Genomic DNA, 57,671 nt, shown 5'->3' on the forward strand with positions numbered 1-57,671 from the left:
GCCTGAGGGAAACTTCAATATAATAATAAGCATGCGGGCGGCTGAGGTATTAAAAAAAGCTAAACTAACAAATTTAGTATTTAGGAATCTAGCTGATATCGAAACTCCGTTATTTGGAGTTCTTAAATAATAACTAGGTAAAAATCATTTTAATATAGATGATATAACAAACGTTCAACTATAATTGTAGGAACCAAAAGCTTAGTTATTAATAAAGTAACTAGTTAGGAATTGTTTCAGATTTATTCGACACCGGAGTTTTAATTTGAACAATTATTTATTCAGCAGGAAAGATAGTACCTAGTCCATATTAACGAAGCTATGAATACACAAATATATTTTTTCGCCACGCAAATATTCAATATTTAACTTCTATAATAGTCATGGACAACTTTTGTTGCGTTCACAAAAAGATGAGAATGAAAAATATAATAGTGATATAGAAAGACTGTCTATATCCGTCCTTAATCTGTTACGAAAGCTCGATGTAATGGAAGAAACGTCCAAAAGCATGAAACCCTATTTCGGGAAGCGATTAGATGGTACAGGACCGGAAGAACTGAACATTGCTTTCGATGACATGGAAAGTGTGCGCTTGCAATTTCTGGAAGAACTCAGGGATCTGGCAGACAAAGTGGATCTGACATTACCCGTGTGCCGGTCGTCATTGGATCCAGACATCTTGTTCATAGATAAAAATATTTACCTCATTGAGATATTCGCCATGTATGGTGCAATATTAACTACTGGATGTGTCTGTAATAAAAATGAAATTTACAGGAGTGCTGTAACACTGTTTTCTGATTAAAAATCAAATTTTTGCCGTGAGTAAGTATATTTGGATATTCCGGAGCCATTGATCACCGCCTTCCGAAAAAGAGGCAAATGTGTTCTATTACACTTTGACCATGATAAGTACTTGATTTGAAGCTTTGAGTTTATCATTCAACAACACAACACCTTGATCTGATTAGCACGGAATAGGATGATTAAGAATGCCAGAATCTCCAGTATTGATATGATTTTCAGTCAATTATGGATAATTAAAAAAACGACTCACCGAATGACTCACCCGTTTTTTTTCACAAAAAACGGGTCGCAAATCTTACCTGAAAATAGCCGTTTTCCAGTAAACTTACTAGTGCTTTTTTGCAGGATTTCGATACTTACCCGTCATTCAATCCGTCGAGCATCGCCCTCCACCAAGTGGTCGGTCTCTTGGCTAAAATACCTTTCAGGCGTTCTTCCAATATCGCCGATCCGGCAAGCAGTGTTTTGATCTTCCGTCCGATCACCCTGGAGCAAACCAATTGCAAATAATCGCTTTCGCCGGTATCGTACATGAACATGGTATCAAAATGTTCTTCATAGATATACCCGTCATACAGGTCGAAATAAAAGTTGATGATATGTTCGATATCGGAGATATCCTTTGTCCGTTCCGGGCGGTCATCATTGGAGATGAGCTTGAGCAGGATGATCCCCTCCATCGTGGAGATCTTAACCGTTAGTTCTTCATTTACCACCAGGTCTTTGACGAAAGGATAGATTTCCCTGAAGCCTGGCATATTGATCACGAAGCGCGGGTCGGTCAAATGAACGTGCCGGTCCGGCTCCTCTATATCTCCAAAAGGCAACAGATCTACTTCCAGCGCCTGTTTATAAATAAGTTTGATATTTTCCGTAGGATGCAGTTCAAAGTTTCCGGTCGCTGCCAGGGCCTGCTTCAAAGCGCGGAATTGTCCCTCATCGTTAATATGGATGGCGAGGTCCACATCGTTTGTTTTGCGATAGGCTGCTGAATTCGGGTCGGCGCTCAGGTGGATATCCCGGGCGACCGCGCCGACGATATAATAATCGATCCCGAATTGTTCAAAGACCGCTGCCATATCGTGCAGCATCTCAGCGATTGCCGGGTGTAACAGGTGTTCAGTCAAGGTATTTGGCTTTAATGCGTTCAGCGGCTTCCCGGTCCCTGCTGTCGTATTTGGTTATTAGTTCGGCAAACGCCAGCAGTGGTGGAACCGTAGCCTGTGTATTATCATTTTCTTCATCGCGCCAGAATTGCTGCAGCATCTCCACCGGGCCATTGGGGTCCGGAACAAGTTTCAGCTTTTTCATCATATCTACCCGGTTTCCGGTAATGTATATCGTGAATCTTTCGGGATGCAGGAAACCGGTCATCAGTGCCGCCGCATTCTCTCCGCCCCATTTAAAATCCACTGTTTTAAGTTCCCGCCAGTTTTTGATGTTGTTCTGGTCCATAAAACGAAAATTACCGATCCACTCCCTGGGCCGGAGGTTGGCCTCGTAGGCTTCTGCCCAACGTTCCATCAATCTTGTATTTTGCTCGATAAAAAAGCCCTTCGTATTGTTGATGATCCCATCCCGTAAAAAACCTTCTTTACGCAGCTCTTCCAGATACCCGCCTATATTTCCTAGGGCGATTCCGGCCTCATCGGCAATTTTCCGGTAAGGACCGTTCAATAAGTCCGGGTGACGCAGGATCGCGAACAGAAATTTAAGACCGGCCATTTTCCATAGCTTGCCCTCGGCGGGTAAACGGGTCGCGGTGACTTGCTGGTCATTTATGTATAAGAATATTTCAGCTGTTTCAATATAACAGTTGCCTGCTGCTTCCAGATAATTGATCTTTAATTCCCTGAGTTGGGCTTTTAACGGCATGGGAATATATTGGCAAACCAGCAGGAATTCCTGTACTGTTTCTGTTTTTAGTTTTTGCACAGCCGGGATATGATTAATGCGCAACTCATTTCTTACTTCTATTATGAATACCGTGTTGCGTGTTCCAAAAGTCAGTTCGACGGTCGCGTCGATCTCTTTCTTACCTGGATGCTGCGGATCAGGCAAATAGGTTACCGTACCGCCGGTCAGCATGGTCAGCTTTTCTATTGCCTGATGGAGAATATCGAGCGCTTTCATGTTCATTATATTTGGATGTTCATGACTCATGAACATCCAAATATAATGAACAAACTTTGTTATTCCAATATTGCGTTCATATTATTAATGCGTTCATGGGTCATGAACATATTAATAATATGAACATGGTCAAGCCGCAAAATATATTGATAAGAAGGATTCTCTATGTATCCGGAAAATTTCCGAGTTGAAAGTTTAAAACTGCAAGCCTTAAACTAATACAAGTTAAGATACGGGTCCCGTGTCTTTTTATCGTGCTCCACTGTGATGTTTTGTACAATTCGATAGAAATCAACAACCTAAAATATTGCAATTTCTTTAAAAATCTGAAATACCAAAAAAATATTTTTTTCTTCAATCCGACTCGGATAACATCGGACACATTTGCGGGGTAGCCTGTCCAGATTTGCTGAACAATTATTCAAATGAATAATTGTGTCAACCACATAAAAAATACATCATGGCAAAAATCATCACGTTGGCGCATCAAAAAGGAGGCGTTGGAAAAAGCACCCTGGCGTTGAATCTTGCACTGTGTTTTAAGGACCAGTTGAAGGTGGCCCTGATCGATTCCGATCTGCAGGGCAGTATTTATCATTTAAAAGAAGACTTTCCGGATCTTGATATTCTGGCCCCGGAAAAGATCAGTGAAATCCCCCTGCTGGAATATGACCTGATCATCGTGGACACCCCTCCTTATTTGTCAAACCGTCTGAACGAATTGTTTAACTATTCTGACTATGTACTGGTACCTACAAAAGCTGGTTTTTTTGATGTCATGGCTATCAAATCAACGTTGGCGCTGATTAAGTATTCACAAGCGCAGAACCCAAAACTAAAATCCGGTATCGTGCTGAACATGATCAAGCCCAGATCGGGCATTACCGGGGAAGTCGTGACACTTCTTGAAACATTTGGAACACCTTTACTGAGGTCCCGCATTTTCGACAGGGTCAGTTTGGCACGTTCATCCATGACTGCCGGCATCTTAAAAAGTACGGATCAAAAGGCCATCGAAGAATTGACATCTTTAGCTGAAGAAATCGTCGGACTGGTCAGTGAATAAATGCAGCAATGAATATTGGTTCAAATGTTCATTTGAATAAACCTGCAAATAGGGAAATGTAGTTTTATCTAAATGTTCAAATGCAGAAAGCTGGCAATGTTCAATAACGCATTAACAGTTAAGTCCAAATATCATTGCTATTCGAAGACACCTGCAAATAATCATAATGCTTACCGTTATTGGACATTCCGACATGCTTGATCATTCAATTCCGTGCGAATCAGACCAAGGTATCGTTTTGTTTAGAAATAAATTCTAATTTACAAATCAGTTACTTAGCATGGTCAAAGTGTTACGGAACAACTTATCCTCTTTTTCCGCACGCGGTGATCAGTGGCTCCAGAATGTCCAGATAAATACCTATATCCAAGCTAAATTAAACACATAAAATGTTAACTATTTCCACTTGTTTCTACCTGCTGTTCTTTTTAAGATTATTAACGATTTTTATCTCGGCTAATACCGAAAAGAAGTTGAAGCGCCTCGGTGCCATAGAAATGGGTGTTACAAACTCCAGATTTTTAGTCGCTGCGCATTTTGCCTTTTATGCGGCTGCACTTACGGAAGGCTATCGGAAAGGAGCCTTTTTTAATGATCAATATACATTAGCAGGAATCTGTCTTTATGCCTTTTCCATCGCGATTCTTTATTATGTGATTTATGCTATACGTCATGTTTGGACGGTTAAGTTTAAGTAACTAATTGTAAATCAAGAATGAACATTTAACTTAATGTAGCTGATCATTTGACGAAACGCGCTTCAGGATTTGTGAAAGAATAGCCGCAAAGACGACATAACCCGCAAAAATATAAAATCCCGGCTGAAGTGAAGTACCGTTATCGGTCATGACCTGTAAGGTCTTGTCCTGAATATTCAGCGCGGATAACTGGCTTTTTAAGATACCGTTTAACCCGATATAGGTCATGAGCATGCCGACCACCATTACATCGGCCATATCCCATTTGTGCAGTTCAAAGGTCAGGTATCGCACCACGACATTTTCCGCGATCTTTTTAGGGCTCAGTACATAAATACCCTTGGCGATCAATCGAAGAAGTGGCAGTACCAGGATAAATAATAAGATCAATATACCCACCACGATGGTATCCGGTTTCGGCTGTGAGAGGAGCGTTCCCACGATCCCGGCAATACTTTTGCTTTGATAGAACAGCACCTGGTTTTGAAATATGATCTTTTCACCCAGTAACTGCAATTCAAGTGACCGGATGCGCGCATCGACCTCGATTACCGGGATCACACTCCCGGTCACCAGCAGCAGCAGGGCAAAAAGCAAGGCGAATACAAACAGTACCGTCTGCAACTGCACCTGTTTGCGCAAGGCAAACCATAAGGTCAAGGCCGCGAGAATGCTACCGATCAAACCGGCTACATAAATGATCTGTTGCGTATCGATCAGTGCCAGTTGCCCGTTGATGCGTTTATTAAAAGCAACAGGATTCGAAACCTTATATTTCTGATACATGTATTTCGTCACGGTGTCATTGGCTACCCGTACGCTGTCATAAATCTGGGAGGTCAGTTGCGTAACCTTGCTGCCGGCAATTCGTTTCAGCCTTCGCTCACTTTTCGGGCTGGCCACCTTTGCCACGATTGTCCGGGCAAAAGGGCGCACCTGCGCCTGTAGTTCCGCTGAATCAACCAGCGCGTTAAAGGCCAGCTTTTTCAACTTACCGCCCAGGCTTTTTTGCGGACGGTTGATCTCATTGACCGTTTTGCGCACCAGGCCATGCATTTCCTTTTCCACCGTGGCTTGCAGGTCTTTTTTCTGCGCCGGTGTAATATGGAAATCATGCAATTGGCTCCTGATCACGACCGAGATACGATCCTGCCAGGCATCGATCGAGAAAAGCCCGAGGCTGACGCTGTTAGACAAACTGTAATCTTCTTTGAGGCTTTCCCGTTCTGCCGAAAGCGCGTCAAGTTTGTACGCGGAAAATACGCCAATGGCCAGCAAAAAGCTTAGCCCTAACAATAAACTAATGGTGGCAAATGAGTATTTCATTTAGTGAGCGTCGTTAGGCGTGATGTATTTCAAGATGGTCGATAAAATGAGACCGTACAGCACGAAACTGATGAAGATGATATACCCGGGCTGAAGCGCGGTATTGTTCGTCGAGATCAGCGTCAGATCCTGCGAGCGGATATTCAATAAAGCCAGCTGACTATTCAGCAAACCGTTTAACCCGATATAGGTCATCAGGATCGCGATAACGATTACGTCGGCCATACTCCATTTCCCGGACTGAAAGGCAAAATATTTTACGATCCGGTGCTCCGCGATACTTTTCCGGCCCAGCAGGTGCACTCCGGTCGAACTCAGTTTCAGCACCGGGAACAGGATACTAAATGACAGGATCAGGATACCGACCCCGATGGAATCAATGGCCGGCTGTTTGATCAGTACCTCTACCACACCCAGGATACTTTTGCTTTCATAAAACAATACCTGGTCTTTGAACAGTACATGCTCACCCAGCAGCGTAAAATCCAGCGTGCTGATCCGGCAATCCACCTCGATCATCGAAGCGCTCAAACCGACCCCCAGCAAAATAAAAGCGAAGAGCAAAGAGAGGATGAACAGCGTGGTGTGCAATTTGACCTGTTTGCGCAGGAACCACCATAAAGCCAGCACAATGACAATGCAGCCCAGTATCAAAAAGCAATAGCGGTACATCTCGGCGCGTATCGCTGTCAGTAAATGATCCAGTTTGCTGTTCAGGGCAGGGGTGGAGCCCACCTGATATTTACGGTACATCTTATCAAACAGCTGGTGATTCGCGCGTAAAGCGCTGTCAATAGGCTTAGCCTGCTGCAGATCGCTGAATTTGGACATGGCCAGGTCGCTCAACTTAGCCTTTTGTTCCGGGTTGTCGGCTTTGGCGATAATATCACGCGCCATGGCCGGTACCCCGGCTTTGATCTTATCCGTATTGACAAAAGTTTTGACCGCCAGTTTCCGGATCTTGCCTGCCAGGCTTTTCGGCTTTTTCTCCACCATTGCTTCCGCTTTGGCAATCAGCGCGTACAGTACTTCTTCGATCTCGGTCTGCAATTCCTTCTTCTGCAGTTTCGTCAACTTAAAATGTTTGACCTGCCGTGTGACCACCCCGGCGATCTCATCCTGCCACTGGTCCACGGACAGTAAACCATAAGCAATACTGTTGACCTCGGCATGATCCGCTTTGATCATTTCCTGCCGCGCCGATAACTCGTGAAGCCGGTAGCCAAAGAAACTCTCTGCGGCCAGTAAGACCAGCAGACCAGCTATTAATAGCAGTTTCGCGGTAAAGGGACTTAATCGGGAGGTTGTAGCAGGCAATTGGTCGGATATTAATGTGGGTATATAAACCCATAAGGTGACGGATGGTTTTAGCCAAAAGCATTTTTGTGGCCGGTTGGCTGTTTACCCTTATGCCATAAAGTTTGCTTATAGTATTGTGATGCGCTTTTGCGAAACTATTTAAAAGCTAAATTCCAATTCAAGTTGTTATGTATCGATAAAAATGCGTTTACCGTTTAACCGGGTAACGATATAATAATGTTTTTATGGGCTTAGGTAAAAACATCGCCTGGAAATATCTTGCCACATCACCCGCATAAATCGCTCCGTTTACATCCAGTTCATCAGCAGTTAGTTTAAAGTAAAGAACGTCAGTGCTGCTAATCAGGTGACGCTGCAATAACTCTTTTATCATGCGATCTTCTAATTTTCCGATGTTTATCTTAAAATCATCCACTTTCCCCATAAGCTGTACACCTGTTTGAGTTTCAGGTTGTGGTGGCAGATTGTCATAATAAGATACTTTAGGTAAGGCTTGTTTATTTGACTTTACGCCTTAAAGTATTTTGAAAATCTTTGCAGTTACTAGCCTCATTAAAAATAGGCTTTACGGTTTCCTTTCCCCAAATAGTTTTTCCAGCTCTTTTTGGGTGCTTCCTGAAGTGCGCATTTCTTTCGTCAAAGTAGGAGGTAATAGCCGCCTGGCACTCTTCGACAGATTGATAATCGCTGTTGTGCATAACAGCCCTGGCCAAACCGCTGAAAACGGATTCGATCACGTTCAGGAACTGGGCAGTAGAGGGCAGGGGAGCAAGTTCCAACTGCGGCCCACGTGTTTTATTCAGCAGCTGGACATGCGCTTTTAGTTTTGCCGAGCTGTGCCATGAGGCTGCATCCCAAGATAAGTAGAGCTTTTGGGCTGATGCGTATCGGGTTACTAATAAATCAATGAGTTTGATCATTTCGTCGGTATCTTTCTTCCTTGAATAAAAATGCGTGACCTGGTTGGTGGATAGTTCCAGTGCCGCAGTACAGATTGACCAACCTTTGCTTTTTTGAAACTGTTTGACGGTCTTGGGATGATCCATTTTTGTATAGGACCAGCCTGGTTTCATTTTAATAGAAAAGGGACCGTACTCGTCAATGGAGAAAAATTTCTCGTCCGGCTTTAATTTAGATAAGACGGATTTAATGTGATCCAGTTTTTCTTGGAAATTCGGATCAGGGCTGGTCAGAATGACTTTAGCTTTTCGGAAACCAACTCCTTCCTGGCGAAAATACAAGGAAATGGTAGAGGTGGCCACATTTACGCCATAAAGATCGTAATAGACTGCTGATAAATCTGCCAAAGTCCAGGAAGCGCGGTTAATACCATGCAGGCGCGGAGATTGGTGAATCAACTTCATTAAGTTTTGTTTTTTTTCTTCTCTGGATTTAACCCAATGGTCGTTTGCACCGTTATATTTTCGCTTAAGGTTAACGAGCCCCCCTTCCTGGTATCTGGCTATGTATGCCAGCACTGTTTGATTGGAAAATTGCACTTTCTCAGCAATTTTTTTAAGGTGCATACCACTAAAAGAATCTGTGATGATTGTGGCATGACGCCACAATCGTAAGTTATTTCCTGCAAGCCAGTGATCAAATACTATTTTATCTTCATCGGTAATGACCATCACTTTTTTATGTGCGAACAGGCAGATATTACTTGCTTTGTGCCAAACACCAAAACGCTTCCTGAAAGTTTCATACCCATAGCCATCAGGGCACGCTTCACGGTATAAATCAAACACTTTGGGAACGGAAGCTTTACCAACGGATAGACCAGCGATCAATCCCGGCAGTACCGAACGCATCTCTGTCAGGTGTTTGGATGGGGGATAAACCTTCTTGGGCTTTTTGGGGAAGATATGAATGTTTGAGGGAGTTGGGCCTAATGCAATGAACTCCAGGATATACTTATCAATTATCGGCGGACTGACAGCAATTTTTCGGGAGAGCGCAATGCGGCTAAGCGCTTTCGTCAAATAATTGCTCCGGATAGATCTTACCTTATATTTGGATATAGCGCTTGTCGACATTGGATAATGTTTAAAACGAAAATACACTTTATCTTTTCGATTATTACCAATTAATCGCCGTTATTTACGGGCGGCGGCTGACCAGAAATCTTTCACGGTGAGTACGATACCCCGGGAATTGTAGTTTTTCTTCAACTTTAGCTACAAGTGCCTGTTTTTCTGTTTCGAGAACTTTTTTATACCGTGCCAATCGGTTGATCTCATCTACCAGTTGATCAGTTAACTTATCACTTAATTGTTCATTTTTGTTGGCTTCCTCTAACGAGGACTTGAAAGTCAATAAGGATCCTTCCCTCTCCTCCAAAATTAGTTTCAAACTTTCATACCTCTTCTTATGCATTTCAGTGATCTCTATGTCATTGTTCTTTCGTTCAAGATCCAGTTGCTGCTTCAAAGTATCCAGCTGCGCTTCTTTGGCCTGCCTATATTCATTTAATGACTTGACCCTAAATATACGGTCAATAATAAACGCAACTAATAACAGTATATTGATCAATGCTGAAATATAAATTGGCTCGATTCTACTTTATTTATGAAATACGAATTTACCCATTTAAATCTTAAGAAGCTAAAAATATTAGTAATTTAAGGGGTGTCCTTTAACGGTTATATTATAAAAAAGTTGTTGGCAGCTTTATGCTAGGTTAGAATTTGCTCTGGCAAGTTAATGATTAGGTCACTGGGCTATGTATCCATTATAATACTTTATTGACTAGTAAAAAAAGAACAAACTTTTGCTTCATATTTTTACTTCGATGCCATAACTGTCTTAAAAATTACGCTTACAAATGGTTATGTCTTTCTATATTCAGCCACAGGTGGCTGTATTTGTATAATGTAGTTGAATATTGCCACACTGCGGATTATATGATATTTTCTAGTTAGATACGCAAGCGCCTTGTACTTTTAAGCAGAGTAATTTAGTTCCACGGGCCTTTAAAAACATTCCAAATCGTAAACACGATAAGAATCAACAGAATATAGATCATCAATAGCTATGAAAATCTGTTTACGATGATTTTAGCGGATTGGTTTCCCTATAACGTTTCGTTGTGTTCACAAAATGAACAAAGCAACGGGCGGATTAAATCGTTATAAAAAAATGTTCCCAGTTATAATTATCATCCTTGAAATAGCTTTTATTACGCTAGCTGTATATTATCGTAGAAAGTCAGCTATGCTTTTAAATTCGGGTCGCCTTCCTGATATTATCGAATCGAGAATAAAATCGAGATTATTTTTCTTTTTGACAATCATGTCAACACTCGGCATACTGTTCTTTTTCATAATTAACGAATAAAGCGACGTAGGGAAAATTCTTTCTCGGTAGAATAAGCTATTGCATTTAAAACACATGAAATGCTTAATGAAATAAAAAATGAATAGTTTAACAAAATATGATCCTGGATTCGGTGAAGATTTTTTTATACTTTGCCCATTGTGGTTAAATGCGATGTTTGTGATTAAAAGTAGTGACCCTGACTCCATCATTCTTCTCTTCCAATTATTTGATAATTAAATGTATCATGGTTATCGGACAGGCATTGCATCCGGATCATTATATGATTATTAATTTAAGTAATACTACCTGGGACCGGGCAATCTTGAATGCATATAAAAGCTTCAAAAACTTATTTGAGTGTATGGTATGGAATGGATCTGCGACAGTCGATCCGGCATAAATTCTTACAAGGCTTCCAGTAAAATATCAGGAAATAGGCAAAGTGCAGCAATTGTTCCTCCCAGTGCTCCGGCAATGTGCAGTTCAAAATTTATTTTTTCCTTTCTTTTACTTCTCCAAAGCGTGAATAAAATATAGAGTAGCCCGCTGTAGATATTCGGTATTCCGCCAACGTATGGAATATATAACAAGGGCGTTAACGGATTAAGTAACATACACGCGAACATACAGCCCATGATACTTCCTGAGTTACCAACACTGGTATATTGTTGTTTATTCCTATGGCGTATAGCGATATACAAATTACCGGATAACATGCTGACAATATATATAATCAGGAACTGAAGCTGTCCTCGATCACCCATTTTCATTAATTGGTCTTCCAGGCCAATGCAAAAAGCCCACATCATGAATAAATTAAAAAACAGGTGCCGCTGGTCATTATGTACCAGATCACCTGTGAAAATACGGTAATATTCCTGCCGTTTCCAAATGCTTGGTGGATGAATACAAAGGTTAAACAGGAGGCGTGGAAATTTAAACGCAGCCATGCTGCAAAGCATTACGATTAAAAATAATAAAAAACTGAATCTGAAATCTGCAATAAAATAATCAACGGCAACAAACATAGTATTAATAATAAATTTCTTTTTAAGCAACTGCTAAACCTTGTAATTTACAAGGTAAGCTTGTAGGATATGGCGCGATATACTGTGAATTTTGGAGTAAAACGAATGATTTATGAAAAACGCCATTACCCGGAGCATTGTTATCTTAATGTTAAGTTACATATTTTTTTCGTTATGCTTAATAAAAATTGCTGGCAATTTAATTTTGACACCCGCCTTTTTTCATCAGGATGGAAAGGAATTCGGTGACGACCCGGGAACAGTTGTGGAATTATATCTTAAGATAAATAGGTGGCTATACGTTTTTACAGCATTATATCTGATCCTGAAATTTCTGGTGATAAGCATTGTGCTTAAAACCGGATTTTACCTTTTTCGCTGTTCTGCATCCTTTAAAACCGTTTTCCGTGCGACTGTTCTCGCTGAGTTTATTTTTTTAATTCCCGCAATGATTAAAATTTATTGGTATCCGAAAGCTTTTCCTGATGGCGGAATGAATGAATGGGCACATTTTTATCCGCTCTCCGCAATGTCATTGCTGAACTATCGAGGTACAATCTGGGTATATCCGCTTCAATCGCTAAATTTTTTCGAAGTTCTATATTGGTTTTTATTAGCTTATATATTGTCCCATAACACCAGTGTCAGTTTTGATAAAACAATCAAGGTGGTACTTAGCAGTTATTTACCAGCGCTAATCATTTGGGGAGTTGTAATTGTTTTTTATACGATTATTGTGCTTCCTTCCGGTTAAACTTATTCTCCGTTACCAATTAACCATACCTAAGTTATATGAGATCATTCTGTTGATACTTATATAATAAAAATGCAAATAATTCAACAACACATTCGGCACACTTTTGTCATGCAGGATGGACCTTTTGATTGCGGAATCGCCTGCCTTAAATCAATTGTTAACTATACAGGGGCCTTAATGCCAGATTGTCTTGAAAACAAGTACACTACGATTACCGGATATGGCATTAGTTTATATGATCTTAAAGATCTGGCAATAAGTTGCGGTTTACCTGCAGTGTGTGTAGAGATGGATTTATCTTATTTACTTACAGTGGAAACACCTTGTATTTTACACATCACTGAGGTGCCGGATCTGGATCATTATATCATTTATTATGGTAGTAAGTTTGTTAAACATAAACGATTGATTCTGATCGGAGATCCGGCGGAAGGATTAAAATATCTCACTGAATCAGAGCTGGATCGCTTATGGAAAAGCAAGGCCGCTCTTCATTTTTCGGCATTAACACCTTCCATTAGAAAAGATAGTGCTAATAAAAACTCAATTCTGATCGTGTTTGAGCAGCCTGCGATTTTGATCATACCCCTTTTGGGTTTGGGAATTGGTGCTTTCGGGATCATGGCTTCCTTGTTTATTCAACAGACCTTTGACTCCTCAGTTTTAGGAAGGAATATTGCCATGCCTCGTAGTGGTTTGCTGATCCTATTAACGGTCATGTTAATCAGGACTTCATTGATATTTTTTCGACAGAAATTGCTGATCTCCTTTACTTGGGAAATTGGAAAAATATTATTTAAGAAGACGGTTCAAACCATCTGGTCACATCCTTATATCAATCATGTTGAGGAGTTCTTCATTCGCGTACAAAAAATACAAAATGCCTTCAATGAATTTATTGTCCGTATACTAACGGACGGCCTCATTCTCTTATTGATTCTCCTGGCGCAGTTTTATTGGATGCCTCTGATAGGGGTAATGAATATTATTTTTTTGACCATCATGTGTTACTTAGCTTACCGTGATCTGGACAACATGAATAATCAAGTGAAGCGTGTGGAGCAGCATTTGAAATTGGCCACCGGCAAAACTAATTACCTGTTAAGGCTGCCAGATATGAGAACGTCAGGAGTTAGAGGCACTCGCTATAAGTTTAGAATTTGGCGCTACATCCTGAACTATCAACAAACAATTAAGCAGGTAACTAATCAATTGAACCGCCGGACACTCCTTTTTCAGCTTCATAGTAATTTGCTCGTGTTTATTGTATTGGTCTATACAGTCCGGTTAATGTCGAAAAGTGAAGAGCAGCACTGGATATATCTAAGTATGAATTTTCTGACCATTATGGTGACAATGCTCATCTCCAAAATCCTACAGGCAATGCAGTTAGTGCTTACAGGTTTGGAGGAATTAAAAAGAATTCTCTCACCTACTGAAAAGTTTTGATACCGGTTAGTTAGCTCACTGTGCCGACGTGGCCATTATGGAAATAGTGCCCCAGATGGATGTCAAGCAAAAGTCGGCGAGTTACCAGTTATCCGGGTTCCTTAAATGATAAACAATAACCATTATACAATAACGATGATCAATCAATTTGCGGCGCAATCTTTTCCGGAAATGAAAGAAGAGATTGCATTCTTCATGGAGATGGGTACCCTCTCTGTCAAAAAAGTATCTGGGGGGCTTGCTGTCGTAGACCGATATCTGCAAAAGTTAAAAGATTTTCTTGCGGAACACCCCTTTACGGATGAACAACAGGAAATTCGGTTCTTTAAATATGAAAAACCTCGTTTTCTGGCAGAACGGCTGTTTATTCTTGAACGTTATACAGTAGATAGTGCAATACCGCTCCATGATGATGAATTAACAAAAAAATATTTTGAGCAGGAGCTCGCCTTCGTCAGGCGCTTCTTTCACCAAAATAGATTCTTGTACCAATATCATCAAGTGGACGCTTCAGAGTTAGACCACCTGTATTTCATCAGGGGGGTAGATGTTACCGGTCTCTTGATTAATGATGCCAAATATGTTGATCCGCAGTTCTCAACCGCCTGTGACCATCTTTTTGCACAGTTTATTGCACATGAACTCTTGCAAGGGTATCTTTTGAACTGCCTTAAAATAACACCAAATAATAATTCCACTTTCAGTATGAGCAAAAAGGGAAGAATATTGAAATGGACGGGTGATAAAACAAACCTGATCGAGTTGGCCTACGGTATCTATAATACGTTGCAAATAAACGACGGAGCTGTCGATATCTCGGATATTATTGACTGGCTGGAACAAAGTCTACAGGTCAGTCTGAGCCGTTATTACCGGCGGTTCTCCGAAATTAAGGCAAGGAAGTCCGTTAGTAAAACAAAGTTCCTGGATGAGATGCGAGCAGCTGTTATGAAGCATATTGATGATAGTGAAGCTTATAAACCCTAAATCGCTACCCAATTTTAGATTTTGAACTGAATATAAAAAAATCTTAGGTGCTCCTGTTGGTGCTTGTGATAAATACTTCTCTTATCAAACCAACTTTGCTTTGTCCTCCTGCTGCTGATGACAGCAGGAGGACAAAGCAAAGTTCTTTATGACGCTCTACGAGTTCAATACCTCATTACTATTCGTTACTGAAGCCACGGATGACGTCGAAGCTTTCGGCAACAGCAAAGTGTATGGTGGAGTTTTACAAAATAAGGAATATTCGTTTGACGCTGATGTTCAAAACGCAAATGGCACGAGCGTAAGATTCAGTTTGAACGGGTTAGATCTTAGGGTGTAGCAAACAGGGATATAGAGCCATTAGATCGAATTTAAAATTTGTACGGAGATTAACTGATGAGGCTTCAATAGCCGAAACGTAGCAGTGGCTGCGTCTTAATCACAGATTAACGATAGTAGTGTCGCTACGTAGTTAGACAAGTGTAACTATAAACTTGTGAGGCTGGGGAACAAGCCGATCTAACCCCCGTGTCTGCAAATAGCAGTAATCGAATAACCCTAAACTTTAGCAATATCGTCGGGCAAAATAAACGGTGTAATGCAGCCTATTTTATAGTCAGTTACAAGCCTGTAAATGCAGAGTACACCATTTAAAAAGGATATTTATCCTGTTCTGAACTTAGACAGCCTGATTTTGCAAATGTTCTAAATAGCATTTCAATTTATAGTCAATACAAAACATTGGTGGTATATATACATTTTCGTTTGTCTGGTTGGAACATTATCATTGCGTTTTTTCATCCTTGCGACCTATTGGTTAAATATCAGTTTATGCCTACGTCTTAATCCCATTTGGTGAAGCGGTCAGACATGAGGATGTTGTTCAAGGTAAGCTTCAAATTCAAAGCGAAGGCAGCTTCTTGTAGTTATCGCCGCTGGTTGAAAACTTAAATCACATAGTTGCTCATCGACGATTACATGATTTATCATAACATACACAGCTATGACCTCATTTTTAAATGCCAAAGAGCTGAGAGAACAAGCTTCACTGGCTGAACTATTGAGCCGACTTGGTTTTGAACCGGTAAGGCGTTCCGGAAAAGAATTAATGTATCTCAGTATGCTGCGTGACTCTGATTCGGCGCCATCCTTCGCTGTAAACGATCAATTAGGATTTTGGTTCGATCACGGCACCGGAAAAGGCGGCACCATCATTGATTTTGGCATTGCTTTTTGGCCTAAACTTACCTTCAGCGAGGTGATCGAAAAGCTTCAGACAGCAAGTAATGCAACCGGCACGCCGAGAATGTCCGTTACGAGAATGTCCATTCAGGGAAAGCTGGATCGGGAACGTCACTATACAGTGGACGGAACCAAAGACATCGGTACGCATCCAGCGATAACGTCTTATCTCAAAAACAGGGGTGTCTTTGACATCGCCCGTAATTACCTGCGTGAGGTTTATTATACGGTTAAAGATGAACGCGGCGTCGGACGGTCTTTTTTTGCTGCCGGATTGAAAAACGATGATGAGGGATGGGAGGTGCGTAGTCTGTATTTTAAAGGCTGTTTGGGCAAGAAGGGAATCACCACTATACCGGTTGACCCAAAACGGGTCGTCGTTTTTGAGGGGTTTATTAACGCGCTGAGTTGGTTGCATCATAACAGAAAGGCAGGCGATAGTCTGATTATTTTAAATAGTCTTTCTTTACTGGATCGTGCTATTGAAAAGGCTAAACAATTCTCAACGATCAACATCTATTTTGATCGGGATAAGGCAGGTTTTCAGGCCTCAAAGGATTTTATAAAAATATTACCATACGCCTCAGACAGATCTTCGGCTTTTGAGAATTACAATGATTATAACGATAAACTTGTTGCCGAAATGCGTAGCCTGGTAGTGAATGAGACCTCTCAAAAGATCAAAAGAGGAAGGTGAACTTTTTGTTTCTCAAAATGCGATGAATAGTTAGTGAGAGTTTGGTCTGATTAAGCCACTTTAATGGTAACATAAGGGAAGAACAAATTACGGATGTCCACGATGACCAATTTTACTGATCATGACTTGTTTGGTTTTGGTGAAAATGTAAAATGATGAATCCCGCCAAACACATTTGAACAATGCTTATAGAGATCAGGATAATATTTAATCAACAAAACACAGCATATGACCTGGATTGTTTTTGCGCTTTGGATGAGCGGTATTTACCTAATGTATTATGCCGTGCTGATTATTTGGGACTTGCGGCGCCACAAAAACAAAAATGCCTTGTCAGGCACGGCAGAACTTACTTTCGAAGAATTCCTGCCCCCAAGATTGGAAATTCCCAATCCCGGTATGCCGGTAAACGCGATGTTTTCATCGGGAGGGGTAGGTTTGCAAGAAATAGCTCGACTGTGTGAGGAAGAGGCCATAGAATATACTAAAGCCGTAAGTTTTTAATGATGAGAAAGTTTTTTATTTTTTGCTGCTGCCTGTTGGTTGCAAAGGCACGTGGCCAACCTGGAATTGATGAAATGAGGCAGGTTAGGGCGCAATTAGTTGCTAACTTTTTCTCTGCATTTGATTGCTCATTGGTATTGTCCGCTCTTTTGGGATTGACCGGGGCTTTGAAAATTTTCCATAACTGGCAAACAGGTAAAGAGCATGTTGATGCATCTGTCGCGGCTTGGTTTTATGCCGCTTTTTTTATGGTACTAGCCGGTACTTTCCTAAGCGCGTTGTTCGGAATCTGAACGTGCTTTGCTTTCTTAACAGTTCCCACCCGGGTACTGCTAAAAGATTCCCTTCTTCATTTCCTTCATTTTTTTGCCCTGTAACACCTGTTGCTGGTTTTCACCTTAGGGTATGCTTTATAAGGCGTTGTTCGTGATCTGATCGCCTGTTGATGTTAGCTATGGTCGCCTCCCAGGTGATCAATAAAAGATCTCCGCCTCATTCTACATTCCCAAGTCAATGGTTTTCAAAGCCAAAAAAGTATGGGCGGCGGTTATTCTGCTGGCCCTGCACGCGCAGGCGTTTGCTCAGAACGGTGTAAATGGTCTTAATACTGCAACAACTACCTTAAAAACATATGTGGCTCCGGTCACGAATATTACGCTGGTCATCGGCGGCATAGTAGGTATAGTTGGCGCAATCCGGGTCTACTCCAAATGGAACAGCGGTGATCAGGATATTAATAAAGAATTGATGGGCTGGGGAGGAAGCTGCGTATTTCTCGTAGTGTCCGCATTAGTCATCAAAGCTTTTTTTGGACTGTAACATGACCCGGAAATTTGCAGTATATAAAGGACTTCAAAAACCGCTTAATTTCAAAGGGTTCAAGGGGAAGTTTATCTATTGGGGCATCGGATTTCTATTGACAGGTTTGGTTCTCGGTGCACTGACCATGTCCTTAATTAATATGTGGTTTGGTGCGCTGGTACTGATTTCCTGTATTGCCGGTGGCTTACTTTACACTGCCTCAAGGCAGAAAGAAGGCTTACATAATAAAACGCGGAATACCAAAATCCTAATTCTGAACCGATATGGCCGTGAAATCAAGTTTTAACCTGCCTTACGCCGGGGTTGATAAAACAGGTGAACATCACCTGCTCTTAGGTCTTTGCGGTGAATACTCTATAGTGATTCAAATGGTAAATCCTGTAATTCGTTATTCCGCCAACCCGGCTGAGTATGGTGAATTTCATAGTCTTTTATTAAATATCATAAAGCTTTTGGGGGAGGGTTTCCTGCTGCAAAAAACAGATATTATCAGCCATTTCGAATGGGAGAGCTTACCTGTAGCGGGTTATCTCCAACAGCAATATAATGAGCATTTTAAGGGGCGCCAAAGTTTGAAAATAGATACCTATCTCATTATAACCTGGCAGCCAAAAAAAGGGATATTTTATACCTATGATCCCAGGAATCTTAGTGACTTCCAACAAAAGGTAAATAAAGTAATTGATTTATTGCCTGAATCCAGGGTGCTGAAAGAAGACCGGATCAACCATTTGATCGTTCAGTTGCTGGGAATGGATTTCCGGCAAACTCACTTAAGCCTTAATAATCTCTTACCGTCGTCAACAGGGATCGGTATTGGAAATCGTGAAATCCGCAGTATAACACTCGTTAATATTGATAGTATTGATTTACCGGCAGAGATGAGCACACACATCGAGCTGAGAGAGTCGGAAGCGACGATGGGTTTTCCGGTCGACATTATGTCATTTCTCTTTAGCGTGCCTGATTGCGATGCAATTGTTGTCAACCAGGTGATCGAGATACCTGATCAAAACCTAACGTTGCGTAAACTCGAACAGAAGAAAAAAAGACACTCCGGTATTCCCGATCCTGCAAATCAGCTTTGCGTGGAGGACATCGAACTGTTGTTAAATAATGTCGCGCGCGAAAATCAATTGCTGGTTAACTGCCACTTCAATATTGTTTTAGCGGCACCAGAAGGAGCCCTGCATAAAGCGGCTAATTTTGTGGAAAGCGCCTTGTTTCAACAGGGCATTATCCCCAGTCGTAATGCGTATAACCAACTCGAATTATTCCGAAGCGTTTTGCCTGGCAACGGAGTTGAACTTAAAGCATATGACTGGTTTCTCACCACCGCCGAAGCTGCGGCTTGTTTCTTTTTTAAAGAAGCATTGCCTAAAGATGAGCCTTCGGATTTCCTGATCCGGTTTACCGATCGGCAGGGAATCCCTATTGCCATAGATCCTGCCGATCTCCCGATGCGTAATGGCCGGATCAATAACCGAAATAAATTTGTCTTGGGACCCAGTGGCTCCGGGAAGAGTTTTTTTATGAATACGCTGATCGAGCAATACCTCCAGTATGATATGGATGTGGTTATAATTGATGTTGGACATTCTTATTCTGGCCTAAGTAGTTTCTACAATGGAAAATACATTACTTATACAGATGAGAATCCCATTACTATGAATCCTTTTGCCATCAATGAAGAAGAATACAATATCGAAAAGAAGGATTTTCTGGTAACGCTGATCGGTTTGCTTTGGAAGGGGACGGAGGCACAATTGAGCGCCATTGAACAGGATGTGATTTCGGAAGCGCTTGATTGGTATTACGCGGAAGTTTTTAATCATTCCTCTGATGCTCCTGATAAATGCTGTTTTGATACCTTCTATGCTTTTGCGATAGCGCATATTCCATTAATCAAGGAAAAAGCGCAAATACCTTTTGATCTTCATGAGTTCCGCTACGTCCTGAAAAAGTTCAGTTATGGCGGTCAATATCAGTCTATCCTCAATGAGGCGGCTGATGCCTCTTTGTTTAACGAACGTTTTATCGTCTATGAGATTGACAATGTACAGAACAATAGGGTGCTCTTCCCAATCGTAACATTGATCATTATGGACGTATTTATTCAAAAGATGCGGCACCGGAAGAATCGCCGGAAAGCCATTGTGCTCGAAGAAGCATGGAAGGCGCTGACCTCACCTGTTATGGCTGGATTTCTGCTCTATCTTAATAAAACAGTCAGGAAATTTTATGGTGAGATCATTGAAGTGACGCAGGAGCTTTCGGATATTATTGGTAATCCAATGGTGAAAGATAGTATTATCAGTAACTCGGATACCGTCATCTTATTAGATCAAACCAAGTTCAGGGATAATTATAATGAAATCGCCTCCCTGTTATCCATCAGCGATACGGAACGCCGCAAAATCTTTACTATCAATCAACTCGACAATTCGGATGGTCGTGGACGCTTTAAAGAAGTATATATACGTCGCGGTTCTGTAGGTGAAGTGTACGGGGTGGAAGTAAGCCTCCATCAATATCTGTGCTACACGACTGAAAAACCCGAGAAAACAGCGGTGGAGAAATATGCGCTTAAATATGGCAGCTATCCGGCTGGATTGGACGCATTTGTTGGGGATTTGAAGCACAGCCAGTTGTCACTCACGAGATTTATTGAACAGGTTAACCAAAATGTGATACTATGAAATTTTTGTTATTATTATTTGGACTGCTTAGCACTTCCTATGTGAATGCTCAGCAACTGGTGTTTGATCCTGTAGTGTCAACAGCTATTGCAGTCAACGCCAATGCAATTAATAATCAGCTTAATACAACGAATAATAAGCTGACACTGATCCAAAAAGGTCAACTAGCAGTTAGTGGTCAGCTGGCGATAGTTAACAATCTGCAAAACAGACTCCTTAGCGGGCTTAGCCAGGTGGCGGCTGTCATCAACAACCTTTCATCAGTCAAAGAAATAGGTGCCTGTGGCCTCGATATTGTTAAAGATATTGAAATTGCTGTACGGCTTGCCCGCACCAATCCGGCATTGCTGCTCTTCGCTGAACAATTTGCACGGGATTTCCAGCAGAGAGCTACCAGGCTGACCGCTGAAGTGGGTGCTTATGTTTTGAAAGGAGGTAATGAGAATCTGATGGATGCCGGTGAACGTGGTAAGTTGCTGAACCATATCGTACAGGAATTGCGCATACTACGCGGAATAGCGTATGGATTGCACAGGGCGATGTATTGGGCCGGCATCAACGGGATCTTAAAGGAACTTAATCCCTGGGCGGAATGGCAAAACGCCGACGTGCGTATTGCCAATGAGATACTTAATAAAGCTCAATACCTGAAACCATGAAAACGGTGTTACTACTGTGCTGTCTATCCGCGCTTGTTTCTATGGCGGTTGCACAAAAAAAGGTCTTAGATATTGTATCACTCCATCAATTGGTTAATGAGTCAATCTCGGAACATAAATTACAGGAAAAAGCCCGTGACCGGCAACGCCTCGTGGTGACTAATGAGCAGGCAAACCTAACAATGCTTACCCGCTTAAAAATCACTTATCGTACAATCCAGAATCGTTGTCACTTACTGGGAACTGCGCTTGACGCAACGCGACTGGGATCCGAAGCTTATCCTTTGTTGTTGCGGATTAGCCGTGATCAGCAGGAAATATTGCAGCTGGCGGCGCAAAACCCTACCCTAACAGGTCTCGGTTTTCGATCTTCTATTCAATTTGTTGACAAAGCGGAAAGCCTGATCAGATATATCACTGGTTTGTTGCTCAGTGCGGGTGCCATTAATCAAATGCTTGCATCAGATAGAAAAGTGCTGTTCGACTATGTTTTAGCGGAACTCCACATGTTACAGGGGACATCTTCAAATCTGTTGCATATGATGCAGTCTGCACGCCTAAGCAATATCTGGCAACAAGTAAATCCCTTTCAGGATTACATAGATGCTGATAAAAGTATTGCCAGTGATATTATTCGACATGCTAAATACCTTAAACCTTAGTTATGAAATTCGGAATAATCATTATCAATTCGATATGTTTTTTAACAGGGCTTATGTCCCATGCTCAACAGGCTGTTTTTGACGGCCGACATTATCAGTCAGTAACCGCGAACGGTGTGGCACGAAGTACTGCCGAAGCTACACATGAATACTTCCTCTCCAACATAGTTACTAATATCGATAATCTGAACAAGAACGTCGGGGCGGTCGTACTTGCACAAACCATGATTTACCAGGCCTTGTCCAATGTAAATTCTTTATTGAAAAATGGATTGGAGGTCAGGTACATGGCGGAACTGGTTGGTAGTTTGATAGCTTATACCAATAAGGCGTTAATTCTTGTAAAAAATGATCCGCAACTGCTGATATTTGCGCGGGATATTTCGGGCGTCATGCGCGCTCGCGCAATGATTTTAGTGCGCGATGTCTCGGAATTTGTACTTCGCGGTGGCCAAAATATCCTTGCCGACTATAGTGCACGGGATCAACTGCTCCGGGCTGTTACCCAGGAGTTACAAATACTCAACGGCCTGGCCTATGGTGCATGGAAAGCAATGTTTTGGGCGAAGGAGTGTGGTACAATAGCTTCACTCAACCCCTTTGCTGGTTATGTCAATCACGATAGGCTTATCGTCAATCAAATTATTCACCATGCTAAATACCTTAAACCATGAAGAAAACATCTTTTATAGGGATGCTTTGCTGTTTAACATCGGCCGGCGTTCTTGCTCAAAAGGCCGTCAATGATGAAGCGCTCCGTTATCAGCAGGAACGTATGGTATTCCAGCAATGGGATAAAAATAAATTTAAACCATCTAGTGGCTTCTTAGGATTAAATCCCTATTACTGGGCTACCTGGGGCTTGTTCTTTCCAAGTTATCACAAAAAGGACAGGCGGCCGCTCAGTAATGCAGGTCCTCAATCTCAGCGCCTGGCACTAGTCGCCTTAGCAAATGAAATGGACAATCATTATAAATTGGAGTCTGATACGCTGGGTAATAGCGCGAAGGAACAGGTCGCAGCCTACTCTGGAGTTGTTTCAGGATTAGATCCCTTATGGGTATTATATTACAGTTATGAGTTTGAGCCATTACTGGATTATTCCACGGAATCCATTTTCGCTGACCTGGCTCCCCCGGTTCGCGAAAAGCTAATCAGTAGCGGGCTTTACGGTTGGTATATAGCTGAACTGGATCGTATCAAACAACGCGTTCAAATCGCTCGCTCTACAGATATGGCAAGGGGGGGCCGGATCATGGCTTATTACCGCCTGCTTAAGGAATATCGAAGCATAGCAGGTATTTGGAAAATCAGGTCAACATCAATACAAACTGCAATAGCTATGGAGGAACATCAAAAAAACTTGAAAAATGATAAAATATCAATTCCGGCTTGGACGCCAACGTCAGATATAGAGATTGCCAAAAGTGTTTTAAAGCGTGTCAAATGAAAAAACTTTATGTAATGCTATTGTTAGCAATAGTAACGAAAGCTAACGCGCAACCCAATGGTCATACGAACAATGGCAAGACCCTTGAATACCTTCAGGGGGATGGAATATATGAAGCAGGTGTCATGGTGTTTTTAAAGGGTCTGAAAGATTCTGTTTGGTCTCATTTTGATCTCTTTGTAACCGATGCCAAAGCGCTGGCCGCGATTTTTATGATTATCTTTTTCGCTATCAAATCCTATGAGATGATGGTGGGTGATAAGCGTTTGGAAATCATGCCTCTGCTGCGTCCTTTCGGTTTGGCAATGATCATTTTGTGGTGGGGCACTTTTGTAAAAATGGTCGCTTTTCCAACGGATCTGATCGCCAATCAAACCGAGCAAATGTTTAAAAGTGAGCAAAATGTTCTTAATGACCTGCGTGTTAAACGTGCCAGTCTGATGCTGGCGGTAGCTAATTCGCTGTACACCTATCAGGCACAGGCAGAAGTCGCTGCAAAGGAAAGTGATACCTGGTATGGGCAGGCTTGGGATGCTGTGTCCAGTACTGTAAAGGAAGGTGTCGGTGCAGTCGTCTCTCCACTGCTTGAGATTAAAAACAGGCTGACCGTAGGCATGCAATTGTTGTTTACGCAATTATTGGAATTACTGGGCATCTGGATACTCCGTCTAGCGGTCTATATTATTTTTTTATTACAGATCATCTATTCGACCATCTTGATTATTTTAGGGCCATTCGCTGTGGCAGCCAGTATTTTACCGGCATTCCGGGATAGCTTCAGTACATGGATAGCCAGATTTATTTCCGTTAATCTCTACTCCGGAATTGCTTACCTGATCATGTATATCGTCGGGCTGATGCAGGAATATGCGTTAAGTTCAGAAATTGGCAAATATCATGAATTGGTTGGCAATGATGGTGCTCATGCCAACCTGGAGAAAATGGCCTGGTTTGCAGGAAATGGAATACTTTCATTCGGCACCGTAATCATCGTTTTCCTTATCGGGGCGATCTGCATGTTTACGGTTCCCAGCATTTCAACCTGGATTATTGCTACTTCTGGCATCAGTTCAGCTACATCCACTTTTGGACGCAGCGCCGGGGCGGTAATAGGTGTTGCTAAAAAGGCAGCGGGACGCCTTTTCTGAAATGAGTTTTACTTCGCATTAAACAGGCTGCGTCATCGCAGCTATTAGCTGAAAAATATGATCATCAAAAATATCGAAGCAAAGATAAGGCTTGCCACCTTTGTTTCTGCGGGCAGTTTACTGACCGGTGCGGCCTTCGTTGGCATTAATTCTATTTACGCCTATCACCTGGTCGCGAGCGCGCAAAAGAATATCTATATACTGGATCGAAATGTGCCGGTGCTCGCACGTCAAACGGACATACAACTTAACCGCCCTGCAGAATACCGCGCGCATGCAGATCTTTTTCACTCCCTCTTTTTTTCGCTTACGCCGGATGATCAATATATGGAATACCAGATGAAAAAGGCCATGTATCTCATCGACGAATCGGGCATGCGTCAATACAATGACCTGAAGGAGAAAGGTTTTTTTAACTCGATTCTTTCATCCAGTTCCGTGTTGACCCTGCAAACGGATTCTATAGCCCTCGATATGCCGAGGCATTATTTCCGGTACTATGGTAAACTGAAGATTGATAGAAGGAGCTCCACAGTAATCCGTTCCCTCATAACAGAAGGCTTTCTGAAAGACATTCCACGAAGCAATAATAATCCCCACGGTGTGCTGATTACAAACTGGAAGACTTTGGAAAATAAAGATCTTGAAAATGTGGAAAAAAATACGTTCTAACCGCGATCCAAAATATACATTACTCAGTGAACTGGCAAAAGAATTAAAACCTTGGATAGACCCGGTTAAAAAGTGGTTAGTAAAAAAAATACATAACCACCCCAAACCGCTTTTTTTCGCAATGGCTATTTCACTTGGCCTCTCCTTGCTCTTGTCTTTTACTGTTTTCAGGCAGATCAATAACGAGGCTTCGTTAACCAGGCAAAACGAGCCACGGTATGTAAAGCCGGGCCTTGATAGTGTTGTTACCATTGCTGAACAGTTACAGCAGGTACTTGCTTTGAGGGAAATGGTTGAACGCCTGATTGCGAAAAAGAAGCTTTCTTCAAAAGATAGCCTGCAACTGGATAGTGCATTGAATCGCTTACAGGACAGTCACTCTACTCAATAGACTATTTCTCATGAAAATTGATTTTAAACAACCGAGGTATGTATTGCCAATTCTGGCACTACCGTTCATCTCTCTCTTTTTTTATGTGTGGAAAAGCAGCTTCGCCAATCAAAGCCCGACTCTTCAACCTCAAAATGGCTTTAATGGCACAGTCGTGGGAGTAGCCTCAGGTGTCCGGCAAAGAGAACTGTCTGATAAACTGGATGCTTACCGCGATACTTACAAAAATGCAGACGGTTATTCTGTAGTTAATGTTATTCCAAAAGAAACCTCCGGCAATCCTGCTTTTCACGACAATTACACGTTCAATGATCATCGAACGCTGGACTCATTGGATGAAGCTTTAAAAGCTAAGTATGGACAGATGCCGTTTGCCCAAAATGGTAATACTGAAACTAATACTCCAGATCATCTATTGCCGGAATACCAGCAACGGCGTGAGCTACCACTGCCTCCACGTGAAAAAGACCCAATGGAGGTCTTTAAACAGCAAATCGCTTATATGGATAGCCTGACGAAAGTTCGGGACATGGAAGCCAAGGTCGACAACAAGGAGTTAACTACTAAAAAAGCGCAAAATGAGACCCCAGCAGATAATAAATTATCAGTTACTCGGGAAAGCGTTGATAACAGTAATTTTAACACCGTCAGGCCTGTCGTGAAAAGTGTTTTTATCACAGCAGTAATTGATGAAAATATAACCGGATATGCAGGTTCCCGGCTGCGGCTAAAACTGCTTGAAGAGATCAGGGCCGGATCGACGCATGTCAAAAAAGGGACCTATATTTTTGCACAAATCAGCGGGTTCTCAGAGCAACGTGTGACTTTGGTCATTAATACGATACTCGCCGATGGCGTAGTCCTCCCTGTAAGGCTTGAAGTCTATGACCTTGACGGGCTGCCGGGCCTGTATGTGCCATCATCTGCATTTCGTGAGTTTACGAGGGAGCTTGGTAGCAATTCCGTGCAAGGCGTTACAATTGATGGTAACAACATCGGTAGCCAATTCATCATGAGTTCGGTGGATAAGCTCTTTCAATCTACATCATCCGCTATTGCAGGTCTGATCAGAAAAAACAAAGCTAAAATGAAGTATAACTCTTATGTCTACCTCTTCGATCCTGATATGTTACAAAAAATGCAATAGGTAATCAATACTATAAAAGGATCATTTCCTGCTGCTGAATAATTTAAACAGAATCTTATGAAAAATATAATGTACTACCTGTTGTGGGTGATTGGATCTGCCGCTCATGGTCAGGGCCACCAGCCAACTGTTTATCTGCCACATGGCCAGACTTTACATTTCCTATCTCCTGAACCTATTCAGTATGTCGATATTTCCACAAAAGCGCTGGTTGGTGATCTCCCTCTAAAACACGTACTCAGAATTCGGTTAAAAGATTCTGTAAGCAGCTTTTCAAATGCAGTGGTTACTATTGCCGGTGAGAAATTCATTATTCAATATCATTTACAGCCGGGAGATACGGGCAGCACGCAAATTAATATTGATCCGAGGGATACCAGGCCCCTTGATATCGCAGATATCGGATTTTCTCAAAATCAATTGAAAATGATGGCACTCCGGATCTTTGCGGGAAAACCGGGAAACCCAAGGAAAACTAGCAAAAGTTTTGGGGTGACAGCCACACTAAACCGGATTTTTACAGCCGGGGATTATGTATTTCTGGATATTACTTATCGCAATGATACCCGTCTTAACTACGCAATAGAGGAGATTCGTTTTCGTATTGATGACGAAAAAGTAACGAAGGCATCCAACATTCAGTCATTTGAATTGCAACCGGTTTTCGCCCTATTTGATGTCTCCGCCTTTAGGAAGAACTATCGGAATGTCTTCGCATTCAAAAAAATGAGTTTCCCGGGTAACAAACAATTGGTGATAGAATTGAGTGAAAAGCAAATTTCAGGTAGAATCCTGATTTTGAGGATCCCTTATCAGGATATCTTACAAGCTGATACCCTGTCCGACTGAACTTTGACCGATTCTGTTTCCAATTAAGGTGTCAAAACTGCAAAAGCAAATAGAGTCCCCTAATTCATAAAACAATATGGAAGAGACGCATGAACAGCAGAAACTGCATGGCTTCCTGCGGTACTGTATTTATTTATCGATAATCATGGATGCGGCTATTTTTATTTATCCTAATGCCCCGGTCTGGGGCATTTTTGCTGATCTATTGCATCGGATTGCCTGCCTTTTGATCTACAGCCGTCCATTATACAGCAGGCTGGCCACTTTAGTGCTTATATGCCTGGTCAGCATTGGCACGCGGGCAAAAAAAGATACAAACCTTAGTGCACGTTTACACATCATTTTTCCGCTTGTTATAGGCCTGTTGTTGTTCTTTGGCAGCTTGGTCTTTTTGGGGTGGAACTCTGCGTTACTGTTTCCATTTACATCATGGTCTGATCTGGCTTATATGATCAGTTCATTGTTTGGTGCGCTGCTTACCAGTCTCTCCCTGGACAATCTGTCTAAGATCATTCGTTCTGGGCTGGGCAAAGATCAATGGAACACTGAATCAGAAAGTTTTATGCAGCCGGTCAAACTGGTAGAAACCCCTTACTCTGTCAACATTCCGATGTTGTTTTATTATAAGAGAAAGGTAAAATCCGGCTGGATCAATATCTGCAATGTATTTAGGGGTACTATTCTGATTGGTACGCCAGGCTCAGGTAAAAGTTTTTCAATCGTAAATCCCTTTATCCGGCAACTCATTGCCAAAGAATTCGCGGTTTGCGTATATGATTTCAAGTTTGCAGATCTGGGGCAGATTGCCTATTACCATTACCTCAAAGCGAAACAGGTTGGTAAACTTAAAAACTATGCATTTCATGTCCTTAATCTGAATGATCCGGCAAAAAGCCGGCGTATAAATCCTTGGCGCGCCGCTTATATTCATTCACTGGCTGATGCTGCGGAAACAGCTGAGGGACTGATAGAAGCACTAAAAAAGGGGGCCCGTTCGGATGGAAGCGATCAGTTCTTTACTCAATCCGCTATTAACTTTTTGGCCTCCTGCATCTATTTCCTGAGTAAGTATGCCGATGGCCGCTATTCCAGCCTGCCGCATGTGCTCGCACTTTTAAACCGTAGTTACGAGGAGGTTTTTGATACGCTTGCTTCCGAGCCGGAATTGCGCTCTCTATTGTCACCATTCATGACCGCTTATCATGCCAAAGCATTTGACCAACTTGAAGGTCAGATCGGAACTTTAAAAGTATTTGTCAGTAGGCTTGCCACCAAGGAAACCTACTGGGTGTTCTCCGGCGATGATTTTGATCTGAAAATATCTGACCCCCGTCATCCGGGCATTCTCATATTGGCTAATGATCCCAACACACAGAATATTAATTCAGCCTGTTACTCTATTGTCGTTAATCGTCTTACCAAGCTAATCAATACTAAAGGTAATTTGCCATCAGCATTGATCATCGATGAAGTACCTACCTTATTTATACATAAGGTTGAGAACTTAATTGCTACGGCCAGGAGCAATAAGGTTGCTGTGTTACTGGGATTACAGGAATTACCACAATTTAATCAGCAATATGGAAAAGATACCGCCGCCACCATTATTTCAGTCGTGGGGAACGTCCTTTCCGGTTCAGTAAGAAGTAAGGAAACGCTGGAATGGTTGGAGCGCTTGTTTGGAAAATCCAAACAGGTAGGGGAAGGTCTTTCTGTTGACCGTAACAAAACCTCCTCATCCTTTAATGAAAAACTGGAGGCATTGATTCCTGCAGGAAAGATCGCTTCGCTGAATGCCGGTGAGATGGTAGGGATCATTGCTGCCGATGTAACTGAAAAATACACCGGACAATTCCGGACATCGGCTATTAATTGTCGTGTCGATCTTGATATGAAGGAAATTGCACAGGAGGAAAGGGCTTACAGGCAACTGCCGGTTTACTACGATTTTGGTGGGCAACAAGAGGAACGACTAACACAGAACTTTATGCGTATCACCAATGAGGTGCGGGAAATCGTGCAGCAATTTCAGGCTATGAAGCCGCCGGACATACCGAAGGCTTCCTTAAATAAATGAACGGATGAGTCCAAACGAAGAAATCGCCGGAAATTATGTTATGGTGCATCCGGAATTAAAGAATGATCCTGCCGGAAAGGCTGCACAGATAGGAACTATTCGCCATGCCGATCTGATTAGGAATGATGTCTATGTGGAATTTCAGGATGGCCAACTGGGGCTCTATGCCGCCAATGCTCTGTTGACATTGAAAAAATCAGAAGATATTTTTAAATATCTGGAACGTGATGGACATACACTGTCTTTCATTGATTACAACAATCTCCACAAAATCGCGCTGATTGAACGCTTCGGTTACCCGGAACAGGTATCACGCGCCCTTGAATTGGCGAAAGAGAGCGAAACGGTATACAGAAAGGGGCTCGTTTCCCTGGAGGATCACCTTGGTTTAAAAAATACCATCCGTCGCTTGCGCTAAGTCTGCCAGCTTCAGGTTGTTACAGATCGTTCCGTCTCGTTTAACAGGATCGATTATCAGTCACTTAATTATCAAATTATCAACAATAATCACAAACGATCATGAGTAAAAATTTCAAACCCCTTTATGTTCAATTGGCTGAAACATTGGTAAAAGAGCTTAAAGCCGGAACATCACCATTTCAGAAGCCCATAAAAGAAAATGGTTTACCTGCCTTTGTGAAACCTATCAACCCCATAACCGGAAAAGGCTATAGTGCAATGAATGCCATTAACTTAGCACTTAAAGGATATGATGATCCACGATGGATGTCCGCTGATTCCGCAAGTTACGCCGGTTACCTGGTTAAAGAAGGTTCCAAAGGTACATTGATTAATTTCCCAAAAAAGAGCGAAATTCAGGCAATGCGTACACCGGACGGCGAAAAGATAAAGGGAGCAGATGGCAAGACACTAACCCGGACCGTGGAATTTGACAGGGTCATCAATGAGAAAGCGTTCCTGTTTAATGGAACACAGATCAAAGACATCCCATCTTTACAGGAATTTCTTGAAATTGCTGCTGAAGGCAAAAAACTTAGTCCGTTGGAACAGGCAGAAAAGCTGATCTCCGACACTAAAGCTACTATTGTTCATGGAGGGCAGGAGGCGTATTATGATAAGATCAAAGATGAGATTCACTTACCGGAGAAAAGTACCTTCGAAAACGATACTAAGTATTACCAGGTTGCTGTTCATCAGTTAGCACATTGGACTGGTCATGAAACACGATTAAATCGTCCCATGGAAGGCCGTTTCGGATCTTTAGAATATGCGAAAGAGGAATTCCGCGCGGCGACTGCTGCTATGTTGATTGGTGGAGAGTTGAAGACAGGTCATCAATTCGGATCCCATGCTGCTTACGCGGGATCATGGGCCAGGATGCTGAAAGACGACCCTTTTGAAATTTCGCGGGTTTCATCAGATGCCCAAAAGATTGCTAATTTTCTACTCAGCATTGGCCAGAAACAGGATGTTAAACAAACAACTACCTCGAACGATACATTAACAAAAGGCGATGTCATTGCTTACAACGATACTTTTTATACCGTGCTGGACAAAAGAGGCAAGTCATTTGAAATGGAAAAAGGGGATACCGGCGAGCGATTCAAAATGAAGCCTACTGATAATTTGTTTGCGGGCTTGGTTGCGGCGCGTAATAACCCGCCTGTTCAGCAAATGAAACCGGAAGAAGTACCCACACAAAAAATCGGTCGCTGATGAACTTGATGAGCTTTAATGAAAATGATCTCCCGATTCCACACCTGAAACAGATCGGCCTGTTAGCTGATGGTAAAATGCTCTTAGATGTTAAGGATTTAAAAACATTGCTTTCCGGTCGACGGACAACATTGATAGAGCTTAAAAATATAGAAACGGGAAATACAAAAATTAAAATGATGAACGCCAAATTATCATTACAAAAGAATGTAAAAGGTGAGGTAGACTTGCTTATACACCCGGTCTATCGAAAATCAGTGGCCCCTATTTATTTAGATGAAAGCGAGATTCGGCAACTGGAAAAAGGAAAGATAGGTAGCCTGTTACGCCTGACAATTGATGACAAAGGGCACGAAAAGGAATTACTTATCGAATATGATAAGGAAACCAGGGAATTTATCACCTCTGACACAGCGAAGATCCTGGTACCTGATATGATCAATGACGAACTACTGACGCCGGCGCAAAAGGATGCTTACAGGAAAGGCCGCGAAGTTGAATTGGCCGATAAAACTCGATTTAACTTTTCGGGTGCAGATATTTATGGAATCCGATCAAACAAATTGGCTCTGGTAGCCTCTGTACTCGTTGATGGTGGTGTCTCTTACATGCTTTATACAGGATTGAATGCGATTTTTAATAAAAAGCGTGACCTGACAGATGCAGCGCAGCTAAGTGATAGCTATTATCGTGCTGCCTCCAACATCAGGAAACCGCCCATCCCTGAAAATAATAATCTTATGCCGCTGACCAGATCAAACTCCCAGCATCGCTGAAGATACTTAGCATGACTATCTCTTTTTGATTGGAAATTTGAGATGATTCCAAGACCGGAATATAATGCCGTCGGGCAGCAAACCGAAGTCTTTCACGGGAATGATATGGGTTATTCTTTTGGTAACAATAATAATTCTTAAAAAGTGGCAGGTATTAGAAAAAGAGGCGGTCCGAAATTAACAGATGGTAAAAGGATCCACCTGGTAAAGGCGATGCTGACGGATAATGAATTCGAACAGTTGCTAATCCTTGAGCAGGAGTTGGGTATTACTAGAATGGATCTGATGAGACAACGCTTACTTGTAAATACAGGTAAAGTGCTCGTCAACGCAAAAAAACTCCTGGATTTATTGGACGCCAGCGGAAACACGCTCGGACAGATTAGAGAAAAGCTGAATGTATTAATGCAGAAAATTTCTGATAGCAACGAAGCTGGCTTGTTGCAGGAACAGACGATGATTGTCTTTAACAGTTTATTATCGGAATACATTATTGCACAAAGAAGTACGGATAAATTGATTCGACAAATCATCCGGTTGATGATGAGATGAAAATAACTTATGAACGTCAGAATTTTAGAGAAATCCCAAACATTCCGGGGAGTATTTTACAATTTAAATAAAATAGAGAAGCAGCAGGCGGAATTATTATATGTGCACAAATTTGGCGCATTACAGGCTTTGTCTGCTTTACGAAAGCAGGATTACGTTAATTATTTAAAAGCTAATTCCGCACTAAACGCACATATCCGATATCCGCAATTCCATGCAATTATTTCCTGCCGGGGGAGAAGTCAGGATAAAGTTTATTTGAAATCTCTGGGCGAGCAATGGATGAAAGCCATGGGTTACGGCGACCAACCCTACCTGTTGTTTTTTCACAAAGATACGGCTAATAACCACCTGCATATCGTATCTACCCGTATCGGTAGGGATGGAAAAAAGATAGCTTATTCCTTTGAGCGGATCAGGTCTGTTCAGGCGCTGCATATTCTGACGGGTATCGACGTTAATCGTCAATTAAACAAAGCTATTGAACTGGTTTCAAGTTATTCCTTAGCAGATCTTTCAGATTTTGGAACGCTGATGAATACTCTTGGTTATCGTGCAGGGATCACCGGGGAAGAATACCAAATCTATAAATTCGGGATAATACTATCCAGGATACCTCTTCATGACGTCATTCGACAAGTTGGTAGGATACGTGAGCCTGCCAGGATAGAAACCATCAGACGGGCAATCGAAACAGCAAAGTTATGTTACGATCCGCGACTATATCCGTTAACCTATAGCCTTGCAGGTCATTGGGCAGAAATCCAAACGGGGTATTCCAGTCCAATGGCTGATTTCTTAAAATATAAGTATGGCCTTGAAGTGATATACCATACCCGTCACGGGTATTTACCCCACGATCTTACGATAATAGATCACCATAGCAAGGCCGTTTTTGCAGGCAAAGAAATTATACCTTTACGGGAGCTGATCGTGGGAAATAATGTTGCTACTGACCTTGGTCAAGAATTTACGTCACTTTCATTTCCTGTACGAATCGCTACAGACATTGATGACGACGCCATTCACGGACCAAAACGCAGGCGTAAAAGAAAGCATTGACAAATTTATAGTAGACATGATGGTATTAATCGGTAGTCAAAAAGGTGGCGCAGGGAAAAGTACGCTTGCGATGTTACTTGCCAATTATTTAGCCGGAAACAGATCCCAACGGGTTGCTTTACTCGATCTGGACCCTCAACATGCGATCGATATGATAGCGAAGAAGGCTAAGGTGCTGGAAAATGAGCCGCCCTATCAAGTTTGGCCGGTGGATATAGAAAATTTTGACTTTGTGCTAAAGCGTATTCATCAACTTCCTGTAGAAATGATTATTGTCGATATGCCGGCAGAAATGATCAATGAACGTTTGAGGGCTATCATTCAACAGGCCCAAGTGATCATTTGTCCCTTTAACTATGACTTGTTAACTTTGCAGCCGACCATTCAGTATGCACTATTAGTAGGAAAGATCAACACCAATATTAAGCAATTATTTATACCCAATCGTATAAAGTCAAATGTCACTTATGATACCAGAACAGATATAGAAAATATTTTAAAACGTTTAGGTATAGTCGTACCGGCGCTTGCTGACCGTATTGCTTTTCAGCGAATTAATACACAGCATACGCCATCCACGCTTATTCCGGTTGTAAATCCGGTACTGGATTTAATTTACGAATGCTATTTGAGAAAATAATGATAAATAAATTAGATCAATTACGCATCAGTATACCGATCAGGCAAATGTTTGCCAAATGCTATTTGATAGAACAAAACCGCATTTGCTTCCTATATACTAGGAATGAATTTTCTTACGAATATGAAACCGCTGTCGGCCGCAACCATGAGGTTCCGTTATCCGGATTATTTGTGGTTGCATTCTGTAACCTGCCCCGACTGGTTATGCAAGTTTATCTTTTTTGCACCGGGTTGGAGATGCTGTGTTTTTGTAATCTTAGACCGGATGTGTTAAATAATCAAATCAATGTTGCTTTTGTGGCACTTGGTTTATGTCCTGATCAACAAGATATCAAGCAACTGAGGACACGTTACCCTTTCGCCAATTTCAATTGTGTTTTTGGAAACGATCTTTTGGGCAAAGTTTTAGATTGCAAGGTGGCCATGTGGTATCATGATAGAGACTTGAGCACTTTGTGTGACGGCACGACAGTTATTTTTAAGTATGAGAACAAGGTTATAAGGTTAAACGCGGATAGGGTTTCTTTAGATATCTTCAAACGAACGATGAGATTAAAGACGAATATAAAAACGCTTAAGCCGGCCGGAGGTTTTATCTCGTTTTTGGCAAAGCATCAATAACTGAATTGCTATTCATCTCAGCCCGCACTCAAATACTGATTGCCTTGTGTATACATGTTGTTCTCTTTCCTATAAGTTTTATCTAAAAAATGTCCCTGTTGGCAGGGACATTTTTTAGTATATTATAATTATAATCCAAAGCCATAAGCTATTCTCAACCCAACTGCACCATAATTATTCCCCTGACCGGAGAAATTCTCGTATTTAACACCGAAATCCCAAGTTTTGTCAGCCCATCCCAGCGCTGGTGAAAGCAACAACTTGGTGTCCCCGCCTTTGTTAGTTTCAAACCCGGCACCTGCTTCGGCACCGAAATAAAGGTTATCAGTAAAGAAAGTTTTGATACCTAATTTAACAGGAACCACGCCAGCATCCTTAAATCCCGCATCAGAGTAAGCACTTTTAGCGAAAAAATTATAATAACCCGAAGTTAAGGTCACTGCCAGGTTATCCGCTGCGCCATATTGTAAACGCGCTGTTCCACCAAGCTGAAAATTACTGTAATCTTTGATATCGCCGGTTGGTATTCCACCTTCAATACCAAAACCTAAGCGCCAAGCACTTTTCGCATTAGTCTGTGCATTCACATTCGTTCCGATGAATAAAGCGACAGCTGTCAAGCCGGTAGCTAGTAGTTTAGACATGTTTCTCATTGTTGTGTTATTAGTTTGTTCAATAATAACTGTCAAATCTTTTGCCAAAACATTTGTTGGATATGAAAGGCTGGAATAAACAATTAACCTTTTGCGTCAAGTAGGAGTATCAATGAACGCCAATGTGTTGTTTTTGACTGATATACTTGAACTTGACAAGATGCGATAGGATCCTTCTATATCACTTTCATCAATAACGATTCTTTTTCGTAGATAGGTTTAATCAGTATTGTTTTCAGTACATCTATAGGAAAGTCTTTAAGGATAACTCACTTGAATATTACATTTTTGATGTTAAATAATATCCTAAGGTTCTGTAAAATCGTGTATTTCATCTCTGATCCAATTAGCTATTAAAATCAAATCGCCAGCCTGTTTCGAGAAAATGTTTAATGACTCTCAACTTTTAAGTACCTTAGTTTTACTAAGTGAAATAAACTATGCAGACAGACCGTTTTTTATTCGAGTTAATATCCTCATTTGCGATTTTTTTAGTATCTGCTTTTGTACTAAGGGCAATATTGAAAATTGATACCATCGTAAGGTACTTAAAGGGTATCTATCACCTACAGAGGGCCATCGCAGAAAAGCAAGGCGTCTACAAAGAGATCATAGAAGAGGTCGATAAATTATAGCGGCCTCAAAAGGATCAAGACTCTCGGATTTATTAATATAGCGCGGAATTTCAAATATATTTATTACCGCATCGATTACGCTTGGTGGAGTTGTTACTTCTTCAAAAGAATTTGGGCAGCTTCAATACCCTAGTTAAGTGGTAATTGTTTTAATCGGGAGACTCGCATTTCTGCACTTAAGTCAATATTTCCTTTAGTTGCTACATGTTGCTTTTATAGTAATTCCATTCAGAAATGTTCAATGAATAGCGGGTATTACTGGGGGCTCAATGCTATTTAACTCAATTTTTTTGAATATTATCCGGGGATCGGCTATTGTTTATTTATTCCCGCCTATTCTGTATACCGTGATCAGAGCATTTGTTTTGATATTTACTTTAACTTCGGTCGTTTGTAGATGTCTATTTTTTACTTTCTATTAGGAAATGGTACGAATTGTTCAACGGATCACAAAATAGGGAAGCAATTATCTTACTACTAAAAGCTGCCCTGTAACCTTAACTCCATTAGCTTTTACAGTTTGATTCATTTTATTTTCATAACATTATTTCGAGTATTGTTCCCGGTTATTCTTGACGCAAGCTATTTGCGCGTAGCTCTTAATTCTCCATATTGAGGTGTTAGCCTGAATGTTTATGAGAAAGTATAAAAATAAAGTCCCTGAGCACTCGCTGCCAGAGACTTTAAACCTAAACCTTATCACATAGGCAGACAAGCGCCTGCCTAATTCTAAAGAGTAATAATAGCAATTATTTTTGAATGGTTGTTTCATCTTAGCATCGATTTTTAAAAGGTAAGGGGAGCTGATATAGTGCCGGCAAAATCATACACTCAATGTTGTAAGTGACCACCACAGGAGGCACTTTACTTCGTTGGATTATTTGTTGAACATATTTACAGCACCAATAATACCCCTCGCCGATCGCAATAAAATTGACCAGTAAATTTTTTATAAAAGAAAATTAAAATATTGGCATAATTTTAACTATCATGTAATTCTAAAAGTTTGTATACTTTAGATTTTCAGGAAGCTTTTTATCGTGAGATAAAAGGCTTCCTTTTTTGATAGCCTGATTGTGTATAGACCAAGTAAATAAGTTATTGGCTATAGATATATTGCACGTTATCTCGTCTCATTATTTGTGCGTAATTTTAACGCCAATGAGCTACAATAGTCTACAAGCCTGCGTTACCGACCTTGAAAAGAACGGTCATTTAATAAGAATAAAAGAAGAAGTTGACCCTTACCTGCAAATGGCAGCCATACACCTGAGGGTGTTTGAAAATGAAGGACCGGCTATTTTATTTGAAAACGTTAAGGGCACTAAATTCCCGGCGGTATCTAACCTGTTCGGTACGCTTGAGCGTTCAAAATTCATCTTCAGAGATAGTCTGGAGAAAGTTAAAACCCTGGTCGATATTAAATCAGATCCTATCAGGGCAATTAAAAATCCCTTAAAGTACGCTAACGTAGCGCTCACTGCGTTTTCGGCTTTGCCGATGCGTGTGGGTAATAAAGCGCCAATCAGTTTTGGACGCACACAAATAAGTGAGTTGCCTCAAATTGTTAACTGGCCTATGGATGGCGGCCCGTTTGTTACCATGCCGCAGGTATACACCGAAGATGCCGATAAACCCGGTATTATGAATGCTAACCTGGGTATGTACCGTATTCAGTTGGGCGGTAACGAGTATATTCACAATCAGGAGATAGGTTTACACTATCAACTCCATCGTGGTATAGGCGTGCACCAAACCAAAGCTAACGCGAAAGGTCAGCCGTTAAAGGTGAGTATTTTTGTTGGCGGTCCGCCATCGCACCCGGTTGCGGCAGTAATGCCATTGCCCGAAGGGCTTTCCGAAATGACCTTTGCCGGTGCTTTGGGCGGCAGGAGGTTTCGTTATTTTTACGACCAGGAAGGTTTCTGTATCTCTGCCGATGCCGATTTTGTGATCACCGGAACCGTAATGCCGCACGACAATAAACCCGAAGGCCCTTTTGGTGATCACCTGGGTTATTACAGCCTTACCCATCCATTCCCGCTGATGAAGGTGCATAATGTGTACCATCGTAAAAACGCGATATGGTCGTTCACGGTGGTTGGTCGCCCACCGCAGGAGGATACCAGTTTTGGGGCACTTATTCACGAAATAGCAGGTTCAGCATTACCCCAGGAAATTCCGGGACTAAAAGCCGTTAATGCCGTTGACGCGGCAGGGGTACACCCTTTACTTTTCGCTATCGGCAGCGAACGTTACACACCGTACCTGAAAGAGCGCAAACCGCAGGAGATCCTGACTATCGCTAATCATATACTTGGTAAAAATCAGTTGAGCTTAGCCAAGTTCCTGTTCATCACGGCACATGAGGATGATCCTACATTGGATATACACGATATCGGCGCTTTCCTGAAACATATTTTACAGCGTATCGATCTTACCCGCGATCTGCACTTTTATACCAAAACAACCATAGATACGCTCGATTACAGCGGGAATGGTTTAAACTCGGGCAGTAAAGTTGCCATAACCGTTGCGGGCGAAATTAAACGCGAACTATGGAACGAATTGCCTGCCGGTTTTAGCTTACCAAGGCCGATAGCTAATTACAAAGTAGCCATGCCGGGCGTACTGGCAATTGAGATCCCCAAGAATATTAAAGGCAGCGATATTGAAATAGTGCTGGAAATACTGGAAGAAGAATTGGCGAACAAAAACATGGAAGGCCTGCCATTGATAGTAATGTGCGATGACGCTGATTTTGTAGCGCAAAGTATCAACAACCTGGTTTGGGTAACCTTTACCCGCAGCAATCCATCGCACGATATATATGGTATTAATAGCTTTACCGAGCATAAACACTGGGGGTGCAAAGGTCCAATGATCATTGATGCCCGCATAAAACCACATCATGCACCCGTACTTGAAAAAGATCCTGAAATAGAAAAACTGGTGGATAAGATGGGGGAAAAGGGTGGTGATTTGCATCAGGTTATTTAAACGAAATTGCATAGAGAGGTTGAATGATAAAGTTTAAGATTTAAAGCCGGTTTGTTATCTTTATGTCAATATTTCAAGGATATCCTTATTGTTTTTCTATTATCTTGACAGTTTTAATAACCAAGTCGCACTTTTTTGCGTAAAAGCAATCATTACCATTGGCTTAATAAGCTGTTACTGATTTGAAAAAGCATTTATTATTTGGATTCGTTTTTGTATTCGGACTGTGGGATAATAATGTAAATGCTCAAGCACAAACTTCGCCGGCAATTACGTACCCATCATCAGGCACTTTCATAGTAGGGAAGGCCATTACTCCGATATCGCCTGTTAATACGGGTGGCGCTGTTTATCCGTCGAAATACGCTGCCCCAGCGTTACTTTCATCGTATCAGACACCCTTTAGTTTAGCAGTCGATGCTGAAAACTGTATTTACACGACTAGTATCTACAGTGGAAATCTCTCCAAATTGGATAAGTCCGGGAAAGTACTAGGGACAGTAAATACCGGGGATAACCAGGCGTCCGGGGTTGGTATTGACAAAGCGGGTAATATTTATATTGCTCAGTTTACGCAGAATAGTCTTTTAAAGTATAACCAGTCTGGTACATTGTTAGCCAAAATTAGAGGCTTTAGTGACCCTTATGGTATTGCTTTTGACTCCGGCAGCAATATATATGTTGCCAATTATTTTACTGGCACCATTTATCGAATCAAAGCAGGCACCGTGACACCTGTCGTTTACTTAAGTGGACTTAGTAAACCTTACGGCATTGTATTTGATTCTGCAAATAACCTGTATATCAGCCAGCAGGCTTCAAATAACATTATTAAAGTTGCTCCCGGATCATTAGTGCGCACTACATTTGCAAGCGGTTTTAAAGGCCCACGCCATTTAAGTAAAGATAAATTTGATAATATTTATGTCGCCGACTATGGCAACAATGCCATTAAACGAATAAGCCCTGCAGGTAAAGTTACCACTGTATTATCAACTGGCCTAAATTCACCAAGGCAGGTGGCGTTTGACGCATCGGGCAATTTATTAGTTGCTGATTATGGTACAAATTCTATTGTTAAATCAACCGCCGCTTGTTATAGTATCAATGCCCCTTTACCTGCAGGTTTGGTTTTCAATACTACTACAGGCCAAATCACCGGGCAACCTACCGAGATTATTGCTGCGACTAAGTATACGATTACAGCCTATAATACCAGTGGTTCAAGTACAGCTAACATCACTATTTCGGTAAATGCAGTTACCACTCGAACTACCTCGCTTGTAGCAACATCGAGTATTGCCCCTACCGCTGCTGTAGACAGCAGTCAAAACGCAGCGAACGAAAAAATTACTGTTAACCAGGCATTATCACCAAACGGCGATGGTGTGAATGATGTGTTTATTATCGATGGTTTGGAAAATTATTTAAAAAACAAGGTTACTATTTATGACCACAACGGATTGCCTGTTTACAATGCGTTCGATTACAACAATAAGGACCGTGTATTTGATGGCCGATCGAGTATCGATGGGCGACTTCAAAAGGCTGGCACCTATTATTATGTGATTGAATATACGGCCAGTGATGGCGGTAAAAAAAGTAAAACTGGCTATCTTTTACTTAAGTAGTGATTTGCAGGTCGCTTATTTAAAGTTTTTATAGATGGAATATATCTACTCGAAAATGAGATTTCCAGTAAACCCGCTATTTCCGGTTGGGGATTGGAAGTTATAACAATATGATATAAGAGGCCAGAATAGATATCCTATTCTGGCCTCTTCATTGACTAACAGTAGTTACACGCCCAGATCCTGCATTATCGCATTGATCTTTGCATCCAATTGCTCATCGGTTGCTTTATAGGCTGCTTTGCTTTCCAGTTTGCCGTTTACGCTGCAATAGAATTTTATCTTTGGTTCAGTACCCGACGGACGGGCAGAAATAATGCTGCCATCTTCGGTAATGAATTGCAATACATCCGACTTAGGCAATTCAATTGCCTTGGTGGTATTGCTGTTCAAATCAGTTTCTATGCTCTTCTCGTAATCTTTTAACGCGATAACTTTTGAGCCGCCCAGGGTAGCAGGAGGGTTGTTCCTGAATTTTTCCATCATGGCGACAATTTCCTCGGCACCGGTTTTGCCTTTTTTGGTGATGGAGATCAGTTTCTCTTTAAAGAAACCATACTCGATATAGGTATCCAGCAAGGCTTCAAACAAGCTGCTGCCTTTATCTTTGTAGAAGGCTGTCATTTCAGAAATGAACGCGCTTGATACTACCGCATCTTTATCACGCACCAGTTCGCCAATCAGGTAACCATAGCTTTCTTCGCCGCCACCAATAAACGTTTGTTTGCCTTCAAACTTAGTCATTAGTTCACCAATATATTTAAAACCGGTTAAAGTGTTATAGTAGGTTACATTTTTAGCTTCGGCAATGCGCTCAATCAGGTTTGAGGTTACAATGGTTTTAACAATGTACTCGTTACCAGTAAGTTTGCCGCTTTCCTGCCATGCGGTAAGCAGGTAGTTGATGAGCATGCTGCCGGTTTGGTTACCGTTAAGCAATACGAACTCGTTATCGGTATTTTTAACCGCGATACCCACACGGTCGGCATCAGGGTCGGTAGCCAAAACAAGGTCGGCATCCACTTCCTGAGCTTTTTTAAGGGCTAGGGTAAGGGCTTCTTTTTCTTCAGGGTTAGGGTATACTACTGTTGGGAAGTTGCCATCCGGTGTAGCCTGTTCTTCAACAACTATCACATTTTCGAAACCGAAAAGTTCCAGCGCTTTAGGCACTAAAGTGATACCGGTCCCGTGGATAGGAGAGTAAACGATCTTCAGGTCTTTCTGACGTTTGATAGCATCAGGTGATACCGATAGTTTAGCGATCTTTTCAAGATACGAATTATCAATGTCCGCGCCTATCAGTTCTACGTTTTCGGCAATGCGGTCAAATTTAATATCGTCAACACTGCTTACTGCTGCTACTTCTTTCATTACCGCCTCGTCTTCCGGGAAAACGAACTGGCCGCCATCGGCGCCGTAGGCTTTGTAGCCGTTGTATTCTTTAGGATTGTGCGACGCGGTAAGCATTACACCGCTTTTGCAGCCCAGTTCGCGAATAGCATATGATAGTTCTGGGGTAGGCCTTAACGCCTCAAAAAAGTAAACATGGATACCATTGGCCGAAAATACATCGGCGGTTACGCCTGAAAACAGATCAGAGTTGTTACGGCTATCATGTGCTATGGCAACTTTTATCTGCTCGTTAGGGTAGCTTTTTTTAAGATGATTGCTTAGGCCCTGGGTAGCAGCGCCAATGGTGTATTTATTAATACGGTTTGAACCCGGACCCATGATACCACGTAAGCCGCCGGTACCAAATTCAAGATCGCGGTAAAACGAATCGGTTAACTCTGTGTAAGCCTTATCATCAAGCAATTTCTGTATTTGTTGCTTCACTTCGGCATCGTAGTTGCCTTCAAGCCATGTATTTACTTTCTGAAGAACGGATGGATCTAATTCCTGCATTGGTAACTATTTTTAGTTTAGATATTGAACTTGTATTACAACAAATATGTCAATAAAATGTGAGGATACATTTTACAATATCATATTTTGTTGATTTTTTAATAAAGCCATAATAATGCAATAAGCTAAAAGCTTACTGCATTATTATTATCTTAAAATAGTGACGTAACCGGTGAGTTTTGGACCGCCTGATCGGGTATCTATTACATAGTAATATGTAGCGGCAGGCAAGCCTTTTCCGCTAAAGGTACCATCCCATGGGGTTGGATAACCTATAGAGTGGAATATGGGCTGGCCGTAACGATTGAATATGTCTACTATCGCGTCCTCATAAGCTATTAATCCGCGTATTTGCCACACATCGTTTATACCATCGCCGTTAGGGGTAAAGGTGTTTGGTATGGTAATATCAGGTGACACTTTTATGGAAAGTACATCTGTATTGGGACAACCACGGCTATCGGTTATCTGCAAAGTATAGGCACGGTCGCCGGTGCCGGTGAGTATCGGGTTTTTGATGGTGTTGTCACTCAGTCCGATATTAGGTGTCCACAGGTAAGTAACATTTTCATCGCTTACTGTTGGGTTAAGGGTTATGGTTTTACCCTCCAATACATAACGCACGCCGCCCGCGTTGACTGTTGGCGGCGGTATAAATTTAATAACTGTTTCATCCGATGCGTAAAAGCAGGTGCCTGGGTTATTAGCAGTTAGTTTGAGGCCTATTGCGGCTCCGCCTTTTCTGTCGGCATCGCTTGGCAAATAAACACCGTCGAGGCTATTAGGCGAACTGAATGTTCCTGTTCCGTTAGTAGTGGTCCAGGTAAAGCTGGTGCCGGTAAAGTCTGCGCCGGGTTTACCATGTAGTCTAACACTGCGATCTTCAATACAAGTTTCAATATCTGCTCCGGCATCTGATGCCGGCCTTAACCCGAAGGCATATTCAACCTGGTCGGTAGCTTTGGCGCAATCATCTGTACTGGTTGAAGTAAGGGTTAATATCACTTTACCGCTGGCTTTATCCTGTGCCGACGGTATATATTTTGCATTAAGCACGTTAAATGCAGGCGAAAAAGTACCGGTACCGTTAGTGCTCCATTCGCCGGTGGTGGTACCACCTTCCATAGTTCCGTTAAGCTGTATTTCATTGTCGGTTGGGCATATCAGCGCGTCATTTCCTGCATGTGGTACAGGCGGAGCGTTTACCACGACTATTACCTCGCCAACCTCACTTGAACAGCCATTGGTGGTAACGATGAGGGTATACTTACCGGCATTTGCAGTGGTTGCATTTTTAATATCGGCTGGATTCTGATCGGTTGAGGTGAAACCATTTGGGCCTGTCCACAGGAAGGTGCCGTTGCGCACGTTCGGAGTACGTAATATGATGTCTTTTCCCATACAAACCGGGGAATTGCTGTTGGCCTGCGGTTTTGCCGGTACCGGGTTTACAGTAACACGATATTGTATGGTTTTACCTGTACAGCCAAACGCGATAGGGGTAATGTCGTAAATTACAGTGATTGGCGAGTTCGTAGTATTAATGAGCGCTTCTTCAATCTTGGCTGAGATTCCTGTAGCTGCTGGATTATCGATTCCGGGAACATCAGTGCGGGTCCAACTGAAGCTTGCTGAAGATACGTTGGAGGTAATATCATAAGCTAATGCATTTCCACTACAGATAGCCCCGGTCGTTGCGCTGGTTATACGCACATCAGGATTAACTGTCATTCGCACGTTTGACGGGCCTCCTTCGCAATTAGCGGTGGCGTAAGTTAGCACATAGGTAACATCAATAGGTGCATCTGTTGTATTTGATAAGAACTCCCGGATGGTACTGCTATGTTGTCCATTTACAGCAGCATTGTCAATTCCTGGAACTGCCTCTCGGCTCCAACTGAAAATAGTTGGCGTATTGAATGTAATCACATAATTATTCAACTTCTCGTTACAGACTGTGTTGACATCTGAACTGACCAGTATCGGTGTCGGGTATACGGTAACAGTATATTCAAATGGCACTGCCGAGCACGAATTATCAGTTGATACAATGGTATAAATCACATCAATCGCGGCAGCGCTTGTGTTGATCAGCAATTCATCAATGGTATTTGAAGTTTGATCAATAACCGGGGCATTGCTGATGCCGGGTACCTGGGCACGACTCCATTTAAAAGTAGCTGTAGAAACTATCGAAGTAATAGTATAAGGCAATGGTTTGCCGCTGCACACAACCGCTTCGCTCGCGCTGGTGATGGTTGGTACGGCCGTAACGCGTGCATCTACCCTGCTTCTTTCACTGGTGCAACCGTTAACAGTGGTTTGTACATAGTAGGTATCATTAGCATTAAAGTTACTTACAACAAGGGTAGCATCTAATGATATAGGCACACCACCAACCGGTGCATTATACCATTTATAGCTGGTTGGCGAGCCTGTAGCCGTAATTTCCAGCTGACCGCCTTTACATATCGTCACCATTGCCGGTACGATTGGTTTGGCAACTACCGGTTTAACGGTAACTGTTACTTCTGTGCGTTCACCGGTAATACTGCCAATGGAAGTTTGAACATAATATTTGGTAGTAGCCGTTAAGTTAGGTGTGATAAATTCAGCACCTTCCTGAAGCGGAGTTGTACCATCAATAGTGCTGAACCACCGGTATACACCGCCCGGCCCGGTTGCCTTCAATATGGTTGAAGTGTTATAGCATATCTCTCCCGGATCCTGTACCGTAGGCTTAGGCGGAATAGGGTTAATACGGATCACCACCTGGTCGGCATTAGGACCGCATGGCCCTGGAGGATCGTTAGATGTTAAGGTAAGCGTAGCCACAGTTTCACCCGGTGCCGGGGTATAATTTGTTGTTTTGCCGGTAGGGTTACTGAAAACACCCAGTCCTCCGCTCCATCTTTGTCCGGATGAGTTACTAACTGTTCCGCTTAAGCGAACAATATCTCCAGGCTTAACTATTTGATCGGGCCCTGCATTAACATCAACCACACCATTAATAGTTACAGGTTGAGTAAATGTTTTGGTAGAACCATCGCTAAGTGTAACGGTATTTGTTACCTGATAGGTGCCGGGAGTACTTGCCCGCAGGTCTATCTGGCCGGTGGTAACGTTCACAAATACCAGCCCGCCCGGTGTGGCCGAAAATACGCCCGGACCGGTGCCCAAATTAAATACCGGGGTAGGGTTAGCCTGATTTTGGCAATAAGGGCCATTGTAAGCAAACTCCGGTTTCGGGTTAGCATTAATAATAATTGGCGCACTATAGCTGCCCGGGCATAGCCCCTGGTACGTATAAGTGATAATGTATGAACCCGGTGTAGTAGCACTGATATCGATCTTGCCTGTGGTGTTATCAACAAATACTAAACCTGCCGGTGCCGCTGTAAAAATACCTGGTGCCGGATTTACTTTAACAGGTGTGGGATCGGGACTGGTAGAATCGTAAGTGCCCGATGAATACAGGAAGCCGGTATTATATTGCGGGTTTACATTAACCTTTACCGGCAGCCTGGTGCTGTTACATGTACCTGAATTGTTTTGCGCGTAGTAAGTAGTGCCCTGCTGCAAGTTAGGGGTATGGAAATTATTGCCTGTGTGTAAAGGTGACCCGCCGGTAGGACTATCATACCATGTAATGGTTCCGCCATCAGGTGAGTTAGCTTGCAGATCGGCAGGGTTGTTATAACATACCAGTGTACCTGATGATGATGAAGTTGGCAATTGCGGTGTAGGGTTAACCGTTACCGTAACCGCCTTACGCGGACCTGTACAGCCATCAACCGTGGCCTGTACATAGTAAGTTGTAGTAGTGTTTAAAGCAGGCGTATTGTAGCTTGCATTGGTTGATAGGGAGTTGCCGCCGGAAGGGGCATCAAACCATTCAAAAGCCGCGTCATCAACACCCGACGCGATGAGTCTTATTCCGTTGCCTGAGCATACCGTCGCGTTATTTGCCGTAGGCGTACCTACGGCCGGCAATACGGTTACACGTACTGCAACACGCCTGCTTACGCAGCCGTTAACGGTGGTTTGTACATAGTAAGTTGTAGTGGCTGTTAAAGGTTGCGGTGTGGTAAATACATCGCCGCGGGCAATAGGGGTAGTGGCAGTTGATGAAGTGAACCACTCATAGCTACCACCGGGATTGGTGGCGGTTAAGGTAGCCGGTGTGCCATTACAAATCAGTGGTACAGTTACCGAAGGGTTATCAGGCGTATTGTTTACCGTAATTTTTATTTCGGCCCTGTCGCTGCCGCACTGGCCGTTGCTGGCCTGTACAAAGTAGCTGGTGCTGCGCCTTAATGCCGGTGTAGTATAGCTGCCATCGGCATTTGATGTAAGCGCACGCCCTATAGCATCATACCACTGGTAATTACCCGGTCCGGCTACTAAAGTTTTTACTTCACCCTGGCAAACGGTGATGGTTTGGTCGGCAGGTTTTGTGGGTACCGGTATAACGGTTACCGTTACCGGCACGCGGTCGCTTTTGCAATCGCCAACGGTAGTTTCTACCCAAAAGGTAGTGTTGGCGGTTAATATCTTTGTTGAAAAGTCCAAACTGGAAATCAACGGTATTGTACTGTTTCTTGTTTCGTACCATTTTACTACACCATCCGCAGAAGCATGTAGCTCGGCCCCATTGCCCGCGCATATAGTTTTAGTGCCGGTAATGACCGGAGGAGTTAATTGGGGGAGAACCCTGGCACTTACAGTTCTTCTAGTCGGACAGCCGTTTACAACAGCAATTAGATAATAAGATTTATTCTGAGTTAAGACAGGTGTAGTAAAAGTAGGGGCGGTACCTAAAGGCAATCCTGTACCCGCTGGGTTATCGTACCAGGCGTAAGAATCTGCCCCTGCATTGGCTTCAAAAGTAACACTGCCACCCGCGCATACCGGCGAATTGCTGTTGACAACAGGAGGGGTAATCACCCGCACCTGTACACCAGAACGGTCGCTTGGACACGCATTAAGGGTAACCTGAACCCAATATGTTTTATTAGCGTTAACACTATCAACGGTGAAGGTTTTTCCGGTGTGTAAAAGCGTGCCGCCATCTTGCGCGTCAAACCACTCAAAAACACCTCCATTAGGGCCTGTAGCAGTTAGGGTCGCCGAGGATCCTGGACAAATAGAGCCCGGATTGCTTACACCTGGACGATCGGGCTGCACCAATGTAGTAGTGGTAACCGCCTTGCTGGTTATAGGCGGACAGCCGGGGCTATTGATAGTCACTGTATAGCTACCGGCCCTGTTCACATCAATATAAGGCGTAGTTTCGCCGGTGCTCCAGGCATAAGTATAACTGCCACTCGCCGCCCCGGTTACGTTTGCAGTTAACCTAACAGGCGTACCGGCACAAATGGCAGTTACCGGCGCGTCGATTTTTACGCCGGTAGCACATTGGCTATACCCCGTTAGTGATAGAAATAGAAAGAAAAATACGAGTAGAAGGTTCTTCATAAACCGATATCTGTTTTGCGTCTGCTATAAATTAAATTGATCAATGAAGCCTTACTTCGATCCATAGTTTTTCGCCTGCTTAACCGCAAAAAATTATTTTTTGATGTTTGGTGTGGCAGGCAAACATTTGTAATAATGCCAGTTATACGCAGTCAAAATTGAAATGTTTAATTATTTAGAAAAGATTTATCACACATAATTGCAATAACCGGGTTTAAGCACCCTGGCTGCCGTTATTTGTTATTCGATAAATACTAAGGATACAATAAGTTAACAGTGCTTATTACAGCATTGCCACGGGCATTGCTTAAAGCGTATTGTATTTGGGGTACGAGCATACCCGCTTAGGGAAAGTAATTGGTTTAAGGCCGGATCAGGCATCTTTTTAACCTGCTTACAAGCTACAGATCTGCGGCTATAAGCTGGTGTGAAATATGTTGACTGTTTTCGCTGATATAAAGTTCAAACGACCGGGTTTGTTTTCGCTAATCGCTGATTTTATATATTAAATTATTGCTGACTTTAAACCGGAACGCTTTTACTGTTTTTCGATAATTTATATCGATACAAGCGTGAAGAAGATATCCCTTGCTGCACTATTTATATAATTGCCGTAATCACGAATAAAACGGCATTATCAAAATCTTTTTTCTCCGCGCATAAGTAAAAACCTGCCGGACTTTAGCCTGAAATTTTCACGTTTCCTGCTGTTGTTATAAAGTCAAGGTCTTATAAGCATCGAACCACTTTTAAGGTTCGATACTTACAAGCCACTAAGATAATATATAAAAGGCATAATACTTTATGAAAAGGGTTTTATAAGTATACTACTTTTGGGAATGTCAATATTAATTGCCTTTGTTTTAAAATGTTAGGGAGATGAGGAGTCTTTGTGGCTCTTTTTCGACTCGATAAACGTTTTAGGTTACAAATATTTAAACTAACAATAATATATGAAAATACCGGTGTTACTTTAAGTATTGTTTTATATTGCATGGTCAAAACTGACTTATCATTAAATGAGCACTCCAATTACTCCAACTGTTACAAACCACGCTTTCGAAAATAAGCAGCAATCAATTAATCCTGTCAAAGTATTGTTTATTCCTAACCCGATGCCGTCGCACATTATTCCTTTAATCGCGCTGGCAAAAAAATTAAACAAGGATAACTTTGACACCGCTTTTCTTTTACCAAAGGCTTTCCACGCTTATGTTAGGGCATTTAAATTTAATGTGCTCGATATTGATAAAAAAGCAGAGGACAGAACCACGCCGGAAATGATCGCCTTTTCGAAGTTTAAACCCAATGTGGTTGTTGACGACCTGAGTTATACTACGGCTTTCTCTACCCGTTTCGGTCAAATTCCGCGGATCTCGGTAGTGAGGAGGGGCGTTATTCCTCATGAAATTAATACACCGGGTTATAAACACAGTTCAAAGGCCATCCAATTTTTAGAGTCTATCGAAAAATTAAACCTGCCAAGCTTAGGCATGTGGACCCCGAAAAGCATTGCCGACCTGTTTATTGGAGACGTCAATATCATCCCTTCTTCTGCCTCCATTGAAGAATTACCGGAGCAGCTTAAGCAAGATACCTCTTATGTGTATTCAGGCGCGTTAACCCTGGCAGACGATGCCCTGATGGGAAACCTCACTTTATTAGGGGCCCAATATGAAGATAACAGGGCTAAGGTAGAAGCCTTTGTTAATACTCATGCAGACAGGCCAATCGTATATTTCACACACGGCCTAACCGAACCAACGGAGATCACCAATAAAGCGCAGTTTATCATCAAGTCATTATTAAATAAAGGGGTTGCCGTAATCACCAACTTTGAAGATAACAGCGGTATCAGCGAAGAGCAAAGGAAGCTCATCTTTGCAGCGCCTGTTTTACCTATGCAATTCATTTGCTCACACGTTAACCTGATGATACACCATTGCGGCAGCGGAACTTATAACTACCAGGTTCTGCACGAGGTACCTGCCATTATTTTGGGCAGCAGGTGTTACGATCGCGATGATGTGGCGAAGCAATTAAATAAAAAGAACGCGGCGGTGTTTATTTCAGCAGACTTAAGTGACGACCTGTGGTATGCAAAATTCGAAAAAGCGGCAGAAAGCCTTCTAAACCCTGGTTCCGAAGAGTATCAAGCCCAAAAAAGCGCGCTGGCCTTGTTAAACTCCGAAATGAGACAAAGCAGTACCGATTTTGATTTTGGTGATGTTATTGTGAAGCTTTTGAGTAAACCGAAAAGTAAAGCCTCTGCTATTTAAAACAAAAGATATAAAGTCATTAACAACAAACGCCTGGTCGTAAGAACCAGGCGTTTGTTGTTATAAGAAGTTTCGATGCTTTTTTAGATTAAGGTTTTTATTCTGAAGATGATCATTTCATTTCATCCAAAACTTTAAACATTTTCTCCTTAATGCCTTTGGTGCTGCCATTGTAGTTATTCACCATGATAGAATAGCAAAGTTCGCGGCCTTTGTAGGTTTGGTAACCGGCGTAGGTAAGCACATCGCTGATGCTGCCGCTCTTCATTTTGGTATCGTTATAAATGGGCAGGCTCTCGTAAAAGCTACTGTACCAGCTTTCCTTTTTTGCCGATTGCAGTATCCGGGCCATGGTAAGGGTGGTTACCCTGTCGCCGGGCGAAAGTCCGCTGCCATCATAAATATTGAGGGTATATGGGTCGATGCCTTTGGTCTTCCAAAAATCCTGCAATACCTTCACCCCGTTGGGTGTGGTGGGTTCTTTACCGGCCTTCATGGCTATGGTTTTTAACAGTTGCTCGGCGTACAGGTTCACGCTTTTTTGGTTGAGCCAATACACTATCCTGCCCAGGTCGGGTGATGTTATGGTGGTGATCAGCTTACCTATCGCCGGGATCTGCTGACCTTTCAGGTCATAAGTAATGGTCGACTGCGGTTCGCCGCTTACCTTAATGCCCAGTGCCTGTAAGGTATCGGTTAACCGGAACGCTGCTTCAAAAGCAGGATCGGGCACGGCGGCGGATACGGTTTTCTTGGTTTGGTCTACAGCGTAAGTACCACGCAGATACATCAGCTTGCCGCCTGTTGGCAGATATACAAACGCCCTGTCGCCGGTACCGGCAGCGGAGTTAATTAGCTCGCTGCTAAAGTTGAGGTAAGGCATATTGGGCACCGTGCGTAACACGCTGATACCGCTGCCTACCGCGCCGGTCTTCAATTTAATATCGAATTGGTTTTCGCGCCACGCAAGGGCGTTGGCACCGGCCCCATAATAGTTGCCCACATCCTGCCATATCCAACCATCGGGAATAGCCTGGGTGCCATAAGCACCATCATCGCCGATAATGCTGCCGTTTACTTTTTTAATGCCTGCTTTTTGCAGGGCGGTAACCAGCAGGTTAAGCACGTAGCTTTCTTTAGTTGTAGTGTAGCGCCAGCTGCCCAGGGTAGGGTCGCCGCCGCCTTTAATAATGATATTGCCGTTCAGGGTGCCATCGGCAGCGATAGTACCATTATAACCTAATTGGGTTTGGTACTGAAAATCTTTCCCTAACAGGTTAAAAGCCGTAATAGAGGTAATTACCTTTAAGGTAGATGCCGTAGCCAAACCCATGTTTGGGTTGGCGGCAAATACCTGTTCGCCGGTTTTAGCATCAAGCACCGTTAACGATACCGACGCGTAACGGCACTGGCTATCCTGCTGTAACTTATCAAATGCTGTTTTTAACTGTTGTTGCAGGTTTTGTGCATAAGCATGGCCTGCAAGCAAAAATAAACTAACTAACCACGTCCGTTTGTTCTTCATCCTTCCCGTTTCGTTTTGCTATATAATTTGCTACAAAATAAATAGGTATACCGCTCAGTACAATAACAAGTCCCGGCCTTGAATAGCCCGGTTTATAAATAAGCAGCAGTATACAAAATGCTAAACCCATCAATACATAAATGGCGGGTAATACCGGGTAACCAAATGCTTTGTAAGGGCGTTCCGCATTAGGGCGTTTAACACGTAAAATATAAATCCCAACAATGGTAAGCACGTAAAATATTACCACCACTAATGATATCATGTCCAGTAAATCACCATAATGACCGCTTAATGATAGTATGGATGCTACAAATGCCTGTATCCATAAACCAAATTCGGGTACCGAATTTTTATTAAGCGTGCCAGTTTTCTTAAAGAACAAGCCATCCTTCGCCATGGTATAATAAACACGCGCGCCTGCCAGTATGAGGCCGTTGTTACAACCAAAGGTTGACACCATGATCATCAGGGCGATAATTTTGGTGCCTATGCCGCCAAATATAACGGTAGATGCAGCTACGGCCACCCTGTCTTTATTGGCTGTGGCAATATCATGCAAAGGCAGTACCGCGGTATACATTACGTTAGCCGACACATAAATAATGGTAACGATAAGCGTACCTAAAAACAAGCTAAGGCCAATATTACGCTGCGGGTTTTTCATTTCGCCCGCTATAAAGGTAACGTTGTTCCAGGCATCGCTGCTAAAAATAGAACCTACCAGTGAGGCGGCTATAGCACCCAGGCCGGTAGCGAGTGTAAGGTTGCCTAATATATTGCCGTCCTTATCCATGCCTTTCATTTCCCAGGCATTGCTCCAGTTGGCGTTCCATATTTCGGTTTTAAACGCCAGTATCCCGAAAACGATTAACCCGAATAAACTAAGCAGTTTGGCAAGGGTGAAGGTTGTTTGTATGATCTTTCCGTTTTTTACACCTTTAGTATTGATGTAAGTAAGCAGGAGAATAACCACAATAGACACGATTTGCGCCGCGCTGATCTTAACGTCAAACCCGATATTGAATGTCAATAATATATTATCCTCACTAACCGCCGGAATAAGGTAAGCGGTAAACTTAGAGAACGCCACGCCAACGGCCGCTATAGTTCCGGTTTGTATTACGGCGAAAAAGCTCCAGCCGTATAAAAACGCCACAAACTTATTATAGGCTTCTTTAAGGTAAACGTATTGCCCGCCTGCTTTGGGGAACATGGCGCTAAGTTCACCATAGCTTACGGCAGCGGTGAGCGTCATGAAGCCGGTGATGAGCCAAACAGCAATAAGCCAACCTGCCGAGCCTACATTGCGTATAATATCGGCACTAACTATAAATATACCGGAGCCTATCATGGAGCCCGCTACCAGCATGGTGCCATCGAGCAGGCCGAGTTCGTGTTTGAGTTTGGAGGGAGTAGGGTTTTCTTCCATTTAATTGTTTTGAGGTGGTGTCAGTTAAAATCCAGTTTCGCCCGTTAAGGGCAAATCTGTGCACCTAATCTATTTAAAAAACTTTATAATTATCATTTACTTGTAAATAAATTAATTTACTATTTTGCATCCCCTGAATTATCGCGGTACCAATTACGCTTTACACCTTTTATAAACTAAATAATTAATATGGACTTATTAAACGAATACTTAATTTATCTGATTCCCCTGTTTGGGTTGGTGGGTATACTGGTAATGGCCGTAAAAGCAGCATGGGTTACCAAACAACCGGCAGGCGATGCTAACATGACCGAGCTTGCAGGTTACATCGCTGATGGGGCAATGGCATTTTTGCGTGCCGAGTGGAAAGTGCTGAGCTATTTTGTGGTAGTGGCCGGTATTTTACTGGCTTATTCGGGTACTACCGTAGCTACATCAAGCTGGGTTATCGCGGTGTCTTTTGTTATCGGCGCGTTCTTGTCGGCATTTGCCGGTTTTATTGGTATGCGTATAGCTACCAAAGCTAACGTACGTACTACCGAAGCCGCGCGTACCAGTTTGGCTAAAGCATTAAAAGTATCTTTTACCGGTGGCACCGTGATGGGCCTTGGCGTTGCCGGTTTAGCTATTATAGGTTTAGGATCGTTATTTATTGTGTTTTATACCATGTATGTTAAAAATACAGGTGGTGATGTAAACGGCGAAGCCATGGCGAAAGCCCTGGATGTTTTGGCCGGGTTCTCATTAGGTGCCGAGTCTATCGCGCTCTTCGCGCGGGTTGGCGGTGGTATATATACTAAGGCTGCCGACGTAGGTGCCGACCTTGTAGGTAAGGTAGAAGCGGGTATCCCCGAGGACGACGTACGTAACCCTGCCACCATTGCCGATAACGTAGGCGATAACGTGGGCGACGTAGCCGGTATGGGCGCGGATCTGTTCGGCTCGTATGTGGCTACTATGTTGGCTACCATGGTACTGGGCCGCGAGATCGTATCGCACGATAACTTTGGCGGTATCGCCCCGGTATTGTTACCGATGGTAATTGCCGGTTTAGGTTTACTCTTTTCCATAGTAGGCGCGTCACTGGTTAAAATTAAAAACGAGACTGACAGTGTGCAAAACGCTTTAAATATTGGTAACTGGGCTTCTATTGTGTTAACGGCTATCGCAACCTATTTTGTGGTGCAATGGATGCTGCCAACCGAGGATATGCATCTCACTCGTGATGTGGTTGATGGAGTATTAAAGCCTGGTGCTAAAGAGTTTGATAAAACCGACGTTTTCCTGGCCATTATTGTGGGGTTGATTGTGGGTACTCTAATGTCTATCATTACCGAATACTACACGGCTATGGGTAAGCGCCCGGTATTGAGCATCATCAGGCAATCATCAACAGGGCATGCAACCAATATAATCGGTGGTTTGGCCATTGGGATGGAATCTACCGTGTTACCTATCCTGGTGTTGGCCGCGGGTATTTACGGTTCGTATCATTTTGCAGGTTTATACGGTGTGGCTGTGGCTGCCGCCGGTATGATGGCTACTACCGCTATGCAGTTAGCCATCGATGCCTTCGGGCCGATAGCCGATAACGCAGGTGGTATTGCCGAAATGAGCCGCCTGCCCGAAGAGGTAAGGCACCGTACCGATAACCTGGATGCCGTGGGTAATACTACCGCCGCAACAGGTAAGGGCTTCGCTATTGCTTCGGCAGCGTTAACTTCACTGGCGCTGTTCGCGGCTTTTGTGGGGGTTGCGGGTATTGAGCATATCGATATTTACAAGGCCGATGTACTGGCCGGTTTGTTTGTGGGGGGGATGATCCCTTTCATATTTTCGGCATTGGCTATTTCAGCAGTAGGCCGCGCGGCTATGGCTATGGTAGAAGAGGTTCGCCGCCAGTTTCGCGAGATACCGGGCATTATGGAATATAAGGCCAAGCCTGAATATGAAAAGTGCGTGGATATTTCCACCAAAGCCTCCATCCGCGAAATGGTAGCCCCGGGATTGATCGCGCTCATTACACCCATCATTATCGGTTTCGCTTTCGGACCGGAAGTATTGGGCGGTTTACTGGCCGGTGTTACCGTATCAGGTGTGCTGATGGGCATTTTCCAAAGCAATGCCGGTGGTGCGTGGGACAACGCCAAAAAGTCTTTCGAGAAAGGGGTGGAGATCAACGGTGAGATCTATTACAAAAAATCAGAACCGCATAAAGCATCGGTAACAGGTGATACCGTGGGCGATCCGTTTAAGGATACTTCAGGCCCGTCGATGAATATTTTGATCAAGCTGATGTCGATCGTATCGCTGGTGATCGCGCCGCATTTAAATCATCAGGTAGATACCAATCCACGCATCCAGCGCGAGCTGAAACAGCAATCAATGGAGAAACCGATGATACAACGCGGGCATAAATTATAAAAAATTGATTCATGAGAAACAGAACGGGCAGCCTCAAAGCTGCCCGTTCTGTTTTAACAGGGGTATTGATCAACCCTTACCAGAATTTATAACCAATGGTACAGCTGTAAATGCCCGCTCTTTGGTCGAGGCTTTTGTTTACTTTGGCGATGCTGTAGCTATAGCCCAGGTCGATCAAAAAGTTTTTAAAGTCGACACCCGCGGCTATCTTACCTGCCGTTGTAAAATCTTTGTAAGCGAAATTTTGCACCTTAACCGGTTTGTTGAGGTTGAAGCCAAATTCGGCACCGGCACCCGCGTGTACGTTAAAACTTTCCCGGTCAATAAACTTATAGCCGACTAACAACGGCACTTGTATCTGATTGAATTTGGCGTCATAACGCTGGTTCTGAAAATCAAACTTTGATCCATACGAAATGAAGTTTACACCGGGCTCAATGTATAAGCGATCGCCTAAGCGGGCGAACACACCCGCTACAATACCTGTTTTGCCTTTACGGTCGAACGTGGAGGGATTGCCGTACAAGTTACTGTAATTGGTACCTGCGCGGAGACCAAGGGTAATACCTGTTTGCGCTTTACTAACTTGTGCGAATACCAGGGCGGTAAATAAAACCATTAAAAATTTAAGCGTTTTCATAAAAGGGAATTAATGTTATCAATTATTTCCCCTAAAACACCTGAGTTGGCTTTTACCCTGACGCGGTATTTGGTTTTATGTTGAATTTATTTTTCAAATTACGTTTCAACGGTGATCTTTTCATCTGCGAGTTCTTTTTCTTCGGCAGTAGCTACAGGCTCATCCTGAAGATGGGTAGCCTTATCATCGTATTGCAGGCTGATACACATAGGGAAGTGATCAGATCCGCAGCTTTTCATTCGCTTAATGCTGGTTAGGGTAAAGTCGGCCGAGCAAAATATATGATCTAAGGGGAACCGCAGAAAGAAATACTTCGCGTTAAAGCTGTTAAAAAAGCCTCTGCCTTTTCTGGGGTCTAATAAGCCGCTGATCTTCGAAAACAGGTCGGTAGTATAACTCCAGGCTACGTCGTTCAGGTCGCCGATAACCAGCACCGGGATATCGCTCACTTTTGCTTTTTCAGCAACTATGAGTATTTCTTTGTCGCGCTCGGTCGATCTCGGGTTCTCCTGCGGTACAGGAGGCTGCGGGTGCAGGCAGTACAGTTTAATTAGCTTACCCGAAAGCAACTTTACATTAACTTCGGCAGACGGAATATCCTCCTCAACCAAATAATTGATAGCCCCGTCAAGCAGTTCCAGTCGCGAATACAGCAACAGGCCATACGTGTTTTCCAACGGGGCTGCCAGGGTATACGGGTATTTGGCCCTGATGTCGTCCATTTTACTTTGCCACCAATGGTTGGTTTCCACCATTAATATCACATCCGGATCGCATTCCTTTATGAGTTGATGATAGGCGCGCGATTGCCTGTTTTCCTGATAAACA

At 42.7% G+C, this 57,671-nt stretch carries 49 protein-coding genes (2 of these 49 running past the window's edge); 34 read left to right on the forward strand and 15 right to left on the reverse strand.

Annotated elements, in window-relative coordinates; translation table 11 throughout:
* Together ABD894_RS19270 and ABD894_RS19275 are read left to right on the forward strand one after the other, a co-directional pair.
* Positions 1–130, forward strand: partial view of an imm11 family protein gene (locus ABD894_RS19270; RefSeq protein ID WP_345212705.1) — the final stretch only. The gene continues 479 nt to the left of window position 1, outside the view; only the last 130 of its 609 coding nucleotides appear in the window; its start codon lies beyond the left edge, outside the window; it ends in the stop codon at positions 128–130.
* Positions 131–511: 381 nt separating this feature from the next.
* Positions 512–808 carry a hypothetical protein gene (locus ABD894_RS19275; RefSeq protein WP_345212706.1) on the forward strand — a complete coding sequence of 99 codons (297 nt, stop codon included), beginning with the start codon at positions 512–514 and terminating at the stop codon, positions 806–808.
* A 358-nt stretch (positions 809–1,166) separates the two neighbouring features.
* On the opposite strand, the gene ABD894_RS19280 is transcribed toward ABD894_RS19275, so the two are convergent.
* Together ABD894_RS19280 and ABD894_RS19285 are read right to left on the reverse strand one after the other, a co-directional pair.
* Complete coding sequence (locus ABD894_RS19280) at positions 1,167–1,937, reverse strand: hypothetical protein (protein WP_345212707.1); 771 nt, start codon at positions 1,935–1,937, stop codon at positions 1,167–1,169.
* A complete protein-coding gene (locus ABD894_RS19285; protein ID WP_345212708.1) occupies positions 1,930–2,943 on the reverse strand; it encodes a type IV toxin-antitoxin system AbiEi family antitoxin in 1,014 nt (337 codons plus the stop codon). Before ABD894_RS19285 ends, ABD894_RS19280 begins: the two co-directional genes overlap by 8 nt.
* A 460-nt stretch (positions 2,944–3,403) precedes the next feature.
* Here ABD894_RS19285 and ABD894_RS19290 point away from each other — a divergent pair, with 460 nt between their 5' ends.
* Both ABD894_RS19290 and ABD894_RS19295 read left to right on the forward strand, forming a co-directional pair.
* Complete coding sequence (locus tag ABD894_RS19290) at positions 3,404–4,009, forward strand: AAA family ATPase (protein ID WP_345212709.1); 606 nt, start codon at positions 3,404–3,406, stop codon at positions 4,007–4,009.
* Positions 4,010–4,398: 389 nt separating this feature from the next.
* Positions 4,399–4,707 carry a hypothetical protein gene (locus tag ABD894_RS19295; protein ID WP_345212710.1) on the forward strand — a complete coding sequence of 103 codons (309 nt, stop codon included), beginning with the start codon at positions 4,399–4,401 and terminating at the stop codon, positions 4,705–4,707.
* Between the two features lie 30 nt (positions 4,708–4,737).
* Here ABD894_RS19295 and ABD894_RS19300 read toward each other — a convergent pair whose 3' ends face one another.
* The 6 genes from ABD894_RS19300 to ABD894_RS19325 form a co-directional block, all read right to left on the reverse strand.
* Positions 4,738–6,033 carry a paraquat-inducible protein A gene (locus ABD894_RS19300; RefSeq protein ID WP_345212711.1) on the reverse strand — a complete coding sequence of 432 codons (1,296 nt, stop codon included), beginning with the start codon at positions 6,031–6,033 and terminating at the stop codon, positions 4,738–4,740.
* The gene (locus ABD894_RS19305) at positions 6,034–7,350 is read right to left on the reverse strand and encodes a paraquat-inducible protein A (RefSeq protein WP_345212712.1); all 1,317 of its coding nucleotides are present in this window, start codon (positions 7,348–7,350) and stop codon (positions 6,034–6,036) included. It lies immediately after the preceding gene.
* A 190-nt stretch (positions 7,351–7,540) separates the two neighbouring features.
* The gene (locus ABD894_RS19310; protein WP_345212713.1) at positions 7,541–7,777 is read right to left on the reverse strand and encodes a hypothetical protein; all 237 of its coding nucleotides are present in this window, start codon (positions 7,775–7,777) and stop codon (positions 7,541–7,543) included.
* Between the two features lie 73 nt (positions 7,778–7,850).
* Positions 7,851–9,335: an IS630 family transposase gene (locus ABD894_RS19315; protein ID WP_345212714.1), complete on the reverse strand. Its 1,485-nt coding sequence runs from the start codon at positions 9,333–9,335 to the stop codon at positions 7,851–7,853.
* 118 nt (positions 9,336–9,453) lie between these two features.
* On the reverse strand, positions 9,454–9,885 hold the full coding sequence (locus ABD894_RS19320; protein ID WP_345212715.1) for a hypothetical protein: 432 nt from the start codon (positions 9,883–9,885) through the stop codon (positions 9,454–9,456).
* A 1,190-nt stretch (positions 9,886–11,075) separates the two neighbouring features.
* Entirely contained in the window at positions 11,076–11,699 is a 624-nt protein-coding gene (locus ABD894_RS19325; protein WP_345212716.1) for a rhomboid family intramembrane serine protease, read from the reverse strand.
* Positions 11,700–11,811: 112 nt separating this feature from the next.
* On the opposite strand from ABD894_RS19325, the gene ABD894_RS19330 reads away from it, so the two are divergent.
* The 26 genes from ABD894_RS19330 to ABD894_RS19455 all read left to right on the forward strand — a co-directional run bounded on the left by ABD894_RS19330 (position 11,812) and on the right by ABD894_RS19455 (position 35,241).
* A complete protein-coding gene (locus tag ABD894_RS19330) occupies positions 11,812–12,453 on the forward strand; it encodes a hypothetical protein (protein ID WP_345212717.1) in 642 nt (213 codons plus the stop codon).
* Positions 12,454–12,525: 72 nt separating this feature from the next.
* Positions 12,526–13,905, forward strand: coding sequence for a cysteine peptidase family C39 domain-containing protein (locus ABD894_RS19335; RefSeq protein WP_345212718.1), 1,380 nt, complete (start codon positions 12,526–12,528; stop codon positions 13,903–13,905).
* Between the two features lie 135 nt (positions 13,906–14,040).
* Complete coding sequence (locus ABD894_RS19340) at positions 14,041–14,892, forward strand: RteC domain-containing protein (RefSeq protein WP_345212719.1); 852 nt, start codon at positions 14,041–14,043, stop codon at positions 14,890–14,892.
* 1,003 nt (positions 14,893–15,895) lie between these two features.
* Positions 15,896–16,831 (forward strand): toprim domain-containing protein, encoded by a 936-nt coding sequence (locus tag ABD894_RS19345; protein ID WP_345212720.1) that lies wholly within the window; start codon positions 15,896–15,898, stop codon positions 16,829–16,831.
* 228 nt (positions 16,832–17,059) lie between these two features.
* Entirely contained in the window at positions 17,060–17,335 is a 276-nt protein-coding gene (locus ABD894_RS19350) for a hypothetical protein (protein ID WP_345212721.1), read from the forward strand.
* Positions 17,335–17,628: a DUF4134 family protein gene (locus tag ABD894_RS19355; RefSeq protein WP_345212722.1), complete on the forward strand. Its 294-nt coding sequence runs from the start codon at positions 17,335–17,337 to the stop codon at positions 17,626–17,628. Before ABD894_RS19350 ends, ABD894_RS19355 begins: the two co-directional genes overlap by 1 nt.
* Positions 17,629–17,848: 220 nt before the next feature.
* On the forward strand, positions 17,849–18,154 hold the full coding sequence (locus tag ABD894_RS19360; protein WP_345212723.1) for a DUF4134 domain-containing protein: 306 nt from the start codon (positions 17,849–17,851) through the stop codon (positions 18,152–18,154).
* Position 18,155: 1 nt separating this feature from the next.
* Positions 18,156–18,443 (forward strand): plasmid transfer protein, encoded by a 288-nt coding sequence (locus ABD894_RS19365; RefSeq protein WP_345212724.1) that lies wholly within the window; start codon positions 18,156–18,158, stop codon positions 18,441–18,443.
* On the forward strand, positions 18,421–20,856 hold the full coding sequence (locus ABD894_RS19370) for a TraG family conjugative transposon ATPase (protein ID WP_345212725.1): 2,436 nt from the start codon (positions 18,421–18,423) through the stop codon (positions 20,854–20,856). Before ABD894_RS19365 ends, ABD894_RS19370 begins: the two co-directional genes overlap by 23 nt.
* Complete coding sequence (locus ABD894_RS19375; protein ID WP_345212726.1) at positions 20,853–21,515, forward strand: hypothetical protein; 663 nt, start codon at positions 20,853–20,855, stop codon at positions 21,513–21,515. Before ABD894_RS19370 ends, ABD894_RS19375 begins: the two co-directional genes overlap by 4 nt.
* Positions 21,512–22,177 (forward strand): hypothetical protein, encoded by a 666-nt coding sequence (locus tag ABD894_RS19380; RefSeq protein WP_345212727.1) that lies wholly within the window; start codon positions 21,512–21,514, stop codon positions 22,175–22,177. Before ABD894_RS19375 ends, ABD894_RS19380 begins: the two co-directional genes overlap by 4 nt.
* 2 nt (positions 22,178–22,179) lie before the next feature.
* A complete protein-coding gene (locus tag ABD894_RS19385) occupies positions 22,180–22,851 on the forward strand; it encodes a hypothetical protein (RefSeq protein WP_345212728.1) in 672 nt (223 codons plus the stop codon).
* On the forward strand, positions 22,848–23,627 hold the full coding sequence (locus ABD894_RS19390) for a hypothetical protein (RefSeq protein WP_345212729.1): 780 nt from the start codon (positions 22,848–22,850) through the stop codon (positions 23,625–23,627). Before ABD894_RS19385 ends, ABD894_RS19390 begins: the two co-directional genes overlap by 4 nt.
* Positions 23,624–24,775 carry a TraJ family protein gene (locus tag ABD894_RS19395; protein WP_345212730.1) on the forward strand — a complete coding sequence of 384 codons (1,152 nt, stop codon included), beginning with the start codon at positions 23,624–23,626 and terminating at the stop codon, positions 24,773–24,775. The genes ABD894_RS19390 and ABD894_RS19395 overlap by 4 nt, the downstream gene beginning before the upstream one ends.
* A 57-nt stretch (positions 24,776–24,832) precedes the next feature.
* Complete coding sequence (traK, locus tag ABD894_RS19400) at positions 24,833–25,447, forward strand: conjugative transposon protein TraK (protein WP_345212731.1); 615 nt, start codon at positions 24,833–24,835, stop codon at positions 25,445–25,447.
* Positions 25,425–25,838, forward strand: coding sequence for a hypothetical protein (locus ABD894_RS19405; RefSeq protein WP_345212732.1), 414 nt, complete (start codon positions 25,425–25,427; stop codon positions 25,836–25,838). The genes traK and ABD894_RS19405 overlap by 23 nt, the downstream gene beginning before the upstream one ends.
* Before the next feature lie 10 nt (positions 25,839–25,848).
* A complete protein-coding gene (locus tag ABD894_RS19410; RefSeq protein WP_345212733.1) occupies positions 25,849–26,985 on the forward strand; it encodes a conjugative transposon protein TraM in 1,137 nt (378 codons plus the stop codon).
* Positions 26,986–27,042: 57 nt separating this feature from the next.
* Complete coding sequence (locus tag ABD894_RS19415) at positions 27,043–27,834, forward strand: DUF4138 domain-containing protein (RefSeq protein WP_345212734.1); 792 nt, start codon at positions 27,043–27,045, stop codon at positions 27,832–27,834.
* A 76-nt stretch (positions 27,835–27,910) separates the two neighbouring features.
* Positions 27,911–29,911, forward strand: a complete 2,001-nt coding sequence (locus ABD894_RS19420) for a type IV secretion system DNA-binding domain-containing protein (RefSeq protein ID WP_345212735.1) — start codon at positions 27,911–27,913, stop codon at positions 29,909–29,911.
* Between the two features lie 4 nt (positions 29,912–29,915).
* On the forward strand, positions 29,916–30,329 hold the full coding sequence (locus ABD894_RS19425; protein WP_345212736.1) for a hypothetical protein: 414 nt from the start codon (positions 29,916–29,918) through the stop codon (positions 30,327–30,329).
* Between the two features lie 101 nt (positions 30,330–30,430).
* Positions 30,431–31,588: an ArdC family protein gene (locus ABD894_RS19430; protein WP_345212737.1), complete on the forward strand. Its 1,158-nt coding sequence runs from the start codon at positions 30,431–30,433 to the stop codon at positions 31,586–31,588.
* Positions 31,588–32,364: a DUF4099 domain-containing protein gene (locus ABD894_RS19435; protein ID WP_345212738.1), complete on the forward strand. Its 777-nt coding sequence runs from the start codon at positions 31,588–31,590 to the stop codon at positions 32,362–32,364. Before ABD894_RS19430 ends, ABD894_RS19435 begins: the two co-directional genes overlap by 1 nt.
* Before the next feature lie 144 nt (positions 32,365–32,508).
* Positions 32,509–32,916: a hypothetical protein gene (locus ABD894_RS19440; RefSeq protein WP_345212739.1), complete on the forward strand. Its 408-nt coding sequence runs from the start codon at positions 32,509–32,511 to the stop codon at positions 32,914–32,916.
* A 9-nt stretch (positions 32,917–32,925) separates the two neighbouring features.
* Positions 32,926–33,978: a relaxase/mobilization nuclease domain-containing protein gene (locus tag ABD894_RS19445; protein WP_345212740.1), complete on the forward strand. Its 1,053-nt coding sequence runs from the start codon at positions 32,926–32,928 to the stop codon at positions 33,976–33,978.
* 16 nt (positions 33,979–33,994) lie between these two features.
* On the forward strand, positions 33,995–34,618 hold the full coding sequence (locus ABD894_RS19450; RefSeq protein ID WP_345212741.1) for a ParA family protein: 624 nt from the start codon (positions 33,995–33,997) through the stop codon (positions 34,616–34,618).
* Positions 34,618–35,241 carry a hypothetical protein gene (locus tag ABD894_RS19455; protein ID WP_345212742.1) on the forward strand — a complete coding sequence of 208 codons (624 nt, stop codon included), beginning with the start codon at positions 34,618–34,620 and terminating at the stop codon, positions 35,239–35,241. Before ABD894_RS19450 ends, ABD894_RS19455 begins: the two co-directional genes overlap by 1 nt.
* 128 nt (positions 35,242–35,369) lie before the next feature.
* On the opposite strand, the gene ABD894_RS19460 is transcribed toward ABD894_RS19455, so the two are convergent.
* The gene (locus tag ABD894_RS19460) at positions 35,370–35,942 is read right to left on the reverse strand and encodes a hypothetical protein (RefSeq protein ID WP_345212743.1); all 573 of its coding nucleotides are present in this window, start codon (positions 35,940–35,942) and stop codon (positions 35,370–35,372) included.
* 1,748 nt (positions 35,943–37,690) lie between these two features.
* Here ABD894_RS19460 and ABD894_RS19465 point away from each other — a divergent pair.
* Both ABD894_RS19465 and ABD894_RS19470 read left to right on the forward strand, forming a co-directional pair.
* Positions 37,691–39,529 (forward strand): UbiD family decarboxylase, encoded by a 1,839-nt coding sequence (locus ABD894_RS19465; protein WP_345212744.1) that lies wholly within the window; start codon positions 37,691–37,693, stop codon positions 39,527–39,529.
* A 182-nt stretch (positions 39,530–39,711) separates the two neighbouring features.
* Positions 39,712–41,160: a T9SS type B sorting domain-containing protein gene (locus tag ABD894_RS19470; RefSeq protein WP_345212745.1), complete on the forward strand. Its 1,449-nt coding sequence runs from the start codon at positions 39,712–39,714 to the stop codon at positions 41,158–41,160.
* A gap of 168 nt (positions 41,161–41,328) precedes the next feature.
* Here ABD894_RS19470 and ABD894_RS19475 read toward each other — a convergent pair whose 3' ends face one another.
* Positions 41,329–43,065: a phospho-sugar mutase gene (locus tag ABD894_RS19475; protein ID WP_345212746.1), complete on the reverse strand. Its 1,737-nt coding sequence runs from the start codon at positions 43,063–43,065 to the stop codon at positions 41,329–41,331.
* Positions 43,066–43,212: 147 nt separating this feature from the next.
* Complete coding sequence (locus ABD894_RS19480) at positions 43,213–48,543, reverse strand: Ig-like domain-containing protein (RefSeq protein WP_345212747.1); 5,331 nt, start codon at positions 48,541–48,543, stop codon at positions 43,213–43,215.
* A 1,019-nt stretch (positions 48,544–49,562) separates the two neighbouring features.
* Here ABD894_RS19480 and ABD894_RS19485 point away from each other — a divergent pair.
* Positions 49,563–50,822 carry a glycosyltransferase gene (locus tag ABD894_RS19485; RefSeq protein WP_345212748.1) on the forward strand — a complete coding sequence of 420 codons (1,260 nt, stop codon included), beginning with the start codon at positions 49,563–49,565 and terminating at the stop codon, positions 50,820–50,822.
* A gap of 112 nt (positions 50,823–50,934) precedes the next feature.
* On the opposite strand, the gene dacB is transcribed toward ABD894_RS19485, so the two are convergent.
* Positions 50,935–52,347: a D-alanyl-D-alanine carboxypeptidase/D-alanyl-D-alanine endopeptidase gene (gene dacB, locus ABD894_RS19490; protein WP_345212749.1), complete on the reverse strand. Its 1,413-nt coding sequence runs from the start codon at positions 52,345–52,347 to the stop codon at positions 50,935–50,937.
* The gene (locus tag ABD894_RS19495) at positions 52,319–53,779 is read right to left on the reverse strand and encodes an APC family permease (protein WP_345212750.1); all 1,461 of its coding nucleotides are present in this window, start codon (positions 53,777–53,779) and stop codon (positions 52,319–52,321) included. Before ABD894_RS19495 ends, dacB begins: the two co-directional genes overlap by 29 nt.
* 189 nt (positions 53,780–53,968) lie before the next feature.
* Here ABD894_RS19495 and ABD894_RS19500 point away from each other — a divergent pair, with 189 nt between their 5' ends.
* The gene (locus ABD894_RS19500; protein ID WP_345212751.1) at positions 53,969–56,203 is read left to right on the forward strand and encodes a sodium-translocating pyrophosphatase; all 2,235 of its coding nucleotides are present in this window, start codon (positions 53,969–53,971) and stop codon (positions 56,201–56,203) included.
* Between the two features lie 76 nt (positions 56,204–56,279).
* Here the strand turns inward: ABD894_RS19500 and ABD894_RS19505 are convergent, their stop codons facing one another.
* Positions 56,280–56,843 carry a porin family protein gene (locus tag ABD894_RS19505; protein ID WP_345212752.1) on the reverse strand — a complete coding sequence of 188 codons (564 nt, stop codon included), beginning with the start codon at positions 56,841–56,843 and terminating at the stop codon, positions 56,280–56,282.
* Between the two features lie 98 nt (positions 56,844–56,941).
* Positions 56,942–57,671, reverse strand: partial view of an endonuclease/exonuclease/phosphatase family protein gene (locus tag ABD894_RS19510; protein ID WP_345212753.1) — the 3' portion only. The gene runs 323 nt beyond the window's last position; only the last 730 of its 1,053 coding nucleotides appear in the window; the start codon falls outside the window, past its right edge — the gene reads right to left on this strand; the stop codon is at positions 56,942–56,944.

Origin of the sequence: Mucilaginibacter gynuensis (assembly GCF_039541195.1) — a bacterium.
GTDB lineage: Bacteria > Bacteroidota > Bacteroidia > Sphingobacteriales > Sphingobacteriaceae > Mucilaginibacter > Mucilaginibacter gynuensis.

Excerpts from the sequence above, each read along its gene's own strand:
- ABD894_RS19340 (WP_345212719.1), top strand. The coding sequence starts at position 14,041 with ATGATCAATCAATTTGCGGCGCAATCTTTTCCGGAAATGAAAGAAGAG.
- ABD894_RS19465 (WP_345212744.1), top strand. The coding sequence starts at position 37,691 with ATGAGCTACAATAGTCTACAAGCCTGCGTTACCGACCTTGAAAAGAAC.
- ABD894_RS19325 (WP_345212716.1), bottom strand. The coding sequence starts at position 11,699 with ATGTTTGTTGCCGTTGATTATTTTATTGCAGATTTCAGATTCAGTTTT.
- ABD894_RS19335 (WP_345212718.1), top strand. The coding sequence starts at position 12,526 with ATGCAAATAATTCAACAACACATTCGGCACACTTTTGTCATGCAGGAT.
- ABD894_RS19355 (WP_345212722.1), top strand. The coding sequence starts at position 17,335 with ATGATGAGAAAGTTTTTTATTTTTTGCTGCTGCCTGTTGGTTGCAAAG.
- ABD894_RS19395 (WP_345212730.1), top strand. The coding sequence starts at position 23,624 with ATGAAAAAACTTTATGTAATGCTATTGTTAGCAATAGTAACGAAAGCT.
- dacB (WP_345212749.1), bottom strand. The coding sequence starts at position 52,347 with ATGAAGAACAAACGGACGTGGTTAGTTAGTTTATTTTTGCTTGCAGGC.
- ABD894_RS19475 (WP_345212746.1), bottom strand. The coding sequence starts at position 43,065 with ATGCAGGAATTAGATCCATCCGTTCTTCAGAAAGTAAATACATGGCTT.
- ABD894_RS19275 (WP_345212706.1), top strand. The coding sequence starts at position 512 with ATGAAACCCTATTTCGGGAAGCGATTAGATGGTACAGGACCGGAAGAA.
- ABD894_RS19365 (WP_345212724.1), top strand. The coding sequence starts at position 18,156 with ATGACCCGGAAATTTGCAGTATATAAAGGACTTCAAAAACCGCTTAAT.
- ABD894_RS19290 (WP_345212709.1), top strand. The coding sequence starts at position 3,404 with ATGGCAAAAATCATCACGTTGGCGCATCAAAAAGGAGGCGTTGGAAAA.
- ABD894_RS19420 (WP_345212735.1), top strand. The coding sequence starts at position 27,911 with ATGGAAGAGACGCATGAACAGCAGAAACTGCATGGCTTCCTGCGGTAC.
- ABD894_RS19310 (WP_345212713.1), bottom strand. The coding sequence starts at position 7,777 with ATGGGGAAAGTGGATGATTTTAAGATAAACATCGGAAAATTAGAAGAT.
- ABD894_RS19300 (WP_345212711.1), bottom strand. The coding sequence starts at position 6,033 with ATGAAATACTCATTTGCCACCATTAGTTTATTGTTAGGGCTAAGCTTT.
- ABD894_RS19285 (WP_345212708.1), bottom strand. The coding sequence starts at position 2,943 with ATGAAAGCGCTCGATATTCTCCATCAGGCAATAGAAAAGCTGACCATG.
- ABD894_RS19370 (WP_345212725.1), top strand. The coding sequence starts at position 18,421 with ATGGCCGTGAAATCAAGTTTTAACCTGCCTTACGCCGGGGTTGATAAA.
- ABD894_RS19415 (WP_345212734.1), top strand. The coding sequence starts at position 27,043 with ATGAAAAATATAATGTACTACCTGTTGTGGGTGATTGGATCTGCCGCT.
- traK (WP_345212731.1), top strand. The coding sequence starts at position 24,833 with ATGATCATCAAAAATATCGAAGCAAAGATAAGGCTTGCCACCTTTGTT.
- ABD894_RS19405 (WP_345212732.1), top strand. The coding sequence starts at position 25,425 with ATGTGGAAAAAAATACGTTCTAACCGCGATCCAAAATATACATTACTC.
- ABD894_RS19410 (WP_345212733.1), top strand. The coding sequence starts at position 25,849 with ATGAAAATTGATTTTAAACAACCGAGGTATGTATTGCCAATTCTGGCA.
- ABD894_RS19345 (WP_345212720.1), top strand. The coding sequence starts at position 15,896 with ATGACCTCATTTTTAAATGCCAAAGAGCTGAGAGAACAAGCTTCACTG.
- ABD894_RS19330 (WP_345212717.1), top strand. The coding sequence starts at position 11,812 with ATGAAAAACGCCATTACCCGGAGCATTGTTATCTTAATGTTAAGTTAC.
- ABD894_RS19435 (WP_345212738.1), top strand. The coding sequence starts at position 31,588 with ATGAACTTGATGAGCTTTAATGAAAATGATCTCCCGATTCCACACCTG.
- ABD894_RS19505 (WP_345212752.1), bottom strand. The coding sequence starts at position 56,843 with ATGAAAACGCTTAAATTTTTAATGGTTTTATTTACCGCCCTGGTATTC.
- ABD894_RS19350 (WP_345212721.1), top strand. The coding sequence starts at position 17,060 with ATGACCTGGATTGTTTTTGCGCTTTGGATGAGCGGTATTTACCTAATG.
- ABD894_RS19295 (WP_345212710.1), top strand. The coding sequence starts at position 4,399 with ATGTTAACTATTTCCACTTGTTTCTACCTGCTGTTCTTTTTAAGATTA.
- ABD894_RS19495 (WP_345212750.1), bottom strand. The coding sequence starts at position 53,779 with ATGGAAGAAAACCCTACTCCCTCCAAACTCAAACACGAACTCGGCCTG.
- ABD894_RS19455 (WP_345212742.1), top strand. The coding sequence starts at position 34,618 with ATGATAAATAAATTAGATCAATTACGCATCAGTATACCGATCAGGCAA.
- ABD894_RS19360 (WP_345212723.1), top strand. The coding sequence starts at position 17,849 with ATGGTTTTCAAAGCCAAAAAAGTATGGGCGGCGGTTATTCTGCTGGCC.
- ABD894_RS19430 (WP_345212737.1), top strand. The coding sequence starts at position 30,431 with ATGAGTAAAAATTTCAAACCCCTTTATGTTCAATTGGCTGAAACATTG.
- ABD894_RS19445 (WP_345212740.1), top strand. The coding sequence starts at position 32,926 with ATGAACGTCAGAATTTTAGAGAAATCCCAAACATTCCGGGGAGTATTT.
- ABD894_RS19480 (WP_345212747.1), bottom strand. The coding sequence starts at position 48,543 with ATGAAGAACCTTCTACTCGTATTTTTCTTTCTATTTCTATCACTAACG.
- ABD894_RS19450 (WP_345212741.1), top strand. The coding sequence starts at position 33,995 with ATGATGGTATTAATCGGTAGTCAAAAAGGTGGCGCAGGGAAAAGTACG.
- ABD894_RS19390 (WP_345212729.1), top strand. The coding sequence starts at position 22,848 with ATGAAGAAAACATCTTTTATAGGGATGCTTTGCTGTTTAACATCGGCC.
- ABD894_RS19485 (WP_345212748.1), top strand. The coding sequence starts at position 49,563 with ATGAGCACTCCAATTACTCCAACTGTTACAAACCACGCTTTCGAAAAT.
- ABD894_RS19500 (WP_345212751.1), top strand. The coding sequence starts at position 53,969 with ATGGACTTATTAAACGAATACTTAATTTATCTGATTCCCCTGTTTGGG.
- ABD894_RS19375 (WP_345212726.1), top strand. The coding sequence starts at position 20,853 with ATGAAATTTTTGTTATTATTATTTGGACTGCTTAGCACTTCCTATGTG.
- ABD894_RS19385 (WP_345212728.1), top strand. The coding sequence starts at position 22,180 with ATGAAATTCGGAATAATCATTATCAATTCGATATGTTTTTTAACAGGG.
- ABD894_RS19425 (WP_345212736.1), top strand. The coding sequence starts at position 29,916 with ATGAGTCCAAACGAAGAAATCGCCGGAAATTATGTTATGGTGCATCCG.
- ABD894_RS19380 (WP_345212727.1), top strand. The coding sequence starts at position 21,512 with ATGAAAACGGTGTTACTACTGTGCTGTCTATCCGCGCTTGTTTCTATG.